This is a genomic window from Streptomyces coeruleofuscus (assembly GCF_039532725.1).
In the GTDB taxonomy this organism is placed as follows: Bacteria; Actinomycetota; Actinomycetes; order Streptomycetales; family Streptomycetaceae; genus Streptomyces; species Streptomyces coeruleofuscus.
The window spans coordinates 505393-559027 of record NZ_BAAASE010000006.1; the positions used below are offsets into that span (position 1 = coordinate 505393).

Consider the following 53635-nt stretch of genomic DNA (forward strand, 5'->3'; position numbering starts at 1 on the left):
CCGGGCGACGATCTCGCTGGCCCGCGTCTCACCCTCCCCCAGGTGCTCGTCCTCCAGGCCGGTGAGGTCGCCGGAGTCGCCCCGGCTGCCGGGCGCCCACCCGAACCGCCGGCGCACGGCGACGCCCCGGGGATCACGCGCGGAGGCCTGGTAGAACGCCCGCGACACGGGTGCGCGCCAGTCGACGACGAGCGGCGGTTCGGCCGGGTGCTCGGTGATCCTCAGCCGCCCGATGTGCAGCTCGCCCTGCTCCCCCTGCAAGGCCCCGAAGAACAAGGGTCCCTCGGGCAGTTCGCGCAGCGCCTTGGCCTGGCTGCGCAGCCGGTATCCGAGAACCTCGGCGTCGGCACCCGACGCGGAGACGTCCTCGCCGGTGACGACCTGCTCGTCGGCCCCTTCGACCATCGCGGCGAGGGCGGCCCGGCAGCGGTCGTGGTGGGCGCGTTCACGGCTGAGAGCGTGCTGGAGGGCGGGTTCGGTCGGCGTCATTCCACCGAGCGTACCGAAAGAATGTAACCGAGTTAAATTTATTACTCGGTATCTATTGCTCGGTACCGCTGCTGGGCCGGTCCGCCCGGACCCGCGGCGGCAGCCCCGCCGCCAGCCGTCCGAAGGCCCGCTCCGCCGCCGCCACCGCGTCGGGCCGCACGTCCGCCACCCGCTCCCCGGCCGCGATCCGCCGCCAGTTCTCCATCGCGAGGATGCGCCGCACGGCCATGATCTGCCCGGCCGCGAGCCGCGCGTCCAGATCACCCCCGAGCACCTCGGCGAGCGCGGCCTCGGCCCGCTCCTGGTGCGCGTACGCCCGGGCGACCAGGGAGGGCGTCCCGTAGAGCAGCTCGTGGAAGGCGAGCACCCGGGGATCGTCGTTCAGCCCGGTCACGGGATCGGACCGCTCCAGCCCCTCAAGAAAGTGCCGCCGCAAGGCCTCCACGGGCTCCCCCTCCGCCTCCGCCACCACCCGCGCGGCCTCCCCCTCGTGGTCGGCGATCCGGTGCAGGACCAGATCCTCCTTCGCCGGGAAGTACCGGAACAGCGTCGGCTTGGAGATCTCGGCCGCCGCCGCCACCTCGGCGACGGACACCGCGTCGAACCCCTTCTCCAGGAAGAGCCGGACGGCGATGTCCGACACGACCTGGTACATCCGCTGCTTCTTGCGCTCCCGCAGCCCGATCTCGCTCATGCGGCGAGCCTACGGTCCGCGTCCGCCGGCGGCGGCACGGCGGCACGGCGTCACGACCCGGGCCCCCACTCCCCCTCGATCAACGGCCCGTACGAGGTGACCACCGTCGGGGCCGCTGCCCGGCACAGCGCGCGGACCTTGCGTTCGTTGCGTCCGTAGCCGACGAACTCCACGCCCGCCCGTGCGGCCGCCTCCACGTCCGTAGGCGTGTCGCCGATCATCACCGCGTCGCCGGGGCCGAGGCCGAGCACACGCAGGGCGCGGAACAGGACGTCGGGGTGGGGCTTCATCAGGCCCGGGTCGTCGGCGCGGCGGCCCTGGACCGTGGCGAAGTACGGGAGCAGTCCGCGCCGGTCGAGATGCGCCTCCGCCGCCAAGGGAGAGTTGTTCGTGACCACGGCCAGAGTCGCTCCCCGGCGCGCGAGTTTGCGGATGAGTGCGTCCGCGTACGGGGTGTGCCACTCGTGGTGGGCGGCGACGAGTTCGGCGGCAGCGAGTTCACCGGCCGTGACCCGTTCCTCCAGGACGCGCAGCAGCTCTCGCAGGCCGGGCGCCCCCGCCCGCAGGGCTCGATGCACCGCGCCCAGGACGACATGCGGATCCTTGTGGGTCCGCTCCGCCGCACCGAGGACGTGAGAAGCACCGAAGGCCTCGATCTCACGCCGGAGTTCGTCGGCGATCGGTTTCGACCTGTCCTCGGGAAAGAGCCGGCAGATCGGCCCGTCGAAGTCGAAGAGCACGCAGCGGGCCCCGGCCAGCGCTCTGCTCACGTCCGTGAACACGTCGACGTCGACAGCCATTGCCGTATCCGCCCGCCTTCCCGCCTCGGCCCGTCTCAGCCCGGCATGCCCGTCGGTTCCCTGCGCTCCGCGGCGGCCGGACGGAGCTGCCGGACACGAAGTCGCTGCCCCTGAGGACGCCGGGTTATGTGTTCCTGTTTCAGCCCGTCACCACCGGGCAGGTCCGCAACCGACCGAGTACGCCATTCCCGGTCAGCGGCATGCCACCGGCGCAGTGCTTCACGGACCTCGCCCTCGTCCCGGGGATCACCCGTGAGTTTCAGCGGCTGCCAGGCCCGGCGCAGCGCACGGCACACCCGGTCGGCCGCCTCGGACAGTTCATGTTCGGCGGGACGCTCGGGCAGGTACAGGGCGGCCCGCATCACGTCCGGGTAGAGCGACTGGACGTACTCGAAGTCGCGGTAGGCGCGCAGCCCCCGGTCCAGGTCGGCGGTCATCTCGCCGTGGCCGGTGCTGCGCATCGCCTGGGTCCACAGGTCGATCATCACCTCGCGCTCCTCCTTGGCGTAGTCCATCCGGACCAAGTGCGTCGCGAGGTCGTGCAACGGGTCGCCGTACAGGGCGAGTTCCCAGTCGATCACTGCCAGGCGCTCACCGTCGGCCCCGGGCAGGACCAGCACATTGCCCCGGTGGACGTCGGTGTGCAACAGGGCGAAGGGGCGCTGGGCCGGGGTGCGAAGGGTGTCCAGGAAGCGTTCCACGGCGTCGCGGGGAATGCCCACGGCGTCGAACAGCATGCCGAAACGCGGCCGATTGGCCTGGTGCACCCGCTGCTCGGTGAAACCGGCCAGCCACCTCAGGAAACCCTCACTGTCGCCGTCGTCCGGCCAGTCCACGGGCAGCGGAGGCAGACCTTCCCCTGGCACCCCGGCCGTCTCTGCGAAGAATCCGGCGAGCGTGGCCAGCCGGTCCGGGCCGATCCGCTGTCCTGCGGGAGCCACCTCGGCGAGGGTGGGGCCCGGCAGATACTCGTGCAGAGACCATTCTCCGAAGTCCGCCAGGCAACGCGGCACATGACGCACGCGGCCGTCGAGCACCCTCAGCAGCTCGGACTCCCGTCGCCACAGCCGCGGCACTACTTCGACCGCCTGCCTGGGCGTGCGGAACTTGGCGAGAACGTCTCCCGACCGCTGCCGCAGCAGGAAGGCCAGCGGAGTTCCCAGGGGCAGGACGAGGTTCGTGTTGTGATGGCCGGAAACCACCTCCCCGTCGGGGCTGCGGCGCCTTGCCTCCGCGAGTCGGCGCACCAACGAGTGGAACGCTCTGCGGTGCAGAGGGGACGACATGAGCGCACAGAGTAGTACGACGACAGGTGTGACTCACGGCGTGTCACTATATGGACAACCTCCTTCACGCTCTGTGCCGGGGGATCTCATTTCTCTCGACGTCCAGTTGAACCAAGAACATTCCAAGCCGACTGAAACCAGTCGCGTTTCTCCTCGAAGAGCGCCACTTCCCGGGGATCCACGGACCGGCTGTGGAAGTAGTGGAGCTTCGAGAAGGCGCCGAGCACATCCACCGCCTCGACCTGCGTCTCCTCTTCGTCGTCGAGCGTGATGACGGTCCTCTCCGGCAGGTACGTCCCGTACAGCACGTGCTGCTCGTTGAGGACGTACAGCTTGAAGGTGGGCGTCAGCGGTACACGCTTGACCTCCAGACGGGCATCGACGCCACGTCCTTCGAACTGGGCGACCAGTTGGCCCATCTCCCTGGCGTACCGGCGCGCCATCGTCCGCCAACGCCGGTGGATCCGAACGTCGTCCGGATCCACGGCCCGGGGATAGGCCAACGGGTGGTCCTCGCTCGGCACCAGCATGCGGATGCGCAAGGCCCGCGGCGGAGCCTTCTTCTCGACGATGACGCGTTCCGCCTGCCGCTTGAGGTGGCCGTACAGGGTCTCGGAGGTCAGCGTGAAGACATCGAGGCCGACCTCTCCCGTCTCCTGGAAGGCGCGATCGATCCACGAGCCGAGGGCAGGCGGGGCCGCCGCCTCGTCAACGACCGCTTTCGTCGGCCCGGACGGCACGGCCCGGACATAGCTCCCACTGCCATGACGGATCTCGAGCAGGCCTTCGTCGGCGAGTTGGTTGAGGACGCCCCGGAGCGTGTCCCTGGAGACGCCGAGACCCGCGGCCAGCTCCCGTCCCCCCGGCAGTGCGCTGCCCACCGGGTACGTCCCGTCCGCGATGCCTTTCCGCAGGAGCTCCGCCACCTGCAAGAACCTGCGGCCGGCACCTTCCTTCTGCGCTGAGCTGGTCATGGTCAGAACCTACCGCCCCCGTGCCGGAATCACACCACTCTCAGTCAAGTTTCACCCAACCGGATACCGACCAATTGGACTGACGATTAAGGATCTCCCCATACGGTTAGTCCACTTCTAGGCCACCAGTCCAATTGGCGGCCAGTTGACGGCCCAACGGCCGACGACACACAAGGGGGACACCGTGGTGATCGCGCCGGCTCTACAGCTCATCGGTGTGGTGCTCGTGCTCGGCTTCGAGCAGCTCGTGCAGTGGAAGCTGGGGGCGATGGGGCTGGTCGCCCTGTTCCTCCTGGCCGTGGGCCTGAAGGCACGGAACTCGACGTGCGCGTCCCTCGGCGCGGTGATCCTGCTGCTTCTCATGACGAACCGCTGAGCCGCGGCGGGCCCTCAGCGCCGCAGAAGCTCCAGCAACGGCTCAAGTGACGGCAGGACGACCTCGGCACCGGCAGCCCGCAGCGATGTGACCGCCGGGTCGCTGCGCGCGTACCCCAGGAACGGTACGCCCGCTTCCTTAGCGGCAAGGCAGTCGGTAGGGGTGTCACCGATCATCAGGGCGTCGGACGGCGCGGTGCCCATGGCGTTCAGCGCCCGGTTGAGGCAGTGCGGGTCCGGCTTGAGCAGCTGGAGGTCTCCGGTCCGGCCGTAGACATGCGGAGAGAAGCAGGGGAGCAGGTCACGGCCGGTGAGGTACTGCCGTATCACCCGCGGGGAGTTGTTGCTGGCGACGGCCAGGCGGGCACCGACAGCCGTCCAGGTGCGGATCAGCGGGTCCGCGTACGCGGTGGGCAGTGCGGTGGCCGCGGCCCGCAACTCCTCCTGGGTGAGGCGTTCCTCCAGCTCCACGGCCAGGTCACTGCCGGGGTACCGGTGGCCCACGGCGCGCAGAATCACATGGGGGTCGAGGGACTCACGTTCGGCCCCCGTGAGCACGCCGTGCAGACCGCGGCCCTCCAGCCAGGACACCAGGTCGCGGGCCACCCCCTCCGCCGAGTGGCGCGCGAACAGGCGACAGATGGGCCCGTCGAAGTCCCACAGCACGACACGGGCACGTCTGATCAGATTGCGGAGTTCGTCCGGATCACCTTCGGTCGCGATTCTCACCGCATCAGTCTGCTTCGTATCAGGAGTCACTAGGAGAGTGTCAGGTCCGTCGAGATGGTTTCCCAGAGGGCGTCGAACCACTTCTGCGATTCCTGCACGAACGCCCCGTCCCGTGGACCCGCTCGTTTCGCGAAGCGGGCGATCAGCGCCTCCTGAGCACGATCAGGACCTCGTCCAACGAGCGCACGATGTGCGACCGGTCGACTCCTGCGGTGACCAGCAGGTCCAGCTTCCGCTGGTTGCGGGCGTAGCCGAGGAACGGGATGCCCAGCGCCTGCGCCGCCTGGTAGTCCGTCCCGGCGTCGCCCAGCATCAGTGCCTGTGACGGGTGTGCGTCCAGGGACTCCAGGGCCCGGGACAGGCAGTGCGGGTCGGGCTTCATCCGGGCGAGGTCCTCGGTGCGCCCGTAGATGTGGGAGAAGCAGGCCGTGAGCCGCCGGCTCTCCGTGTAGGCGGCCGCGGCACGGGCCGAGTTGTTCGTGGTGATGGCGAAACGGGCACCCAGGGCCCACCACGTCATGATGAGCGGATCGGCGTACGGCGTCGGCCATGCCCTGGGGACGGCGGCGAGCTCCTGCTCGGTGAGCCGCTTCTCCAGGTGGCTGATCAGGCCGGCCTCCGGATGCCGGAAGTAGACCGCGAGCAGCACGCCCTGCGGGTCCGGGCACAGGCGTTCCTCCTCGGTGAGGAGCCCGTCCGGCCCGAGCCGTTCGATCTCCCTCACGAGGTCTCGCGCCACCTCGTTCGCCGGACGGCCCGCGAACAGCCGGCAGATCGGCCCGTCCAGGTCCCAGAGGACGTAACGAACCGGAGCGAGTAGCTCCCGCAGCTGTTCGGTCGACGCCGTCACCACACCGGTCCGCGTCGTATGAGAGGTCACTAGGAGAGTGTCAGGTCCGTCGTGATGGTTTCCCAGAGGGCGTCGAACCACTTCTGGGTCTCCTCCACGAGCCGGGCATCGCGGTTCCCGGCCTGCTTCAGGAACGAGAAGAGGAGGGACTCGGAGCCGAGCGCGTCGTACATGTCCAGCGTTCGGCTGCCCCACGCCTCTTCTCGCCGGGTCAGCATGTAGTACCCCATCAGCACTTCCTGGCCGTTGAGCACGTACAGCTTCATGGGCGGGGTGAAGGGCAGCGCCCGGAAGCGGACCTGTACGTCCATGCCGTGCGTGGCGCGCAGGGTCAGCAGGTTGTGTTCGAGGACCCGGAGCTGGGCATTGCGCATCTCCAGCCAGCGCTGGTGCACGGGGTCGTCCTCCCCCTGCTCCTCGACGAGACGGGGGAAGGCCAGGTTGATGTCCCGGGAGGGGAGCAGCACGCGCAGGTCGACCGACTCGGGGCGGCTCCCGCCCCCGTGGATGCGGCGCAACGGCTCCCCGAGGGCCACCATCAGGGTCTCGGACGTGTGGCAGACCACGTCGAGATGGACGGCCGTCGTCGAGAACGCCTCCGCCAGCCGCGGTGCCAGGCCCACCATCGTCGGCTGGGGCTCGTCCCGGGCCGGGGCCGGTGCGGCGATGCGCGGCGGGCTGCCCTTGCTGACGTTGGTGAGCAGGCCGTCCTCCTGGAGTGCCCGCAGGGCCTGGCGCACGGCGCCGCGCTCCACACCGAACTGTTCCGCGAGTTCCGCCTGGGTGGGCAGGCGGTCTCCCGGCTTGAGCTCACCGGCGCGAATACGTTTCCGCAGGTGGTCGGCGATCTCCTGGGGCGAAAGCCTGCTGCTGCCGTTCACTGCCACGTTCTCCTGGGTCACGACCAAACGCTACAACTTTGATCCATCTAGCGGGAGTTGTTTGAAAGTTGTTTATGAGTAGGGGCCAAGTGGGGACAACTTAATCAGAGTTGGTTGCCAACTTCTCAGAGTTGGCGGAAGTTTTGCTTCCGAACTTCCGAAGGGGGAACTCCGATGCCCGCCCTCGCTCTCCTCTCCGCCGCCTTCGTCGTCGCCTTCGAGCAGCTCGTCCAGTGGAAGTACGGTCCGGCCGGCATCGTCGGCCTGATCCTTCTCACCGTGGGCATCAAGGCCAAGAGCCCGGCCGTCAGCTCCGCCGGAGCGGTCGTGCTCGCGCTGCTGATGGCGGGCCCCGCCCGATGAGTCACCGCACCGCCCCGGTTCAACCCGCGTGGGAGACGTCAGCTCGTGAGCACCAGCTCCGAACTGATCGTCTCCCACAGTGCGTTGAACCACAGGTGCGACTGCTCGACGAACGTCGTGTCCCGCTGGCCGTGGCCCTGCTGGAAGGAGAACAGCATCGACCGGGTGCCCTGGGCGTCGTACATCTCCAGCTGCTCGTGGTCGATCTCGGCCTCCCGGCGCATCAGCGTGTAGTACGCGAACAGCGCCTCCGTGTTGTTGAGCAGGTACAGCTTCACCGGCGGGGTGAAGGGCAGCGCCCGGAACGTGACGCGCACGTCGATGCCGTGCGTGGCGCGCAAGGCCAGGAGGTTGTGCCGGAGGACCTGGCCCTGGGCGTTGCGCATCGCCAGCCACCGGTCGTGCACCCAGTCGTCGCCGCGCCCCTCGACCGGCACCGGGAAGGCCAGGTCGATGTCCCGGCTCGGCAGCAGGACCCGGACGTCGACCTTGGCCGGTTTCAGCCGTCCGGCGTGGATCTGCCGCAGCGGCTCTCCGATGGCGAGCGTGAGGGACACGGAGGTCAGGCACACGGCGTCGATCTCGACGTGCTCCGCCGCGAAGGCCGCCGCGATCCGGGGAGCCAGGGCCACCGTGGTGGGCAGCGGCGGGGTCTGCGGGCCGGTCAGCGCCCTGTCCGGGTCGGGGGCGACGGTCGCCGGGCTGCCCTTGGACACGTTGGTGAGCAACCGCTCGGACTGGAGGATGCGCAGGGCCTGGCGTACGGCACCGCGCTCGACGCCGAACTCGTGGGCCAGCTGGGCCTGGGTGGGCATGCGTTCGCCCGGCCGCAGTGCTCCTGACCTGATCCGGGCGCGCAGTTCGTCGGCCACCTCGTGATGTGTTCTCTGTGGCCGCTGCGACCTCTTCCGTCCATTGACGGAGGCGTGTTCCGGGTCCACAACCCGAACAGTACAACTTCCCGCCATCTTTGGGCAGTTCAGCACCAGGTGGTTATGAGCCGCTTCCAAGCGGAGATAAGTACAGAGAGTTGGTAGCCAACTTGGGTGACATGGTCAGCTCTTCAAGGGGTTGGCCATCCATCATGGGGCTCCCTTCCGGAGGGGAGCCGGGAGCCCCGAACAGCTCGCTACGGATGCGGGATCCCTGTCGTCGGCGGAAGGGAGCGGTTCAGAACAGGTCCGGGCACCAAGGCCGCCTGGACGTACGCAGCAGGGCGTCGGCCTTCCGGGCGGCGCCCGCTCGTTCTTCCCGCACCCGGCCCAGCGCCGCCAGCCGCACCGCCGACTCGTCCCCGAGCCACAGCGCCCCCAGCTCGACCAGCCCGAGCGTGATGTCGGCGCTCTCGGTGGTCGGCGTACAGGACGCCCCGGCGGCCGAGGCCTCCAGCCGGTAGCGTCCGCCGGTCAGACCGTCGACGCCGGTGACCTCCAGCACCAGCGTCCCCTCCCCCTCGTACGTCCGCGCCTCCAGCGCCCGTACGACGTCCAGGATCCGCACCCACAGCCAGTCCGCCAGCGAGGTGATGCTGGCCGCCCGCGGATCGGGCAGGACGTGCGGGAGCAGGTCGTCGGGAGCCCGCCAACCGCTCTTGACCCTTACGACCCAGTCGATGGAGCAGAGGTACTGCCACAGGGCGCGCTCCGCGGCCGGCGTGACGCCGATCAGCCACCTCACGGTCGCCGTGTTCAAGGGCTGCTTGCCATCGCCCCAGTTGTCGTCCACGTCGTAGGCGGCCATGCCCTCGACCTCGCCGGACGCCGAGCGGTACACGGCGAAGAAGGGCTGCTTCCACGACGGGTCGACCCGTACGGCGCCGGTGTTCCACTTCCACCACAGCTCGTCGCGGTCGATGGCGCCGGGCTGGCGGCGGCACAGCCGCTCGTGCAGGTCGGGGCCGAGCTTGCGGACGTCCTCGCCGTCCACCAGGTCGATCCGCCCGCCGTCCGCCGGGCCCGCCCAGCGGGCGTCGAGGCCGGCGCGCGGCACGTCGACCGTCCACTCGGCCATCCACGTCGCCGGTCCGAAGCCGTACCGGCCGTAGATCGGGTACTCGGCGGCGATCAGCGTCGCGACGACGTCCCCGCGCTCCTTCGCGGCCGCCAGGTCCCGCGCCATCATCCGGCTGAGCAGCCCGCGGCGGCGGTGGGTGGCGTGGACGGTGACGCCCGAGACGGCGTCGGCCGCCACCCTCGCCCCGCCCACCACCGTGAGCTCCTGGTCGAAGGACCGGAAGGTCGCCACGCACCGGCCGCCGTCGAAGGCGCCGAGGTAGCGGCCCGGGACGAACCGCTCACGGCGGCCCTCGATCTCCTCCTCGGACACGGCGGGCACCCGCAGGAAGCCGGTGTTCACGGCGCGCAGCCAGTCGGCGAACTCGGTCTCGGTGATGGGGCGTACGTCGATGCCGTCGGCGCGGGGAGTGGCGGTCATGGCATCACGCTAGGCGGAGGGCCGGTCGGTGTCGCGTAAATATCCGACCGGCCCTCACCGTGCCCCCCAGCCACTCACACGAGCAGGTCGTCGACCTGGGCCTCCCCCTCGCGGTACCGGCGCGCGATCTCCGCGCTGCACTCGTCGGCCGTGCGCTGGAGCCGCTGCCGCCGCCGGGAGACCTGCTGCTCGTAGCGCACGAGCCGCCCCATCGCGGTGCTCAGCTCCAGGTCCGTCCGTGCGTCCAGGTCGGACAGCTCGACCTCGGCGAGCATCTCCGCGGCCAGCCGCCGGTACTCCTCGCCCTGCGGCGTCCCCAGGGTCACGTGGCGGGCGGAGGAGCGGTGGCGGGCCGGGGCGTCCAGCAGGATCTCCGCGAGCCGCTCGACCACGGACGCCTCCGCGGGTGCGGCGACGGAGGCCGAGCCCACCGGGGTGCGCCGCGTCAGCTCCGCCCGCAGGATGTCGATCCGACCCTGGAGCAGCCGCCGCAGGTAGCTGAGGTCGGCTTCGTCGCGCTGGGCCTCGCGGCGCAGCGTGCGCAGCGCGGGCAGGCTCAGCGCGGCCAGCTCGCGTTCTGGTGCGTCCGAGGGCAGCGGCGGACTGTCGGTGCGCTGTGTGGGGGGCCGGTGGTACTCCGACGCCCCGATCCCCGTCTGGCTCGACCAGACAGCCCCCAGCGGATGCCCCGTACTCGATGTGCTCATGTGCCTCAACCGTCCCCTCGACCGGTGTGTGAAAGCATCGTGCCACCCCAACTGGCCGCTATGGGAACGAGTGCCCCCGATAGACCCCAGATGGGCGGTTAAGCAGCAAAATACGGCCGTGCGCGGTCTGTTGGCGTCTTGCGCAAACCACCCTTTCGGGCCATGAGCGAACCACCGGCGGCCGCGCGTTCACCGCCCTGCATGATGGACGTATGCGAGCAGTGGTGCAGAGGGTGGACGGCGCGAGCGTCGTCGTGGACGGCGAAACCGTAGGGGCGATCGAAGGCGAGGGGCTGTGCGTCCTCGTCGGCGTCACGCACGAGGACACCAAGGAGAAGGCGGCCCAGCTGGCCCGCAAGCTCTGGTCGGTCCGCATGCTGCACGACGAGAAGTCGTGCAGCGACATCGACGCCCCGCTCCTGGTGATCAGCCAGTTCACCCTCTACGGCGACGCCCGCAAGGGCCGCCGCCCCACCTGGAACGCCGCCGCCCCCGGCGACGTCGCCGAACCGCTCGTCGACGAGGTGGTCGCCCAGCTGCGCTCGCTGGGCGCGACGGTGGCCACGGGCCGCTTCGGCGCGGCCATGCGCGTATCACTGACGAACGACGGCCCGTTCACCGTGCTGATCGAGATCTGACCCGAAAGAACTACAAGCTCTACGGCTCGACGACGACTTCCTGGGCCGCGGCCGTGTCACCGGCCACCAGCGGGGCGTCCAGGGCCACGTTCCGCTTCACCAGCGCGAGGGCGACCGGCCCCAGCTCGTGGTGGCGTACGGAGGTCGTGATGAAGCCGATCTTCCGGCCGTCGGGCCCGTCGTCCGCGAGCCGGAGCTCGGTGCCGGCCACCGGCAGGTGGACCTCGCTGCCGTCCAGGTGCAGGAAGACCAGCCGGCGCGGGGGCTTGCCCAGGTTCTGCACCCGGGCGACCGTCTCCTGGCCCCGGTAGCAGCCCTTCTGGAGGTGCACCGCCGAGCCGATCCAGCCCAGCTCGTGCGGGATGGTGCGGTGGTCGGTCTCGAAGCCGAGGCGGGGCCGGTGCTGCTCCACGCGCAGCGCCTCGTAGGCGAGGATCCCGGCGGGCGGTCCGGCCTGCCCGGCGTACGCCTCCAGGTCGGCGCGCGGCAGGAACAGGTCCCGTCCGTACGGCGTCTCCCGTACGGCCACGCCCTTCGGCACCTCGGCGATGGAACCGGCCGACAGGTGCACCACCGCGATGTCGGCCGTCCGGTCGGCGACCTCGACCCTGTAGAAGAACTTCATCGACTCCAGGTACGCGATCAGCGCGTCCTGGGTGCCCGGCTCCACGTGGGCCCAGACCGTCTCGCCGTCGTCGACGAGGTAGAGGGCGTGCTCGATGTGGCCGTTCGCGGAGAGGATCAGCGCCTCGGTGGCCTGGCCCGCCGGGAGGTCGCTGACGTGTTGGGTGAGCAGCAGGTGCAGCCAGGCGAGCCGGTCGTCGCCGGTGACGGTGACGACCCCCCGGTGCGAGAGGTCCACGAAACCGGTGCCGTCGGCGAGGGCACGCTGCTCGCGGAACAGATCGCCGTAGTGGGCGGCGACGCCTTCGTCCACGCCCTCGGCGGGGACGGCGCCGGGCAGGGTCAGCAGGGGGCTCTTCATATGCGTAAGCCTACGACTCGGTAGTTGAAGCCTTGAGCGTGCAGTCCTCGCACCGGCCGAAGATCGCGAAGTGCTTCATGTCGGTGTCGAAGCCGAACGTCTCCCGCAGCTTCGCGGTGAACTCGGCGGCCACGGCCACATCCGCCTCGATGACGTTCTGGCAGTCACGGCAGACCAGGTGGAGGTGGTGGTGCCGGTCCGCGAGGTGGTACGTCGGCGCGCCGTGCCCCAGATGGGCGTGGCTGACCAGGCCGAGCTCCTCCAGCAGCTCCAGCGTCCGGTACACCGTGGAAATGTTGACCCCCGACGCCGTCTTCCTCACTTCCACGAGGATGTCGTCGGGGGTCGCGTGCTCCAGGGTGTCCACGGCTTCGAGCACGAGTTGCCGCTGCGGGGTCAGCCGGTAGCCGCGCTGCCGCAGATCGCTCTTCCAGTCGGTGCTCACCACACCGGCCAGTCTAGAACTACTTGAAGAAAGCGATCCCGTCGTCCGGCATGTCGTCGGGCAGGGCCTTGGCCCAGCGCTCGACCTCCTCCGGGGTGACGACCTTCTTCAGGTGGGCCGACATGTAGGGGCGCAGCTCGACCTCGGGGGTCTGCTTCTCGCCGACCCACATCAGGTCGCTCTTGACGTAGCCGTACAGCCGCTTGCCGCCGGTGTACGGCTGGGAGGCGGCGGTGCGGGCCACGGCGTCCGTCACGAGGTCGATCTGCGGCTTCTTGTCGGCCAGCTCGCCGTACCAGATCTCGATGACGCCGTCGTCGCGGGTCATCGTCACCTCGACCTTGCGGTCGGCGTCGATGCGCCAGAAGCCGTGCTCGGACTCCAGCGGCCGGACCTTGTTGCCGTCCTTGTCCAGCACCCAGCTGTGGGAGCGGTACTCAAGGAAGTCCCGGCCGTCGTGGGTGAAGGCGACCTCCTGCCCGAAGTTGCACTTCTCGGAGCCGGGGAAGTCGTGCACCCCGGCACCGGCCCAGTTGCCGAGCAGGAAGGCGAGCGGCACGAGGTCTTTGTGGAGGTCGGACGGGATCTCGATCATGAGAGGTTCCTAGACGTGGGTCAGCGCTGGCCCTGGTACAGCTTCTTCACGGTCAGTCCGGCGAAGGCGAGGACGCCGACGGCGACCAGGACCAACAGGATTTCGAAGAAAAGCTCCACGGGGTGCTCCTTGAGCGGGCTGCGGATGTGTGCACGGGGCCGGGCCCAGCTTACGCGGGCCCCTTCGGCCCTACGATTCCGGACTACGATTCCGGCTATGGCGAAGAAGCTGGTGATCAAGGTGACCGCGGGGGCGGACGCCCCCGAGCGGTGCTCCCAGGCGTTCACGGTGGCGGCGGTGGCGGTGGCCAGCGGCGTCGACGTCTCCCTGTGGCTGACGGGCGAGTCCGCCTGGTACGCCCTGCCCGGCCGCGCCGCCGAGTTCGAGCTGCCGCACGCGGCCCCGCTCCCCGACCTGCTCGACTCGGTCCTGGCGGCCGGCCGCGTCACCCTCTGCACGCAGTGCGCGGCCCGCCGCGAGATCACGGAGCAGGACGTCATCAAGGGCGTCCGCATCGCCGGCGCCCAGGTCTTCGTCCAGGAGGCCATGGCGGAGGACGCCCAGGCGCTCGTCTACTGAGACGCCTCCGCGGCCTCGGTGTAGAGGCAGAAGGGGTGGCCCGCCGGGTCCAGGAGCACCCGGACGCCGTCCTGCGGCTGGTGCTCGGCGAGGCGCGCGCCCTCGGCGAGGGCCCGTGCGGTCTCGGCTTCCAGGTCGTCGACCTCGATGTCGAGGTGGATCATCATCTGCTGCCGGTCCGGCGTGCTCGGCCAGACGGGCGGCCGGTAGGCGGGCTCGGTCTGGAAGGACAGTCCGGTACCGCCGTCCGGCGGCCGGATGTGCACCCAGTCCTGCCAGTCCTCCCCGCGCCACACCCGCCAGCCGGGCAGCAGCCGCAGGTAGAAGGCGGCCAGCTCACGGGCGTTCGGGGCGTCCAGAGTCGCCGCCGTCAGGCGCACGGGTGCTCCCCCCTCATCGGTTCAGTGCCGGTGCCTCTTGCCGTCCAGCTCGTCCCACCACTCGTCGGACTTGGGGTCTCCGGACGGATCGTCCCACCAGCGGTCGTCCGGGCCACGCCGGTTCGCGACCATCGCCGCGACGGGCGGGATGACCATGGCGACGAGGCACATCCCGACGGCGACGGGGACGGACCACAGGCGGACGACGCCCCAGGCCAGGACGAACAGCCCGATGCAGCCGCCCATCATCGCGAAGTACGTGCGCCGGCGTCGTGCGTACATGCCTCCAGCGTAGGTCCGGGCATGCCGAAGGGCCGCACCCCAGGCGTCCAACCCGTGGGATGCGGCCCCTCCTGGCACTGTCGCCGTCAGACGGCGATCGCGACCTCCGCCAGGCCGCCCTTCTGGGCGACGACCGTGCGGTCGGCGGTGGCGCCGGGCACGAGGGCACGGACGGTCCAGGTGCCCTCGGCCGCGTAGAAGCGGAACTGTCCGGTCGCCGAGGTCGGCACCTCGGCCGTGAACTCGCCGGTCGAGTCCAGCAGACGGACGTAGCCGGTCACGGGCTCGCCGTCCTTGGTCACCTGACCCTGGATCGTGGTCTCACCGGGCTTGATCGTCGAGGCGTCCGGGCCGCCGGCCTTCGCTCCACACATGTCGTACTCCTGAAGAGAGGTCTTGAAAGGTCGGTCGGTTCGTTTACTTGTTGGCGCCGAGCTCGATCGGCACACCGACGAGGGAGCCGTACTCGGTCCAGGAGCCGTCGTAGTTCTTGACGTTCTCCACACCGAGCAGCTCGTGCAGCACGAACCAGGTCAGCGCGGAGCGCTCACCGATGCGGCAGTAGGCGATGGTGTCCTTGGCCAGGTCGACGCTCTCCGCGGCGTAGAGCTCCTTGAGCTCCTCGTCCGACTTGAAGGTGCCGTCGTCGTTGGCGTTCTTGGACCACGGGATGTTGCGGGCGCTCGGCACGTGGCCGGGGCGCTGGGACTGCTCCTGCGGCAGGTGGGCCGGGGCGAGCAGCTTGCCGGAGAACTCGTCGGGCGAGCGCACGTCGACGAGGTTCTGCGAGCCGATCGCCGCCACGACGTCGTCGCGGAAGGCACGGATCGACGTGTCCTGCGCCTTGGCCTTGTAGTCGGTCTTCGGGCGCTCGGGCACCTCGTCGCCGGGGACCAGCTCGCGGGCGTCGAGCTCCCACTTCTTGCGGCCGCCGTCGAGGAGCTTGACGTTCTCGTGGCCGTACAGCTTGAAGTACCAGTACGCGTACGAGGCGAACCAGTTGTTGTTGCCGCCGTACAGGATCACCGTGTGGTCGTTGGCGATGCCCTTCTCCGACAGGAGCTTCTCGAAGCCCTCCTGGTCGACGAAGTCACGACGGACCGGGTCCTGGAGGTCCTGGGTCCAGTCGATGCGGATCGCGTTCCGGATGTGGTTCTTCTCGTAGGCGGACGTGTCCTCGTCCACCTCGACGATGGCGATGGTCGGGTCGTCCAGGTGCTCCTGGAGCCAATCGGCGTCGACCAGGACGTCGCTGCGGCTCATGGTTCTTCTCCTCCGGGGCAGTTACGGCGGGGCGTGCGAGGTCTGCAGGGCGCGCCCTTGAGGCAGGGCGGCGCACGAGTGCCCTTGATGCAGGGCTGCGGGGATGCGCGCGCCGGCGCGACTGCCGACGCGATCGCTCAGAAGGTGCGACAGAGCATGGCGGCGACGCGGCACAGGTCTACTGCCCGCCGCTTCGTGAGATCCGCCTGTCGCTTCATGCCGTCGATCGTAGGGACGGTCAGGCACGCGTGTCACCGGCGTGTCGAATGGTGAGACGGGAAAATCCACGATGTGGGATCGAGGGGGTTCGGGGAGGTGTGGGGCAAGGGTCGTGCCCGAATGTTTCCGCCGTCACATCTGAGCTACGGACGTCACCGTCTCGCCCACCGGACACCCCAGGTCCGGGCCGTCTGGCGCCTTTCTACCCGGCCAGGCGGACGTTGGAACCCTTCACCGTGATCTCGACGCCGTTCGGCGCGGCCTGGACCTTGTCCAGCTTGATGCCGCCGGGCAGGCCGTCGATCCTCTGCTGGAAGTCGGTGATGGCCCGGACCCGGGACTCGGCGATCTCGACGCCGCCGAACTTGGGCAGACCGTCGGCCTTCACCCGTACGGTGCCGTCGATCACCGTCACCGAGCTGAGCACGGAGACCGGTTCGGGCAGCTTCGTGCCGAGGACGGTGGCCTCGACGGTCACCTTGATCTTGCCGTTGCCGCCGTCGGAGAGGCCGACGACGTTGGCGGTGACGCCCGGGGCGACCTGGGTGGGCTCGGACTTCGCCGTCTTCAGCAGCTCGTCGTAGGCGATGGTCGCGGTGCCGGTGGCGCTGGTGGCGGTGGCGGAGCTGTAGTCGCCGGAGAACTCGACGCCCCGCATGTCGGCCCGGAGGTCGTCGATACGGATCTTCTCGGCGCCGTTGCCCGCGGCGGCCTCGTAGTTCGTGATGCCGACCTCGATGTCGTCCAGGGAGCCGCCGACGACCTGGGTGAGGAACGGGAAGCCCTTGATGGACACGTCCGGGGTGGCGGAGAGGTTCTCGGTGGCCTTCAGGCGGTCGGCGGCCTCGCCCTCGGCGAAGTTCACGGCGACGCGGTCGGCGATCACGAAGAGCCCGCCCAGGATCACGACGACGATCAGCAGTATTCGCAGTGCGCGCATGCGGTGTTTCCCCCACCTAGGCGGTTGGACGGCGGTCCGGTGTTCGACGACCGAGCGGCCGTCCTTGCGTGAGGGTAACTCCGTGAGCGGTGGGGGCCCTGGGTTTTGTGGATCATCTGTGACAGGGCGGGTGCCCGGCGTCGGTGCTGAGGCCGGGTGGGTCCGCAGCCCGGCGGAACGGGGTGCCGCTGCGCCCACCCGTGCCGCCTGGGGGCACCTCCCAGGCCCTCAAGGCACTGGGGGAGGCACGACTGCCCGCAGCCAGGGACGCGGGACGCGCTAGGCCAGGGCCCGCCCCAGTACGTAGACCGCCGGGGCCGCCGCGGACAACGGCAGGGCCACGCCCGCCGTGAAGTGGACGAAGCGGGACGGGTAGTCGTAGCCGGCGACTCGGTGGCCGATCAGGGCGCAGGCTGCCGCGCCCGCGCCCAGGAGGGCTCCCGACGTGCCCAGGCCCGTCAGCGAGCCGGCCGCGGCACCGCCGCCCGCCGCCGCGAGCAGCGCCACCACCACCGACGCCGGGGTCGGCAGCGGCAGGGCGCGGGCCAGGACCGCGACCGCCACCGCGATCGCGCCCACGGTCACCGCGTCCGCCTCGGCCGCGAGGTACCCGCCCGCCACGATCGCCAGCGCCGATGCCGCGACCGTCGCCATCAGGCCGTACATCCGCTCGTCCGGGTCGGCGTGCGACCGCAGCTGGAGCACCAGCGCGAGCAGCACCCACACCCCGAGCGTGCCCAGGATCGCCGAGGGCGAGCGGTCCGACGCCAGCAGCGCCGCGTCCGCGGCCAGCGCGCCCGCGAAGCCCAGCGCGATGCCCTGCCGGGCCGGCCACATCCCGTTCAGCCGGAACCAGCCCGCCGCCGTGACGGCCTGGAGGACGACGAGCGGCACCAGCAGCGCATACGTGCCGACCGCCGCCGCGCCCGCCAGCAACAGCCCCAGCAGCGCCGTCAGCGCGGCCGGCTGCATCCCGGGGTCGATGATCGGCGACCGCCCCTCCGCCCGCGCCCGCTGCGCGTCCGTGATCCGAGCGTTCCCGGCGACGGTGGCCGGGCCGTACTCGGCGGCGGAAGCAGGGGTGGGAGCGGGAGCAGGAGGCTCGTACCCCTGCGGCGGCAGATACGCCGTCTCCTCCGCCGCCGTCACCTGCGCGGACACCGGCGCCTGCGCCTGCGTCTCCCAGGTCTGCCCCTGCCACTGCTGCGTGTACTGCTGAGCGGCGTACGGATCGTCGTACCCCTGATAGCCCTGCTGCCCCTGATGGCCCTGCTGCCCCTGCGGGTAGCCCCGCTGGTGCCCATGCCCGGGCCACCCCTGCGGGGTCTGCGGCGTCCGCGGGGTCTGCGGCTGCTGCCCGTAGGGGTCATAGCCGTCGTACGGCTGGTTGGTCATCGCTCACCCTCCTGCGAACGGCGGGAGCACCTCGACCGTGCCGCCGTCGGCCAGCCGTACCGTCTCATGTCCGCGGGTGCCCACGGGATCACCGTCCACGAGGAACGAGCACCGCCGCAGCACGCGCTCGAGTTCGCCGGGGTGCCGCTCACGCACCCCGTCGAGCGCCTCGGCGAGCGTGGCCGCCTCGTACGGCTCCTCGGCCACCCCGGCCGCGGCCTTGGCGGCGGCCCAGTAGCGCACCGTGACCTTTGGCATCTGCTTCCTCGATCTGCTTGTCGGTGAACTCCGTCAGGCTAGCCCGCCCGGGCCACGACCCACTCCCCGATCCGCCCCAGCAGTGCGTCGCTCGCCGCGTTCTCGGCATGCCCCATGCCCGGTTCCAGCCACAGTTCGCCCTGGTCGGCGGCGGCCGCCGCCAGCATGCGGGGGTGGTCGACGGGGAAGTAGCCGTCGGCGTCGCCGTGCACGATCAGCAGGGGCGTGGGCGCGATCCTCGGCACCGCCTCCACCGGCGAGAGCGGGACCGGGTCCCAGTCCCGGTGGTGGATGCGGGTACGGAACCCGTAGCGGCTCACCACCCGGCCCTCCGGCCGCGTCACCAGCCAGTGCAGCCGGCGCATGGGGGCGGTCCCCCTGTAGTACCAGCGGGCCGGGGCGCTCACCGACACCACCGCGTCGGTCTGCCGTGGGTGCAGCGCCGCATGCCGCAGCACCACCGAGCCCCCCATCGAGAACCCCACCGTCCCCACGCGCGCGTGCCCGAGCTCCCGGGCCCACCGCACCGCCGCCGCCACGTCGAGCACCTCCCGGTCCCCGACCGTCGACCGCCCACCGGACGCCCCGTGGCCCCGGAAGGAGAAGGTGACGACGGCCCCGAACCGGGCCAAGGCCCGCGCCACCCGCCGCACGTGCGGCCGGTCCACGGCACCGGTGAAGCCGTGGGCGACGACGAACACGGGGTGATCGGCAGATGTCCGGGAGGCGTCGTATACAACCGCACCCGGGTCGTATACGGCATCGATCGTCACACCGTCGGACGTGCGCAGAAACGTCCGCAATTGCGTCCGCACAGGCGTTCCCCGGGTCGTCTCGGAGTGCGGACGAACGGTGGAACGCGCCACATGACCTGCCGGACCAGAGCTCATGTGGGCTATTCTGCTTGGCAGAGGACTCGGGCAGCGTAGCCCCCGGGTCCTTTTGTGCTTTCGGAAGCGTTGTATACGAGGCGGGAAACCGCAGGTGTACGGGGCCTTCGGGATCGCAGAGCCAAGTGCTGTACCAACAGACGTCCTCGCAGGGACCGAGGAGGAACCAGACGTATGAGTTCTCTGCTGCTCCTGACCAACGCCCTCCAGCCGTCGACGGAGGTGCTCCCCGCCCTCGGCCTGCTCCTGCACAACGTGCGGGTGGCCCCCGCGGAGGGCCCCGCCCTCGTCGACACCCCCGGCGCCGACGTCATCCTCGTCGACGGCCGCCGTGACCTGCCGCAGGTCCGCAGCCTGTGTCAGCTGCTCCGCTCCACCGGCCCCGGCTGCCCGCTCGTCCTCGTCGTCACGGAGGGCGGCCTCGCCGCCGTCACCGCCGACTGGGGCATCGACGACGTCCTGCTCGACACCGCCGGCCCCGCCGAGGTCGAGGCCCGGCTGCGGCTGGCCATGGGCCGGCAGCAGATCGTCAGCGACGACTCCCCGATGGAGATCCGCAACGGCGACCTGTCGGTCGACGAGGCGACGTACTCCGCCAAGCTCAAGGGCCGCGTCCTCGACCTCACCTTCAAGGAGTTCGAGCTCCTGAAGTACCTCGCGCAGCACCCCGGCCGCGTCTTCACGCGCGCGCAGCTCCTCCAGGAGGTCTGGGGCTACGACTACTTCGGCGGCACCCGCACGGTCGACGTGCACGTACGGCGGCTGCGCGCCAAGCTCGGCCCCGAGCACGAGTCGCTGATCGGCACCGTCCGGAACGTCGGTTATCGATTCGTTACGCCGGAGAAGGTGGAGCGCGCCGCCGAGGAGGCGAAGGCCAAGGCGGCCAGGGAAAACCCGGACAACGGAGACGAGTCGGCTGTTTTGGACGCCGCCGAGGCGCGTACCAAGGCGTAAAGAGGCGTATGGCGGTGCCCGCCTGGGCATCGCTTTCCGCACGGAGCGCGCGGGCGGGCGCCGGACGGCGGCCGGAATATCGTACGGAAGTACGGAAGCTCCTTTACGCCCTGCCCAGAGCCGGTATATCCGCGTAGACTCCGCGCGTGGCCAAGGTGACTCGGGATGATGTGGCGCGACTGGCAGGGACTTCCACTGCCGTGGTCAGTTATGTCATCAACAACGGACCCCGGCCGGTCGCCCCGGCCACGCGCGAGCGTGTCCTCGCCGCGATCAAGGAACTGGGGTACCGCCCCGACCGGGTCGCGCAGGCGATGGCGTCCCGGCGTACGGACCTCATAGGCCTGATCATCCCGGACGCCCGCCAGCCCTTCTTCGGGGAGATGGCGCACGCGGTCGAGCAGGCCGCCTCCGAGCGCGGAAAGATGGTGCTCGTCGGCAACACGGACTACGTGGGCGAACGCGAGGTCCACTACCTGCGCGCCTTCCTGGGCATGCGGGTCTCGGGCCTGATCCTCGTCAGCCACGCGCTCAACGACCTGGCCGCCGCCGAGATCGAGGCCTGGGACGCCCGGGTCGTGCTGATGCACGAGCGGCCCGAGGCCATCGACGACGTCGCCGTCGTCACGGACGACCTGGGCGGCGCCCAGCTCGCCGTGCGGCACCTGCTGGAGCACGGTTACGAGTACGTCGCCTGTATGGGCGGCATAGCCGAGACCCCGGCCGTCGGCGACCCGGTCTCCGACCACGTCGAGGGCTGGCGGCGCGCGATGGACGAGGCCGGCATCTCCACGGAGGGCCGCCTCTTCGAGGCCCTCTACAACCGCTACGACGCCTACCAGGCCGCCCTGAAGATCCTTTCCGGCCCCGAGCGCCCGCCCGCGATCTTCTGCTCCACCGACGACCAGGCGATCGGCCTGCTGCGGGCCGCGCGCGAACTGCGGATCGACGTGCCCGGCGAGCTGGCGGTGGCCGGCTTCGACGACATCAAGGAAGCGGCGCTGACCGACCCGCCCCTGACGACGATCGCCTCGGACCGTTCGGCGATGGCGCGTGCGGCGGTGGACCTCGTCCTCGACGACGGTGTGCGTGTGGCGGGGGCCCGGCGGGAGCGGCTGAAGGTGTTCCCGTCGCGGCTGGTCGTACGGCACTCCTGCGGCTGCGCGTAGCCCCTTCCGGGGGCCTTCACGGCCCCCTGCCGTGGCGCCTTTATATCGGGCATACGAGGTTCTGTCGGGCTTCTCAGGGAGGACTCAGGAAGCTCTCATGGTCGGGCTCCAAGCTCTGAGACATGACCGAGAGCTTCCACCGCAGTGGCGAGTACGAGAACCCCTACGAGGGTCAGCAGCAGGCCCCGGTGAACCCCGAGTGGCCGCCTCCGCCGGCGTACACCCCGGCACCCGCTCCGAAGAAGCGCAACCGCGGCACCGTCGCCCTGCTCGCCGCCGTGGCGATCGTCGCCGCGGCGATCGGCGGCGGCACCGCCTACGGCATACAGGAGCTGACGGGCAACGACACCGTCGCCGCCAGCTCCACCAGCACCAACGTGGTGCCGTCCAGCCAGAAGGGCACGGTCGCCGGGGTCGCCAAGGCGGTCAGCCCCAGCATCGTCGAGATCAGCGCCGACTCCAACGCCGGTTCCTCCACCGGCTCCGGCGTGATCATCACCAGCGGCGGCGAGATCGTCACCAACAACCACGTCGTCTCCGGCGCTTCGCAGATCAAGGTGACGACCAACGACGGCAAGTCGTACTCCGCCAAGGTCGTCGGCACCGACAGCAAGAAGGACCTGGCGCTGATCAAGCTGGAGAACGCCTCCGGCCTGAAGGCGGCCACGCTCGGCGACTCCTCCGGCTTGCAGGTCGGCGACCAGGTCGTGGCCATCGGCTCCCCCGAGGGCCTGTCCGGCACGGTCACCAGCGGCATCATCTCGGCCCTCGACCGTGACGTCACGGTCCCGACCGACGAGGACCAGGGCCAGCAGCAGTCCCCGCAGGGCGACGGGTGGCCGTTCGAGTTCGGCGGCCGGCAGTTCAACGGCGACACCGGCTCGGACACCACGACGTACAAGGCGCTCCAGACCGACGCGTCCCTCAACCCGGGCAACTCCGGCGGCGCGCTGATCGACATGAACGGCAACATCATCGGGATCAACTCCGCGATGTACTCGCCGGCGGGCGCCGCCTCCTCGTCCTCCGACGCGGGCAGCGTCGGCCTGGGCTTCGCCATCCCGGTCAACACCGTCAAGGCCGACCTCGCCAAGCTGCGGGCCGGCGCCACCGACTGAGTGCCTTCCGAGCAGGAGTACGGCGATGATCCAGCAGGTTCCGCACGCGGTGCCGGGGGCCGACCCGGCGGGGGTCGCGCTGGCACTGGCGGTGGCGTCCGAACTGCACGCACCGGCACCGGCGTCGGTCTCGGCATCGGCATCGGCATCGGCATCGGCGACGCGAGCGCCCGAGGTGGCCGCGGCCGAGGTCCGGCCCGCGCGCAAGGGCGCCGCCCGCCGGGCCGCCGCCGCCCGTCGCCCGTCGCCGCAAGGTACGAGGCTGAGCCGGGGCCGATCTGCGGCCGATCCGGGCCTGGTCCTTCTCCCGGCCCGTCCCGCCGACGTGCGAGGCTGAGAGCGTCCAGCGACACCCTTCCCGCCCCTCCCCACCACACCCGAGGACCCCGACCCATGAGCCCCGCAGACGGCGACCGTGACCCTCAGCGCATCCTGATCGTCGACGACGAGCCGGCGGTACGCGAAGCACTCCAGCGCAGCCTCGCCTTCGAGGGGTACGGGACCGAGGTCGCCGTGGACGGGGCGGACGCGCTGGAGAAGGCCGCGGCGTACCGGCCCGACCTGGTCGTGCTCGACATCCAGATGCCCCGCATGGACGGCCTGACGGCGGCGCGCCGCATCCGCTCCACCGGCGACACGACACCCATCCTGATGCTGACCGCCCGTGACACCGTCGGCGACCGGGTCACGGGACTGGACGCCGGGGCGGACGACTACCTCGTCAAGCCCTTCGAACTCGACGAACTCTTCGCCCGCATCCGCGCCCTGCTGCGCCGCAGCTCCTACGCGGCGGCCGTCGGCGCGGGCTCTCCGGACGACGAGGACGTCCTCGCCTTCGCCGACCTGCGCATGGACCTCGCGACACGCGAGGTCACCCGGGGCGGCCGCCCGGTGGAGCTGACCCGCACGGAGTTCACCCTGCTGGAGATGTTCATGGCGCACCCGCGCCAGGTCCTCACCCGCGAGCAGATCCTGAAGGCGGTCTGGGGCTTCGACTTCGAGCCGTCGTCCAACTCCCTCGACGTCTACGTCATGTACCTGCGCCGCAAGACCGAGGCCGGTGGCGAGCCGCGCCTCGTCCACACGGTGCGGGGTGTGGGCTACGTGTTGCGGCAGGGCGGCGCGGAGTGAACAAGGTCGTACGCCGGTTCCGCTCCCTGCCCATCCGGTCCCGGCTGGCGCTGCTGGTGGCGGCGGCGGTGGCGTTCGCGGTGGCGGCGGTGTCGGTGACGTGCTGGTTCATCGTGCAGGGGAAGTTGTACGACCAGGTGGACGGCGACCTGAAGTCGTCGTTCCGGACCCTTCAGGCGGAGGACTTCGACGCGCTGACGAAGACGTGCCCCCAGAAGCCCTCGAACACGCTCGGCGGGGCCCCGCGCCCGCAGACCTACGCGCAGGTCGTCAGGGCCGACGGCAGGGTCTGCCTGTTCAGCAACCTCATGCCCCAGGTGAAGGTCACGAGCGGCGACAAGGCCGTGGCCAAGGACCCCGACCCCACGACGGCCAGGCTGCGCAACGGCACCGACAGCGACGGCAACTCGGTGCGGGTGCTGACCACGGCGGTCGTGGTGAAGGACGGGCCGTTTCAGCAGGGCGTGGTCGCCGACTACGCGCTGGTCATCGCGGTCCCCCTCAAGGGCACGGAGTCCACGCTCAACGAACTGGCGCTGATCCTGCTGCTGGTCTCGGGCGTAGGGGTGGTGGGCGCCGGGGCAGCCGGGCTCATGGTGGCCCGGGCCGGTCTGCGACCGGTCGACAAACTCACGGAGGCCGTCGAGCACGTGGCCCGCACGGAGGACCTGGACGTCCGCATCCCCGTGGACAACGCCGACGAAGACGAGGTGGCCCGCCTCTCCCGTTCCTTCAACTCGATGACCTCGGCCCTGGCCAGCTCCCGCGAGCTCCAGCAGCAGCTCATCGCGGACGCCGGCCACGAACTCCGCACACCGCTCACCTCCCTGCGCACGAACATCGAACTCCTCACCCGCAGCGAGGAAACGGGCCGCCCCATCCCCGAGGCCGACCGCAAGGCGCTCCTCGCGTCGGTGAAGGCGCAGATGACGGAACTGGCGGCGCTCATCGGCGACCTACAGGAACTGTCCCGCCCGGACACCGGCCAGTACTCGGGCCGAGCGCAGATCGTCGCCTGGCACGACGTCGTCGACTCGGCGCTGCGGCGGGCGCGGCTGCGCGGCCCGGAGCTGACGATCACGGCGGACGTCCAGCCGTGGTTCGTGCGCGCGGAGCCGTCCGCGCTGGAGCGGGCGGTGGTCAACATCCTCGACAACGCGGTGAAGTTCAGCCCGGAGGGCGGCACGATCGAGGTGCGCCTGTCCGAGGGTGCCCTGACCGTCCGCGACCACGGCCCGGGCATCCCCGACGACGAACTCCCCCATGTCTTCGACCGCTTCTGGCGCTCACCGAGCGCGCGGGCGCTGCCCGGTTCGGGCCTCGGCCTGTCGATCGTGGCGCGCACGGTGCAGCAGGCGGGCGGCGAGGTGTCGCTGTCCCACGCCGAGGGCGGCGGCACGGTGGCGACGGTACGGCTGCCGGGGGCGGCCGTGCCTCCGCCGGAGGACCCTCCTCGTTCGTGACGTACCGGTTCCCGCCGCCTCCCGCGTGACGGCAGGCGCTTGAGGTACGCCGTCGGCTCCCCGGAGGTCGGCGCCGTCACGTTTCCGTGCGGTACATCAGATCCACCTCGTGCGTCACGAACCCCAGCCGCTCGTACACCGACACCGCAGCCTTGTTGTCGGCGTCGACGTACAGCATCGCGGTCGGCACCCCCTGGTCCGCCAGGTGCCGCAGGCCGATCGTCGTGAGGGACTTGCCGAGGCCGCCGCCCTGGGCGCCGGGGGCGACACCGAGGACGTACACCTCGCCCAGGCCCTCCTCGGCGTGGACCTTGGTCCAGTGGAAGCCGATGAGTTCGTCGCCGCGGAAGGCGAGGAAGAACCCCGCGGGGTCGAACCACGGTTCGGCCTTGCGGTCGTCGAGGTCCCGCTGGGTGAGGGAGCCCTGCTCGGGATGGTGGGCGAAGGCGGCGGCGTTGACGGCGAGCCAGGCCGCGTCGTCCCGGCCGGGGACGAAGGCGCGGACGGTGACGCCCTCGGGGAGCACCGGCTCGGGTGCGTCGAAGCCGGTCAAGGGGCGGCGCATCTGGCGCAGTTCGCGGAACAGGGTCAGGCCGAGGACCTGCGCGAGGTGCCGGGCGGCGGAGTGGCCGCCGTGCGCCCACACCCGCAGCCGCTTGCCGGACGCGGCCAGCAGCGCGGAGCCCAGCGCCCGCCCGTGCCCGTGGCCCCGGTGCCCGGGGTGCACGACCAGTTCGGCGGCCGGCGGCTCCACCGGGTCGGTGTCCTCCAGTTGGGCGTACCCGACGAGTTCGCCGTCGACGGTGAGCAGCAGATGGGCCACGCCCTCCCGTTCGCCGCCGCGCAACTGCAACCTGCCCTGTTCGGAGACCGCCTGCTGTCCGTCGGTGCCGGCGGCATCGGCGAGCAGGGCGAGGACGGCCTCGGTCTGCTCCTGGGAGAGCGCGGCATATGTGTCGATCGAGCGGGTGCGTCCGGGCCGTGCGGTGTCGTCGCTGGTCATGCGTACGAGGGTACGGGGGATCGCTGGTAAATCGGCGGCAAGAAGCAACCAGGATGTGACCCGAAAGCTCTGTCGCGCTACGCGCGTTGACTCTAGGCTGCGCCGGACGACATCACTGTCCCAGCAGAACCACAGGGGGGCGTATGCCAGCCACTTCACCGGCACCGGCGCACCAGGAGCGCCACAGACGCCGCAGGAACCGTCTCGTCGCTCTCGCCGCCGGTGTCGCCACCGTCGGCGCGCTGGCCGCGGCGACGGTGCCCGGGTCGGCGTCGGCCGGCGAGAACCACGGCGGCGGCCACTGGCCGGGCCGCTACCAGGACGTCCAGCTGCTGTCGTTCAACGACCTGCACGGCAACCTGGAGCCGCCCACCGGCTCCTCCGGCCGAGTCACCGAACACCAGCACGACGGCACGACGAAGACCATCGACGCGGGCGGTGTCGAGTACCTCGCCACCCATCTGCGTCAGGCCCGCCAGGGCGAGAAGTACTCCATCACCGCGGCCGGCGGCGACATGGTCGGCGCCTCCCCGCTCATCTCCGGCCTCTTCCACGACGAGCCGACCATCGAGGCGCTGAACAAGCTCGACCTCGACGTCACCTCCGTCGGCAACCACGAGTTCGACGAGGGCGCCAAGGAGCTGGCCCGCCTCCAGAACGGCGGCTGCCACCCCAAGGACGGCTGCTACTCGGACCAGAAGTTCCAGGGCGCCGACTTCCCCTACCTGGCCGCCAACGTCCTCGACGAGAAGACGAAGAAGCCGATCCTCAAGCCCTACTGGGTGTGGAAGAAGAAGGACGTCAAGGTCGGCTTCATCGGCGTGACCCTGGAGGGCACCCCGGACATCGTCTCCGCCGAGGGCGTCAAGGGCCTGTCCTTCAAGGACGAGGTCGAGACGATCAACAAGTACGCCAAGGTGCTCCAGAGGCAGGGCGTGAAGTCGATCGTCGCGCTCATCCACGAGGGCGGCTTCCCGGCGTCGACGTCGTACAACTACGACTGTGACGCCCCGGGCGCCGGGGACGGCATATCCGGCCCGATCGTCGACATCGCCAAGAACATCACGCCGCAGGTGGACGCGCTGGTCACCGGCCACACCCACAACGCGTACGTGTGCACGATCGACGACCCGGCGGGCAAGCCCCGCATGGTCACCTCGGCCGCGTCCTTCGGCCGCCTCTACACCGACACCACGCTGACGTACGACCGGCGGACCGGCGACATCGCCCGTACGGCCGTGAAGTCGGCGAACCACGTGGTCACCCGGGACGTCCCCAAGGCGCCCGACATGACCGAGCTGATCAGCAAGTGGAACACCCTGGCGGCGCCCATCGGCAACCGCGCGATCGGCCACATCTCCGGCGACATCGGCAACACCGGCACCGAGTCCCCGCTCGGCGACCTCATCGCCGACGCCCAGCTCGCCCACGGCAAGCAGCTCGACCCGGAGACGGACCTGGCGCTGATGAACCCCGGCGGCATCCGGGCACCGCTGACGTACGCGGCCAAGGCCGGTGAGGGCGACGGTGTCGTGACGTACGCCGAGGGCTTCACGGTCCAGCCGTTCGCCAACACCGTGAACCTCCAGGACTTCACGGGCGCCCAGCTGATCCAGGTGCTCAAGGAGCAGGTGACCGGCCCGAACGCGGCGGCGCCGAAGGTCCTCCAGGTGTCGTCCGGCCTCACCTACACGCTGGACCTCACCAAGTCCGGCGCCGACCGTGTGGTCACGGACTCGGTCAAGCTGAACGGCGCGGCCATCGACCCGGCGGCCACCTACCGCGTCGCGACGAACAGCTTCCTCGCGGGCGGCGGCGACGGCTTCCCCACGCTCGGCCAGGGCACGAACGACGTCGTCGGCGCCGACGACCTGACCGCGCTGGAGCAGTACCTGACGGCCAACTCGTCGGCCACGAACCCGCTGGCCCCGCCGAAGGCGGACCGTATCGCGATCGTGAAGTAAATCGCATACAGGGGATTCAAGTTGCGGCCAGGGGCGGTGCGCATGGTCGGATGAGACGATGCGCACCCCCCACCGCATGGACATGCAAGACCCGCCCCACGACCGCACCGAGCACCCCCACGCCCCCTCCGAACAGCCCCGCAACCTCCACGAGCAGCCCCGCAACCCCTACGACGAACTCGCCGCACTCGACGACGGCCCGCTGGAGGAGACCCCTCTGGAGGACTTCCTCGGCGAGGACACCGAGCGGCGGGACGAGCAGGAACCTCAGTGGGCGCCGCCCGACCACCGCCGTGGCGGCCGGCGTCGGCGGAATCGTTTCGCCGGGCTGCCGCTCGCGATGAAGGCGGTGGTCGCGCTGGTCGTACTCGCCGCCTTCGTCGCCCTCGGCGACCGCTGGGCCGTGCTGTACGCCGAGCACCGGGCCGCCGACACGCTCAAGGACCGGCTCGACCTCGCGGCGGCGCCCGAGGTGGAGATCGGCGGGTTCCCCTTCCTCACCCAACTCGCCGACAAACGGCTGGAGTCGGTGAAGGTGACCGTGCCGGACGTCGCCGCCGACCGGGTCTCCCTGGCGAAGGTGTCGGCCACGGCGCACGACATCCGGCTGGAGGCCGACGGGCTCACGTCCGTGCGCGGCGCCCACGTCCCCCGGTTCGACGGGGACGTCCTGCTGTCCTTCGAGGATCTCAACCGCGAACTGGGCGCCTCCCAGGTGACGTTCACCGGCGAGGGTCGCGACCGCGTCCGGGCCCGCGGCACCCTGCCCGTCGCCGGACACGACCTGCGGCTGCGCGCCGAGGCGCGGATCCAGCGGCAGGGCGAGCGGGGCATCGCCACGGAGATCGGCGGGATGCGGCTCGACATCGGCGACCTGGCGACCTACCGCCCCGGCACCCGCCCCGCCGAGGGCCTGCACCTGACTCCCAAGGGGAGCGCCGACCTGTCCCGGGAGACCCGCAAGGCCAAGGCGCTGCTGTCGGTCCCGGCCATCGTGCAGCGGATGGGCGTGCCCGAGGCGACCGTGCGCGAGGCCCTCGCCGACGACGGCAAGCTCGCCGAGCTGACCGGCTCCCCGAAGTTCGCGCGCCAGGCCGAACGCCTCAACCTCATCGACCTGGCCCTGGACAACCCCGAGGTGCTCCGCCGCCTCGGCCTCGACCCCAACCTCCTCGACGAGCTGTCCGGCCTGACCCGCCCGGTCCTGGCCGACCGGCTGGCGCTGGCGTTCGAACTGCCCAAGCCGGAGCAGGGGGACGTACGGCTGGACGACGTGCGGGTGGAGGAGGACGGCATCCGGGTGCGGGTGTCGGGCTCGGGACTGACCGTGGGTTCGTAGCCTCGCGCCTCCGCAACCTACGTTCCTGATGAGATTTGGTGTGCAGATGTGTTGACCTCTGTTTGAGTTCTCTTCTAGCTTGCGGGTGCCAACGAGCCGCCGATCTGCATGCGAGTTCCGCGGACGCAACTGCTCAGAAGGGGACGTCGTGTCACGAAAGACTCACCGGGGGACAGCAAGTCTGGGGGCGCTGCTCGCCTGCGCCACGGCATTCGGCGGGGCCCTCGCCTCCCCCGCAGCCGCCTCCCCCACCGCCCCGCCGCCCGTCAGCGACTTCAAGGGCGTCAACTGGGCCGACCCGCGCGACAACTACGCCGACGACGCGGTCGTGCCCTCGGGCCTGTCCACCTCGGACGGCTACGCCACGACCTACGCCAAGTCCAGGGCGATCATCGGCGGCTTCTCCAAGCTGGGCGCCAACACCGTCCGCCTCCCGGTGAACCCGACCTCCGTGAACGGCCCGTTCTGGAAGTCGTACCGGGGCGCGATCGACGCCGCCACCGCCAAGGGCTTCAAGGTCATCCTGGGCTACTGGGAGGCCGACAACGCCAAGGACGGCAAGATCGACAACCAGGCCTCCTGGGACCAGATGTGGGCGCGGATCACCTCCGCCTACGCCCGCAACTCCAAGGTGTACTTCGAGCCGATGAACGAGCCGTTCGGCTACACCGCCCAGGAGTGGACCGACATCGCCGCGAAGTGGGTGACCACCCACCGCAGCGTGCCCCGCGACCGGATGCTGATAGGCGGGTACAAGTACAGCGAGGACGTCAAGCCGGTCTGCGCCGACCCGCGCCTCAAGGGCACCCGGATCGCCCTGCACAACTACGGCTTCTGGCACACCGACTGGACCAGCGTCGACCAGTGGAAGGCCGACTTCAAGGAGCGCATCGGCGACTGCGCCTCGCGCACGATCCTCGACGAGTTCGGCGCCTCGATGACGACCGGCCTGGACTACAACGGCCCGGTCAACGGCTCCAACGAGGTCGCGTACATCCAGGCGGCGACCGACACCATCCGGGAGCTGGGCCTCGGCTCGGTCTACTGGCCCGGCCTGCGCAACGGTGACACGTACTCGCTCACCACACTCCAGGGCACGGGCACGAACCTCAGCCTGACGGTGAACAACCAGAGCGGTTTGGACCGGCTGCACTACGCCTGGAAGCAGTAAGGGTGGTGGCCCTTCCGGGTCCGGCGCCGCTCGTCAGCCGGACCCGGAAGGGAGCCGTCAGGACGCCGAGGGCGTCCAGCCCGCGAGCCAGTCCGCGACCTCCTGGTTCGCGGCCTGCGCGTCCGTCAGGTGAGGACGGTTGGTGCTCGCCGCACCCGCGCCCGCACCGGTGTTCTTGTACTCGGCGAACCGGTCGTCCTTCCAGGAGAAGCCGCTCATGTCGGTCCACGGCGTGGACTTGATCGCGGCACTCAGGCTGGTGTTGCGGACCGTGGTCTGCGGGTCGAGCGAGGCGTCACCGCCCGCGTGCCAGGGCCGGCCGAGGTAGAAGCTGCCGCCCGACACATCGCCGTTCACCGTGGAGTTGGCGATCAGAATGCCCTTGCGGTTGGCGGCGGTGCTCGGGGCGGTGACGTAGCCGGCCGAGGTGCCGTCCCAGCGCTTCTTCAGCGTGATGACGGACCTGTCGACGACGGCCGTGGCCCGTCCGAAGATGAAGTCGACGTTGCCGATCACGTAGGAGTTGCTGACGTAGACCCGGCCCAGCCGGTCCTTCGCGGCGGTGTCGAGCAGCAGCGTGTCCTGGTCGCCGCTGACGATGATCCCGTCCAGGAACACCTTGTCGGCGGCGGTCCGCAGGGCGACGGCCTGGTGCCCGCTGAGCTGCTGGTTGGCCTTCTCGTCGAAGTCGTTGGAGATGGTCAGGTTGCGCGCCTGGAAGTCGTCGGCCTCGACGGCGACGGTGGCGCTGCCGCCCGTGCCGTACGTGCCGCCGCCGGGCTTCGGCGTACCGGAGGCGTTGTTGTAGACGATCGTCGTGTCCTTGCGGCTGCCGCCCGTGCCCTGGATGGTGACGTGCGGCTTGTTGGACGGCACCTTGACGAGTTCCCGGTACGTCCCCGGCTTGACGGCGATCACGACCCGCGACGGGTTGTTCGCCGGTACGGCGTTCACGGCGGCCTGCACGGTCGTGTACTGCCCGCTGCCGTCCTTGGCCACGGTGAGGGTCGTCGCGGCGGCGGCCTTGGTGGAGGCGGCGGCGGTCGTACCGATGGAAGCGCGGGGCCCGGCACCGGACTTGAGGATCGACGGAAGGTCGGCGGCCTTGTCGAGGGTGTAGGGGTAGTAGGCCTTCGGATCGAAGGCGGTCCCGCCGCTCTCGTTGCGCCCGCTGGTGCCGGAGAAGGAGTTCCCGCGCTGGACGATGGCGGCGCCGCTGTCCTTGATGACGGGGTTCTTCACGCCCTGGAACAGGGAGTTCTCCAGGACCATCTTCGTCGCGCCGCGCGAGTAGTTGCCGTACGACGACTTGATGCCGGTGCCCGGGGCGTCCTCCAGGAAGTTGTTGTAGAGGTGCGCGTGGGCGGCGTTGTCGGTGGACGGGTTGCGCTGCTCGGTCTCGCGGATCCAGTTGTGGTGGATCGTGATGTCCGTCTTGACGTTCTCGGTCCAGCCGATGCCGAAGGTCTTGTTGTTGTCGCTCAGCTTGTTCCAGGAGACGGTGACGTTCGTGCTGTCCTTGCGGACGTCGATGAGCCCGTCGGCCATGTGCCGCAGATCGTTGTGATCGATCCAGACGTGATGGGCGCCGTCCATCTGGATCGCGTCGAAGTCGTGGTCCTTGTCGTTCCAGACGCCCTGGTACGAGTCCCGGATGGTCAGGTTCCGGATGATCACGTTGTGCACGCCCTGGCCGAGGAAGAACCCACCGCCGACGATGTGCCCGGAGGTCCCGGACCCGACGATGGTCTTGTCGGACTGCACCTTGATCTCTTTGCCGACCGGGTTCATGTTGATGGTGCCGGCGACGACGATGACGTACGGCTCGGCGGCCGTGGCGTACTTCTCCAGGTCGGCCTGCGTCTTCACGGTGACGGTCTTGCCGTCCCGGCCGCCGTACGTTCCCTTCTGACCGAGGGAGTTGACCGAGGCGAACCCGTCGGCGGTGTCGGCGGCCCAGGCCGGGGCGGCGGCGGAGGCCTGCTGGGCGGTGGAACCGAGGACGCCGAGGTCGGTGCCGTAGGCGAGGGTGCCGGCGGCGGTCAGGGCCAGCGGCACACCGACCGCCAGGGCCGTGCGGCTTCTGCGGTGCCGGGGCTTGCTGCGCAGCTCACTCATGCGGCGAATCCGTTCCGTGCGGGGGGATGATCCGGGGGTGGGTCGCCGCCCCGCACGGAAAGGTTGCCGCGCCGTGCGTATGTTCCTTACTGCGTATGTCTCCTACTTCACGCAGGAGTTGGGGTCGAGCTTCTCCTCGATCTTGTCCTCGCGGCCGTCGGGCTGGCCGCTGGGGAGGAGCTTGTCGGAGATGCCGTCGATGTAATACCCGTGGGAGTAGATGGTCTGGTATCCCCGGTCACGCCAGCTGTGCACGGTGCGGTCGCCGTCGCCCTTGTCCCACTGGTAGTCCTCGACATGGAAGACGGGGTTCACGCGCACCACGCGCTGGTACGGCGTCCAGGTGACGGCGACCTGCCGGCAGGGCGGGATGGTCTTTTCACTCCGGGTCTCGAACTTGGACTCCTTCTCCCAGCCCCACTCGTAGCCGGCACTGCCGCCGACGGTGCCGGAGAAGATGCTCTTGGCGAGGGAGAGGCTGATGGTCCCGCCGACGCTCTTCCTGGCGAACGTCTTGGTGCTGTAGCTGCTGACGAAGGTCTCCTTGTCATCGGCGGAGCCCTTGTTGCCGATCCACCGGGACGTGCGGACGGTGTCGCCCTTGATGGACCAGGTCGAGGCCTCGGCGTACCCGCACCAGCCGCGGAACAGCTCCCACGGCCCGGCGGGCTTCCACAGCCCGAAGACGTCCCGCAGGTATTCGTCCTGGGTCTTGAACTCGCCGGTCTCGACGTTGAGGGCTCCGTAGACGCCCGTCAGGCTGGCCTCCTGGTTGCAGAGGCGCTCGATCATCCGGTCGGTGTCACCGGGGTCGACGCCCCGGATGTTGGTCGCCCCGGCGGGCCCGGCCGTCGCGGTCCCCGCGCCGGCCAGCAGACCGGATACGGCGAGGGCGGTGGCAGCGGCAACGACGCCGCATTTCCTGAGAGTTGACTTACGAATGAGACGCATGGGGGTCGCTCACTCCTGTGGGGTTCTGTTACGGCGGTGAAGATGCCAGAACAGGCACAGGAGTTTGCAGTACTGGTGAGTACGACAGGACATCGACAGCTGGTCGGCCTTCATGTCCTGCTTTGTCGGACGTCGCCCTCGCGGCTACGACTGACCGCGACACGTAACACGTCCCCCAGGGACTCCACCGCCCTTGTCAGCGCGAAACGCACGGCGCGTTCACCGGCCTTGGGGTCCCCGAGTACGGCCTTGGCGCCCGCGAGGACCTGCTCGGCGGAGGCGAGTTGAGCGGCCTCGACGTCGTCGGCGAGCCGTGAGAGGAGGCTGTCGGGGTCGCCGGTGGAGAGGTAACAGGGCTTGCCGTCGGCGCCGGTCCAGGGGAGCAGCCTCATGCGAAGACCTCCACGGTGTTGAGGTACGGCCGTACGAGGGGGGTGTCCATGACCAAGGGCTCCTCGACGTCGAAGGGGCGGGCGGTTGGGGTCGGTGGGGAGTGAGGGATGGCCGACGACCATCGGGCCGGCGTCGCCCGGTGACGCCCTCGGGCGGGCAGCAGGATCCGCACGAGGAGGAGCAGGACCGACTCGCAGAGTTCGGCGATACGCAGGCGCACGGAAGTGTCCCTTCTCAGGGCAGGCGACAGGGGTGTGACGAGCGGTGATTACCGTTCGTGCCTTCATCGTCACTGGTCGCGCGTACGCTGCGGAAGGGGCCAGGTGTTGTCTGGCGCTCCAGGCAACGGTGAGGGGTGACGTGGGCGAAGTGGTTGACGGGGAGCAGGAATCGGGGCGGGCGGTGTTGGGACGAACCCTTCGGTTCCTGCGGGAGAAGGAGGGCAAGTCGCTGGGCCAGTTGGCTGACGAGACCGGGTACGACAAGAGCTATCTGAGCCGCCTGGAATCGGGAGAGCGGCTGTCCAAGATTGCGGTCATGGGGGACCTGGACAGCTATTACGGGTCCGGTGACCTATTGGTGGGCCTCTGGGCGTTGGCCCGGCTCGACGCCTTCAAGAACAAGTACAAGAGGTTCATGGGGCTTGAGGCCACGGCCCGGGTCATGCACAAGTACACGCCGAACGTGCCTGGTCTGCTGCAGACCGAGGAGTTCGCCCGTGAGGTGTTGTCTGACTCCCAGGCAACGGACCTTCAGGACACAGAGGCGGTCGAGGAACAGGTGGCCGCCCGCCTGGGACGACAACTCCTGCTGCGCAGGCCTCCCACGCCAAACGTCCGCTTCATCATCGACGAGTTGGCATTCCGCCGTCCCGCCGCAAGCCCGGAGGTGTGGCGTGGCCAGTTGCAGCACATCGAGGACGCGGCCCAGTGGCCCAACATCGCCATTCAGGTGCTGCCGTTCTCCGCCGGCATTCACCCCTTCATGGCAAAGGGGTCACTCACCCTGCTGTGGCAGGAGGACGGCAGCGCCGTGGCCTATACGGAAGGTGACAGCAGCGGTCTGTTGATGGACGATCCAGAGGACGTTCTGCACCACCGTTTGTCCTACGATCTGCTGCGGGATCTGGCGCTGTCCCCGTCGGACTCGCTGACGTTCATCAGGGACGTACTGGAGGAGCACCGATCATGAAGCTCACCTGGCGTAAGTCCAGCTACAGCGACGGGGGCGACAACAACTGCCTGGAGGTCGCCGACGGTCACCCCGGGATGGTCCCCGTCCGCGACAGCAAGCAGTCGGACGGCCCGATACTCGTGTTCAGCGCGAACCCTTGGACGTCGTTCTTGGCCGGCGTCAAGGACGAAAGCTCCATGCGCGTATGACTTGGGTAGCGAACGACAGGATCGCTGCCGGGAAGGCCCGCTCGGTCAGGGACGCCAACGCGTCGTTGTGGCGCAAGTCGTCCTACAGCGACGGGGGCGCCTCGAACTGCCTCGAAGTCTCCGACAACCACCCCGACATCGTCCCCGTCCGCGACAGCAAGCAGCCGCACGGCCCGATACTCGTGTTCAGCGCGAGCCCCTGGGCGTCATTCCTGACGTACGTCGCCAAGAGCTCGTAACACGATCAAGGGCGTCTGAGGCGCCGCCTCCAGATGAGGTCGCCGAGCTCGGCGTCGTGGCCTGCCTCGCCTTCCAGCGGTAGGCGGTCGCGGTAGTACTCCGATTCCAGCCACTCCTCCATCACGAGGAGCGGGCATGACAGGCGTACGTCCTCGACCTCCTGTGAGCGTAGAAGCAGCCCTAGATCGGTCAGGGAGAGGGAGCAATCGGGGGTGTACAGCAGGCAGCTCCCGTGCTCGTCGGCGTAATCGAGGAGGAACTGGTGCGCCTGCTCGGGATCGCGGCCGGCCAGCGCAAAGCCAGCAAGAAAGACCTGCGGACCCGTGACCGCATCCAGGGCAATGCACGCCACCTTGCCCGCGTCGTAGAACACCTTCACGCCGTCGGCGAAGTCTTCCTGCCCGTAAGGGCCGCCCACCCGCTTCTGTGGCTCAGAGATTTGTATCGCGTCGGCCACCTCGGTCGGGTTCATCCCCAACCGCAGGGGCCCCAGTCCGGCTCCGGGCAGCAACTCCCAGCGCTCCCGTTCCTCGCTCAAGCTCACGTTCTCCGCCCCTTCAACTCGGCTAACCGTATCCGTCCTTGTGGCTGGCCTCGCTGCGAGGCCAGCGCTCAAGGTGCCACCTGACCTGCTCGACCTCTAAGACGTCATCTCATGGAGGACCTCTCCAGGGGCGGGCCTTTGTCACCTGGTCCGGGCGCAGTTGCCGCTTTTTCCGTTCGCCCCTGCAGCCCGGAATAGCTCTGCATGGAGGTGTTTCCGTTATGACGAAACCTGGCGAGCAGCAAGCGTCAACGGGGTCCCGCTCCCGAACCATGTGGGATGTGTACTGCCCCGAGGAAGACCTCGCCGTCCTCATGCTGTACGACAGCCAAGAGGACGCGGCCGAACACAACGCTCAGTTCACTCCCCCACACACGCCTGGGGCCGTGGTGCACACGCCCAGCGACGAGGACCCGCCGCACCTCACTGAAGCTCAGCGCGAAGCGTTCAATCAGAACGAATACTTCGCCGAGTTGGAGAAGCACAGCCGCTCGGTACGCGAGGACGGCGGAAGCACGCCTGCGTGACGCGAACTACGATCCTGGCGGTCCTCTGTATTGCTATATCTGCACGTGCGGCAGTTTCCTTTCATCTGACGACGATGACGTTGTGTGTCAACGGGACTTCTGCCGGCACACTGATATGCAGCATGCCTGAGTACCGACGGCGCACGCTCTGCAGGGGCTGTCTAGCGATTCCCTAGAACAGGGCATTCACGCTTTCCTGAATCGTGGTCACGTCTGCCGCAACCGCAGCGGTCGCGTGGACACCAGGGGCTATGAAGCCCAGCCAGCGTAGGAGGATGTTACGGCGCGGCTCGTCACGGGTTAGTTCCGCCTGCACCTGTTCGGCGGCCACGACCAGTTCCGCTCCGTCCTCGTACTGCTCCTCGTTGCGGCGGAGTTCGTCCAGCAACAGGCCGACCGCAGTGCGCAGTTCCGTGACGGCCTCGGCGTGCTGGGCCGACGTCTGAGTGCCGGACACCGTGGCATGCCCCAAAGCGACCATGCTCTGCTCGATCCGCACATCCCGGCCGGCCTGGATGCCGCTGACGTGTCCCGCCTCCCTGTGCGCCCCGTGATCCGACACCACGTCACCTCTGTTTCGGCGGCTGCGGGTTGTTCCACTGACGGCCGGCGCCTCCGGCACGCACGGTGGAACCCTTGATAGAGATGTCGCGCCCCGCAAACAGACCGGAGTTGTAGATGGAAGTCTGCCGCTGTATCAGGTCCCTGGAGTCGATGTTGTGGTCCTCCAGGAACTGCACGAGGGCGTCCAGAACACGGTGCTCGATCGTCTTGGCGTACAACTCCCGGTCCAGCGCCTGGAAGTACCGGTAGAAGAGCCGGTCGCTTGCCTCCTCCCGGAGACTGAACTCCGCGCCGTAGTCGAAGGACCGCAGGCGAATCCAACGCTCCTGTCGGCGTTGTGCGCGGCGCCTGGCGAGCGGCGCAAAGAGGTCCCCGAGGATTGCGAAGGGCGCACGGATCAGCAGGATCGGGGTGCGTACGCCGGCCTCGGCAACCAGCTGGCACCACTGCCGGAATGTGGGGGAATCCAACAGCCTGTCCACAGTCCGGTACTTCTCCCGCACAGGCGTGAGCAGACAGGTGCTGCCCTCGATGAACGCGGTGTCGCGGCCGGACAGCAGCGCGCATCTCAGGAACAGGGTGCTGACCAGTTCGCCGCTCCAACCGGTGACCCGGATCGCCAGATAGGGTCGGGCGCGGCTCTTGCCGTCCTCACGGAGCTCGCGCAGGAGGGCATCCGAAACCTGCGCACCAGGCGGTCCGGCCAGGTTGCGCAGGACCTCGCCGCGGGTGCGGTCGTCGATTCCGATCAGCAGGTCGGACCCGTTGACCAGGAGCACATCGGATATGTCCATGCCGGGCAGCTTGAGAGCACCGACCCGGGCGGAGATATAGGCGTTGAGCTCGTGGATGGTGAACGGGATGACCTGCTTGCCTGTCTCGGGACGTCCGGTGTTCAGGGCGAACGACCAAGTTCTGTAGGTCTCTCCATGCCCGACGAAGGGCTCGAAGCGCGAGGAGACCATGACGTTGCCGCGGTCACGGAGTTCGATGGCCTCAAGGCGAGCAGCATCCTGGGCCCCTGGTGGGCGGGGGGCGTACTTCGGGTCGAAGTTCTCCCGCTTCAACTTCCGGGAGACGACGCCGTAGTGCACTGACAGCAGCTCGGTGGCCACGACCACCCAGCCCACGAGCAAACCCAGGAGAAGAGATGCTCCGAAGGTGAACGGCAGAGTGATCACCATGACGAGCAGCAGGAGGAGGAGTATGACGTCCCGCCGCTGCTGACGGGCGTGGGCGGCCAGGGCGTGTCGCAACACGCAGCCGAGGTCCACGCCGGGTGAGGCGGCGGCGGCACGCCGCGGCTCGTGCACGATCCGGGCCACCGCCTTGCGAGCGAGCCCCATATCGGTGTGCATCGCGGCGCACAGGTACCGGGTTACGTCATAGGAGAAGTGCGGGGGTGCTCCCTCAGCGGACGGCGGCTGCGGGAGGGGAGACGGAGAAACCGGCGTACGCGCCGTATCGGGCGCGGGCCGGGCGGGCCGCGTGGGTGGCGGAGGAACGGGTGGGCGGCCGCGAGGTGCGCCGCCGTGTGGGTCGACGGACGGGTTCATCGCTTCTGCCTTAGAGAGTCGTTCGAATGCGCTTCATGCGCACATACTGCGTGTGATAGGCAGATCACCCGGGCATTGCCCACTTTACTCCGATTTACACACTTTGCGATTCCTGCGAGAACGTGGGTCACAGGAGACCAAGCAGGTCTGCGCCGGACACCCCGCGTACCGCGCTGGCAAAAGGTCCGCAGTTTGTCCAACGTGGCTTGCCAGGCACGCCAGTACTCGGTGGAATCCGGTGACGCTGGGCCGCAGCTCGCATTCGAGGTCGGACATGGCGGCCGCGTTCAGAACGGTCGCGTCGATGCCGGACGGAGGGTCGGATCAATGTCGGACGGAGGAGAACTCAGCCGCGCCACAAACGGGGCCACCGACGCGTGAGCGTTCGGCCGTAGGCTTCGTGAGTTGAGAGCGGCTGCTGGCCCGACCGCCAACCTACTGACCCGAATAAGATGGCTTCTTAGAATTTCAGGGCCGAGCTGCTCAGGTCACTCCGCCCACGCCGGTTTCCAGACCTCCCCCTCGGTCAGCCGCGGGCGCGTCGCCAGCAGGTGGGCGCGGAGTGCTGCCAGGCCGGGATGCGGATTGTCCGTGCGCCAGAGGAGGGAGTGCGGGTAGACCGGGGTCGGGTCGCACACGGGGACCAGGCGCAGGTCGTGGTCGGCCGGCCAGACGAGCGGGGTTCGTTCGCTGAGGAAGGTCGCCAGGGTCGGGGAGCCCGCGATGGTGTCGAGGAGGGCCTCGATGCCGAAGTTGGGGCCGATCGTGTCGATGGACGGGCCGAAGGTCCCGGCGAGTTCGTCGTAGTAGGCCGACCATTCCGTGCCGGGTGCGTTGCCCGGCATCCAGATCCTCTGCCCGGCCAGTTGCGCGGGTGTCACCGAGGCGGCGCGGGCGAACTCGTGGTCGGGGCCGACGCACAGGCGCAGTGGCTCGTCCAGGACGGGTACGGCCTCGATGCCGTCGGGGAGCCGGCGCCCGGGCATGGTGACGGCACGGAACGTCGCGTCGACGGACCCGTCCCGCACGGCGGCCACCGCCGTATCCGCGTCGAAGAGCGTGACGACGTCCAGGGGGATCTCGGGATGCGCCCGGTGGAAGTCCCGTACCAGCCCCGCAGTGGCGGCCCGGCGGCCCAGGACGTCCACCCGCAGCGCGCGCTCCCCGGGGCGCACCGCTGCCACCGCCCGCTCCTCCGCCTGGAGCAGGGCCCGGGCGTGCGGCAGGAGCACCTGCCCGTCGATGGTGAGCTCCGCGCCGCGCGGCGTACGCACCAGCAGCCGCACCCCCAGGTCCTTCTCCAGCGCGGCGATCCGCTTGGAGACCGCCTGCTGGGTGAGCGACAGGTCCACGGCGGCCTTCTGGAACTGCCCGGCATCGGCGATCGCGACGAAGGCCCGTACGGCTTTGAGGTCCACGGCGACATGGTAGGGGCAACAACCTGCAGTTGTTGTTCAGAACGGGCCGGGTGCTTAATCCAACGAGCATCTAGCCATTTTCACGCGGAGACATCGGGCTCTTCGTCCATCTGTACAACCAAACGGAATACTCAATGCTCGACGTCGCCCAGATTCCAGCGATTGAGACTGAGGCTCAGGAAGCGGTTGACGGCGATCTCGATGACGACCAGATCCAACGGGGCGGGCGGGGCCGTGCCGTAGCGATCGGTGTAGCGACGGACCGCCTCGGCCAGGCGCGCGGGATCGTCGGTGACAGTGGCCCGGCCTTCGAGGGTGACCCAGCGGAAGCCGTCCGCCTGACAGAGCGCGATACGGGCCGCCGGGCCGCCCGCCGCCACGTTCCGGGCCTTGCGGGCTCCGGCCCGGGTGGTCACCCGGACCAGGCCGGTGTCCGCGTCAAAGGTGAAGCGGACCGGGGTGACGTGCGGGCTGCCGTCGGGACGGAGGGTGGTGCAGGCGGCCGTGTGGGGGCTGGTGAGGAACGCCCGTGTGGCGGCCGGGAGTTCGACGGTCGCCCGGCTCACTTCTTCTTCACGCCCTCGTGCCAGATCAGCTTGGCGATGTTCGGCTTCACAGCCGTGGTGATGACGCCCATGGCCGTACGCACGTACCGCCGTTCCTCAAGCTCGCGCAGCATGCTCGCGGCGAGGTCGGCTCGGGCGGTGAAGACGCCGTCAGCGCTGGTCTCGGCGGCGTGGTAGTCCGTGACGACGGGGTGCTCGAAGAGGCCCGAGGGGCGGACGAGGGTCCAGTCGAGGTCGGCCCGACGGATCACGGCCTCCATGCGGCGCATGTCCTCGTGGAGGGTGCGGCCGAGGCGTCGGTTCACCAGCGGATCGAGGACATGGTTGAAGAAGTGCGCGCCGGTGGGACGCCAGTTCGGGTCGGCGATGCTGGAACTGACGGCGAGGAACCGCTTGATGCCCTGGCGGGTCATGGCCCGGGTGATGGCCGTGGCGCTCGCCGAGTACGTGGTGATGGTCTCCTTGCTGAAGCGCGCGCCCAGCGCGGACAGGACGGCGTCCGTCCCGGTGATCGCGGCGTCGACGGCCGCCGGATCGGTGGCGTCGGCGACGGCCACGGTGAGGCCGGGCCGCTCGGAGGTGAGGGAGCCGGGGCGACGGGTCACGGCGACGACCTCGTGGCCGGCGGCGATGGCCTGGTCGGTGAGGTGGCGGCCGGTCGGTCCGTTGGCGCCGAAGACTGCGATACGCATGGTGTCGGGTCATCCCTTCGTGTGGTTCCCGGAATGCCCTTGACTGTGCCGATCACGAAACGCAGGCTCAACGCTGATGAATAACGGCGCCCCTGCCCCCGCCCGCACCCGAGGCCGCCCCCGGGGCAACCCGCCGACCCGCGAGTCGATCGTCTCGGCGGCCCATGCGCTGTTCCTGGAACGCGGCTACCGGCGCACCACCGTGCGCGCGGTGGCCGAGGCCGCCGAGGTCGACCCGGCGCTGATCGCGTACCACTTCGGCTCGAAGAAGGGCCTGTTCGCGGACGTGATGCAGTTCCAGTGCGCCAATGCGCTGACGGTGGACGACGTCTTGGACGGCGACCCGGCCGCCCTCCCCGGCCGCCTGATCGACGCGGTGACGGACCTGTGGGAGGACGCCGACTTCCTCCAGCTCACCGCTCAGGGCGGCGAGGCCGCCGAGGTGATCCGCGAATACCTGGAACGCGAGCTGCTGACCCGGCTTGTTGAATTTCTCGGCGGCCGGGACGCGACCGCCCGCGCCACGGCTGTGGTGACGATCCTCGGCGGCCTCATCTACACCCGCTACCTCAATCCCCTCCCCACCCCCGCCGCCCTCACTCCGTCCGAGACCCGCCACATCCTCACCCCGGCACTGCGCGCAGCTCTGGCCCCGAGGCCGCGCACCGCGACAGCCACCGGAGCAGGCCGCCGAGGCTCGCCGGCCTCCGGCTGAGACGTCCGTCCGGCCTTGACCACCTCAGCGCCTCCGGGTGCGGCTCCCCTCTGCAGGCAGCGGCCCGGTCACCCCCGGAGCATGTCACCGCCCCCGCACGACCGGCCATGCCCACCGCCGCAACGGCTCCACCGCCCCCAGCGCCCCCACCAGCACGGCCCCGGCCAGCAGCACCGCCCACCGGTCGTGCGCCGCCGCCCACCGCTCGTCCTCCACCGGCACGAACAGCGCCCACCGCCCGGGCCAGCACACCATGGCCAGCACCGCCGAGGTCAGCAGGCCGGCCGCGACCCGCGGTCCGGGCCGCGTGACCTCGGTGAAGCGCACAGCGACCGCCGCACCGGCCACCGCCAGGGCGAACGCCGCCCCGGCCTCCAGCGTGACGTCGGCGACCGGCGGCCGTAGCTCCGGCGGTACGAGCAGCAGGGCCGCGGTCCACCAGGCCGCCGTGGCGGGGACGACGAGGACCACCCGCAGCGCGACGCGGACCGGGCGCGGGGTCGGCACGGTGGCGGTGGTGTGCCGGGCGGGGTCGTCCAGGAGGAAGACCAGGCCCATCGCGAAGGCCAGGACCGCGGCCCGCAGCAGGTGCAGGGAGAGCCGTTCGCCCGTCTCCCCGGTGATCCGGGTGAGCGCGGCGAGCAGCAGTCCCGCCCCGCCGGCCGTGCCGACCACGCCCCATGGCAGGGTCCGGCCGGCCATGAGGACCAACTCCCCGCTCAGTCGAGGCACTTGTCGTCCCCCTCGGGTGCCTTCACGCCCAGCAGCGCCGCCGCCCGGGCCGCCGTCACCTTCGGCTCGGTCAGTTCGGCCCAGTGGGACTTCACGCGGGCGGTGACCTCGCGGCGGGGCCGGTCCAGCAGTTCGCGCAGGACCTCCGTCTGGGCGTCCGTCATGTACATCCCGTCCGTCGGCTGGAGCACCAAGGACGAGCCGGTCACGCTGTCTTCGAGGCGGACTCGGCGCAGGGCCGCCACCGGGTCGGACTCCCAGCCCAGGGCCAGCCACATGACGGTGACCATGCGGCCGTCGCAGATCGAGGTGGACGCCTTCTCGTTCCCCGCGACGAGCACGCCGGCCACGGCCGCCGAGAACTCGGGGACGCGGTTTCCGCCCCACCGGGTGCCCACGGTCACCTCGTGCGGACGCTCCAGGGGCGTCAGCGCACCATCGCCGGAGAGCCCGTAACGGGCCTCGATCCGCTGCCGTACGACGACCTTCTGCTCATGGGCGCTGCCACCGGCCAGGGACCGCACCCGGTCCACGACCCCGGCCCAGTCCGCGACCCGCGGTCCCCACTCGGGAAACACGCAGTACGTCGATCCGTCCCGCGGGACACAGGTCTGCACCTGGCCCGGGTTCACCGTGGCCCGCTCCCGGGCCCGGACCAGCTCGGGCGAGTCGCCGCCCGTCTGGGCGACCCCGCCCACCAGCGTCATGGCCACCGCCCCGGCGACCCCGGCCAGCACCACCGGCTTGCGGCCACCGGCGGCCAGCACCGCCACCAGGCCCGCGCACAGCGCCAGCCCGGCCAGGTACAGCGCGTGCCAGGCGGCGGGCCGGCCGATCAGGTCGGACGGCAGCGTGCTTGCGGTCGGCTCGACGACCACCGGCATGAACCACCGGACCGCGCCGTCGCTGCCCGTACCGAAGAGGGACAGGAGCAGGAAGAACACCACCGTCAGCGGGGCGGCGATCACCGCCCTCACCAGCACGGCCATGAGCAGCCCGGCCAGCCCGGACAGCAGCACGGTCAGCGGCCCCACGAGCAGTTCGGCCACCGAACCGTGCCCGATCGCCCCGGGCCTGAGCGCCTCCCGGCCGAACTGCGCGGCCACACACACGGCGGTGACCAGGGCGGCGGCCACGACCGACAGCGCATGGGCGACCGTACGCCGCCACGGCGGGAGGACGAGCACCGAGAAGTGATGCTCCGTCCCGTGCCGTCGCGAGCGCAGCGCGGCGTGGTTGACGGACAGCAGGACCGCGAGGCCGACCAGCATCGGCGCGCCCTGGGTGGCGCGGTCGACGTCCTGGAGGGCCGGGTAGCCGTCCCAGTCCGTCCCACCGCGCCACACGGTCCAGCCGAGGTACACCAGGAAGGCGATGATCACGGGCGGCCTCGTCAGCAGCCGGCGCGTCTCGAACAGGGCCAGGGCCGCCACGGCCGCTCCCGAGGCCCCGGGCCGCACATCGGACACGACCGGCCTCTCCACCACCGTCGTCATGCCGTCACCTCCACGGCGTCACCGTCGAGGGCGAGCAGGTAACCGTCCTCCAGCGTGGGCTCGACGAGTTCGGCCCCGTCCGGCGGATCCCCCACGTTCCGGAAGGCCCCGGTCCCCGTACGCCACCCCGCCTTGGCGTCCGGATCGCGCTCCGTGCTGCTCCACACCCGCCCGGCGGCCCGCGCCGTCAGCTCGGCCGGAGTGCCCTCGAACCGGACCCGGCCGCCGGCCATGACCAGCACCCGGTGACAGAGCATCGCCACGTCCTCCGTCTGGTGGGTGGACAGCAGCACCGTGCGCCCCTCCCCGGCCCCCGCGATCAGCTCCCGGAACCGCATGCGCTGTTCGGGGTCCAGCCCGACGGTGGGCTCGTCCAGCACCAGGAAGCCGGGGTCACCGACAAGGGCGGCCCCCAGGGCGACCCGCTGCCGCATGCCGCCGGACAGCTTGCGGATCCGCTTGCCCCGTACGTCGGCGAGCCCCACCTCGTCGAGCACCCGCCGCACCTCGCGGTGCCGGGCTGCCCGGTCGGTCATCTCCTTGAGGATCGCCACGTAGTCGACGAACTCGAAGGCGGTGAAGTCCGGGTGGAACCCCGGCGTCTGCGGCAGATAGCCCAGCCGGCGCCGCACCTCCTGCCTGCCCCGCGCGGTGCCCGGGTCGTGCCCGAGCACGGTGAAGGTGCCCCGGTCGGCGGGCAGGGCCGTGGCGAGGACCCGCAGCAGCGTGGTCTTTCCGGCGCCGTTGGGCCCGAGCAGCCCGGTGACGCCGCCGGTCAGCCGTAGCGACACGTCGTCGAGGGCCCGGGTGCCGCCGTAGTGGAGGCTGAGCCCGGAGGCGGACACGGTCGGAGTCATACGGCACGTCCCTGGAAGAGATCGAATCGGTCACGGAAGAGGAAGAGCAGTCCGGCGGCGAGCGCGGTGACCAGCGCCGCCACGCCCTGTCCGGCGACGGTGAACGGCGCGAGCGGCACATCGGGCCCCGCCCGCAGGGCGTCGGCCAGCACCAGCAGCCCGACCCACGCCCCACCGACCAGCGACGGCGCGAGCACCGGCCCCAGCCGGGACGTCAGCGCGAGCCCGGTCGCGGTGAGCGCGAGCGAGGGCAGCAGCCAGGCCAGCGCACGCAGCCCGTACCCGGGCAGCGCGAGTGTCGCGAGACCGTTCAGCCCCAGCACCACGCCCAGCACGGCCACCGTCCGGATCATCAGCAGCCGGAACCCGTGCATCGGCGCGACGACGGCCATCTCGTACGTCGGATCCAGCGCGGGCCCGTACGACAGCGCCACGCCCGCCAGCGGCAGCAGCGGCGCGAGAGCGAGGAACAGCGTGAGGAACTCCCCGTTCGGCACGGCGTGCCCGGCCCCGACGCTCAGCAGCAGCACGGCGACGACGGCCCCCAGCCACGACCGCCGCAGCACCGGCGCCGCCGCCAGCAGCCGCGCGGTGTGCCCGGCCACCCCGGCCCGCACCAGCAGCGACTCCAGCACCCCCACCCGGGGCGCGTCGAGCTCGGCGTCGAGCCGCTCCCACCCCGCGTCGAGCGCGACCGGGTCACTCACCTCGGCGAGCACGCCCCGGCACGCGGCACAGGCGCCCAGGTGGGCGTCGGCGGACCACAGGGCCGGTGACGCCAGCTCGCCGCGCGCGTAGGCGCGCAGATCCTCTTCAGGCACGTGCCAGCTCATGCCAACGCCTCCCGCAACTGCTTCCGGGCCCGCATCGCCCGCGTCTTGACCGTCCCCGGGGGGATCCCCAGCAGCACGGCGGCCTCCCGGGTCGTCAGGCCGTCGATGACGGTCGCCTGCAACACCGCCCGCAGCTCCGGCGACAGCCGGACCAGCGCGCCGGCGAGGTCCCCGTGCTCCACCCCCGCGAGCACGCGCTCCTCCGCCGACACCTCGTCCCGGTGCCGCAGCCGCGCCAGCGCCTGCCGCAGCCGCCCGCGCGCCCCGTCGCCCCGCAGCGCGTCCACCAGCCGCCGCGACCCGATGCGCCACAGCCACCCGGCCACATCGCCCCCCTCCCGGTAGCGGGCCTTGCCCCGCCACACCGCGAGGAACGTCTCCTGCACGACGTCGTCGACGACGCCCAGGTCGGCGCACCGGCCCCGCAGCCGGGCGCGGAGCCACGGCGCGTACCGCCGGTACAGCTCCTCGAAGGCACGCCGGTCGGCGTCCGCGGCAACGGCCCGCAGCAGCTCCCCGTCGCTTCTCGTTTCGCTCACGTCTCCTCATCGGACCGCCCGGCTCGAGCGGTTCACGAAAGCACGCTTGACTTTCCGGCCCCCTTCCACCACCCTTTCACTACTCAATTAGTGAAAGGGTGGTGGAAGCAGTGGTCGAGTACCGCATCGACCGGCGCAGCGGTGTGGCCACCTACGTCCAGATCGTCCAGCAGACCAAGCAGGCCCTGCGCCTGGGGCTCCTCGAACCGGGCGACAAGCTGCCCACGGCCCGCGAGGTGGTCGAGGCCACCGCCATCAACCCGAACACCGTTCTCAAGGCCTACCGGGAGCTGGAGCGCGAGGGCCTCGTCGAAGCCCGCCGCGGACTCGGCACGTTCGTCCGCAGGTCACTGGGCACCGCACCCGCCGACTCCCCGCTGCGCGCGGAACTGGAGGCATGGGCGGTCCGGGCCCGCGAGGCCGGGCTGGAGCGGGACGACGTGGACGCCCTCTTCACTTCCGTACTCGACGCACACTTCGCACACGTCAAGGGGGACCAGGCATGATCGACCCCGCCATCGAGGCGGCGGCGCTGGGCAGGAGGTTCGGCAGACGCCGCAGGGCGGCCCTGGACGGCTGCGCCTTCCGGCTCCCCGCGGGCCGCGTGTGCGCCGTCGTAGGACCGAACGGCGCCGGCAAGTCCACCCTGCTCGCCCTGGCGGCCGGGCTGCTCAGACCCAGCGAGGGCACGATCACCGTGCTCGGCCGGACCCCGGCGGCGGCCCGCGAGCACCTCGCCTACGTCGCCCAGAACAAGCCCCTGCACCCCCAGCTCACCATCGCCGGCACACTCCGCCTGGGCCGCGACCTCAACCCCCGCCGCTGGGACGCCAAGAGCGCCGAGCGGATCGTGGCGGAGGGTGACCTCGACCCGGACGCCAAGGTCCGCTCGCTCTCCGGCGGCCAGCGCACCCGCGTCGCGCTCGCCCTCGCCCTCGGCAAGCGCCCCGGGCTGCTGCTCCTGGACGAGCCCATGGCCGACCTCGACCCGCTCGCCCGGCACCAGCTGATGGCCACGCTCATGGCCGACGCCGCCGACCGCGGCACCACGGTCGTCATGTCCTCGCACGTCGTCGCGGAGCTGGAGGGCTCCTGCGACCACCTGCTGCTGCTCGGCGCCGGCCGGGTCCGGCTCTCCGGACCGCTGGACGACCTGCTCGCCGCGCACACCCTGGTCACGGGCCGGGCCGGCGACAGCCTCGACCCGCACACCGTGGTGGAGTCCCGTACCACCGGCCGCCAGCTGACCGCCCTGGTCCGGCCCGCGGGACCGCTCGGCGCGGGACGGCAGACCGACCGGCCGTCCCTGGAGGAACTCGTCCTCGCCCACCTGCGCTCCCCCGACGCCCCCGAGCTCCTGCTCGACCCCGCCCAGGAGGCCGCCGCATGACCGCCGTGACCGTCCAGGCCCCCGCCACCGAACGGTTCCCGCGACCGCGCGGCCTGGTCCTGGCCATGCTCCGACTGCACCGCTCGGCCCTGTGGTTCTGGCTGATGCTGGTGACGGTGACCGCAGGCACGCTGCTCTGGGCGACGTTCCCGGGCGCGGACGCCGCCTGGGCCGAGTACACGGACTTGGGCTGCGACCGGCCCCGCCCGAGCCTGGGCTGCGACGATCCGGGTCCTGCGAACGTCCGGTACCAGACGCTCGTGACGCTCGGCACCGGCTTCCTCGGGATCCTCCCGCTGCTCACCGGGGCGTGGGCGGGCGGTGCGCTCATCGGACGCGAACTGGAGAACGGCACCGCCCAGCTGGCCTGGACCCAGTCGGTCACCCCGGCCCGCTGGCTGGCCGCCAAGCTCGCGGTCCCGGCCCTGCTGCTCACGGTGGGCACGCTCGCGCTGACGCTGCTGCACCGCGTGCTGTGGTCGTCGAACAGCACGCTGCTCGGCGCCATGGACTGGCGCGAGTGGCACGACAACGGCGTCTTCCAGGTCAACGGCACCGTCGCCACCGCCCAGGCCCTCGCCGCCCTGGCCGTCGGCGTCCTGGCGGGCCTGCTGCTGCGCCGGACGCTGGCCGCCCTCGGCGTGGCGGTCCTGGCCGTCGCCTCCCTGGTCCACGTCCTCGACGGCCTGCGCCCGCACCTGTGGCCGACGGAGACCGTCACTGCGGCCCCGGGTGCGCCCCTCGCCTCCGACGGCATGGTCGTCGAGGACGGCGCCCTGACCGCCGACGGCGCCCGCGTCCCGTTCCCGGCGTGCATGGGCGAGCCCGCGTGCGCGGACGGGACCGGCATCACCGGCTACTACGCCGACCACCACCCGGCCTCCCACTTCTGGCCCCTCCAGCTCGCGGAGACCGGCATCCTCCTGGCAGTGGCCGCCGCGGCGACGGGAACCGCCTTCGTCCTCCTGGCCCGCCGCCTCCCCTGAACCGGGCCCGCGCGTCCTTCCAGCGGGGGGCGCGCGGCCCGCCCGGGGCGCTCACGGGAGCCGTCCACAACCTGTGGACGGCCGCGCACCCGGCCCGAACGCCCTCTCCCGGACCCCCGCGAGCCGCCCCGCGCTATCCCACACGTCATGTCTCCGTAACCATCGATTCAGACGGGCTTGCGAGGCTCGGCCAATGACTCCCGCCGTGCCAGAGCCTTCACCGCCCCGAGAGGGGCCTGGGGGGAACGGGAACACTCATGTGACGCCCCCGCTCCCGCCCGCGCTTTCCGACGCGCCCGTGATGCTCGCGGCGCGGAAGAATGGGTCCATGAGCCAGCCGAACACCCAGGCACAGGTCCAGCACGCGCAGCCCTCCGTGGGCTCCATAGCAGCCCACCGGCCGCACACCATCGCGGCGGCCGTCTCCGACCTCGAACCCGATATCGACGCCGACCTCGACGCGTACGAGGAGTCGCCGTACGACGGGCCCCAGCTGCCGCAGGGCCGCTTCCTCGACCGGGAGCGAAGCTGGCTCGCGTTCAACGAACGCGTGCTCGAACTCGCCGAGGACCCGAACACGCCCCTGCTGGAGCGGGCCAACTTCCTCGCGATCTTCGCCAGCAACCTGGACGAGTTCTTCATGGTCCGGGTGGCCGGCCTGAAGCGCCGTATCGCCACCGGCGTCGCCACCCGCTCCGCCTCCGGCCTCCAGCCCCGCGAGGTGCTAGAGATGATCTGGGCCCGCTCCCGCGAGCTCATGGCCCGGCACGCCGCCTGCTACCACGAGGACGTCGCCCCCGCACTCGCGGAGGAGGGCATCCACCTGGTCCGCTGGAACGAGCTCCAGGAGAAGGAGCAGGCCCGCCTGTTCACCCTGTTCCGGCACCAGATCTTCCCCGTGCTGACCCCGCTGGCGGTCGACCCGGCCCACCCCTTCCCGTACATCTCCGGCCTGTCCCTGAACCTGGCCGTCGTCGTACGGAACCCGGTGACCGGCCACAAGCACTTCGCCCGCGTCAAGGTGCCGCCGCTGCTGTCCCGCTTCCTGGAGAGCTCCCCGGGCCGCTACGTCCCCATCGAGGACGTCATCGCCGCCCACCTTGAGGAGCTGTTCCCGGGCATGGAGGTGCTGGAGCACCACGCCTTCCGCCTCACCAGGAACGAGGACCTGGAGGTCGAGGAGGACGACGCCGAGAACCTGCTCCAGGCCCTGGAGAAGGAGCTGATGCGGCGCCGCTTCGGGCCGCCGGTTCGCCTGGAGGTCGAGGAGTCCATCGACCGCGAGGTCCTGGACCTGCTCGTCCGGGAGCTGAAGATCAGCGAGGCCGAGGTGTACCCGCTGCCCGGCCCGCTGGACCTCACGGGCCTGTTCCGCATCGCCTCCCTGGACCGGCCCGAGCTGAAGTACCGCAAGTTCGTCGCCGGTACCCACCGCGACCTCGCCGAGGTCGAGTCGGCGTCCGCGCCGGACATCTTCGCCGCCCTGCGCGAGCGGGACGTCCTGCTGCACCACCCGTACGACTCGTTCTCCACCTCCGTGCAGGCCTTCCTGGAGCAGGCGGCCGGCGACCCGGACGTCCTGGCGATCAAGCAGACCCTGTACCGGACCTCGGGCGACTCCCCCATAGTCGACGCCCTCATCGAGGCCGCCGAGACCGGCAAGCAGGTCCTGGTCCTGGTCGAGATCAAGGCCCGCTTCGACGAACACGCCAACATCAAGTGGGCGCGCAAGCTGGAGGAGGCCGGCTGCCACGTGGTCTACGGCCTGGTCGGCCTGAAGACCCACTGCAAGCTGTCGCTGGTGGTCCGCCAGGAGGGCGAGACGCTCCGCCGCTACAGCCACGTCGGCACCGGCAACTACCACCCCAAGACGGCCCGCCTCTACGAGGACCTCGGCCTGCTCACGGCCGACCCGCAGGTCGGCGCGGACCTCTCGGACCTCTTCAACCGCCTCTCCGGCTACTCCCGCCGCGAGACCTACCGCCGCCTCCTGGTGGCCCCCAAGTCGCTGCGCGACGGCCTGGTCTCCCGGATCACCAAGGAGATCCAGCACCACCGAGCCGGACGGCCGGCGTACGTCCGCATCAAGGTCAACTCGATGGTCGACGAGGCCGTCATCGACGCCTGCTACCGCGCGGCCCAGGCGGGCGTGCCGGTGGACGTGTGGGTGCGCGGCATCTGCGCGCTGCGCCCGGGCGTGGCGGGCCTGTCGGAGAACATCAGGGTCCGCTCCATCCTCGGCCGCTTCCTCGAACACTCGCGCGTGTTCGCCTTCGGCAACGGCGGCGAGCCCGAGATCTGGTTCGGCAGCGCCGACATGATGCACCGCAACCTCGACCGCCGGATAGAGGCCCTGGTCCGGGTCACCGACCCGGCCCACCGGGCGGCCCTGAACCGGCTGCTGGAGACCGGCATGTCCGACGGCACCGCCTCCTGGCACCTCGGCCCGGACGGCGAGTGGACCCGGCATGCGACCGACGCGGACGGCCAGCCCCTGCGCAACGTCCAGGAGATGCTCATAGACGCCCGGAGGCGCCGGCGTGGCACAGCGACACCTTGACCCGACGGACCCCATGGCCGGCCCTGCCCCCACCGGGGACGCCCTCGCGGGCTACCTGAGGGCCCAGGCCACGGAGTTCCTCCGCGCGCTGCGCCTGCACCGGGAGACCGGTTCCGGGGCGAACGGCGCGGAGGGATCCGTCGACGCGGCCCGCGCGCTCCGCCGCTCGGCCCGCCGCATCAGCGCCGGGCTGCACACGTTCCAGCCCCTCCTCGACACGGACTGGTGCGAGGGCATGCGCCCCGAGTTGGCCTGGGTCTCGGGCACCCTGGCCATGGAACACGCGTACACGGCACGCCTGGAACGCCTGCTGAGCGCCTTGCACCGCTTGTCGGGTTCCACGGCGTTGCCTGGCCCGCCGGCAGGCGCAGCCGCCGGCGCCCGCGCGGACGGGGCAGCGGGCAAACACGCCGACTCAGCTGCGGGCAGTCGTGCCGCTGGGGCGGCACCCGTCCCACAGAGGGCGGCACCCCGCGACGCCGGGCTGCGCAACCCCCCGCCCCCAGCACAAGAACGCGGCAACCTGACAGTAGGAGCAGCAAAAGCAGGCGCTCTACTGGACCGCCAACTGACATTGGCCCGCACCCGAGCCCACTCCACAGCCCTGCAAGCCCTGGGCTCCAGCCGCTTCCACGCCATCGCGGACAAGGTCGCCGTCCTGGCCAGCGAGGTCCCCCTCACCCGATCCGCGTCCACCACCGACCTCCGCCCCCTGGCCGCCGCCGCGAAGGACCGCCTCAAGGACGCCGTAACCGCCCTCCCTCTCGTCACCGCGGGCCACCCGTACAACGCCGCCGCCCTCATCCACGGCCTGTCCCCGGACACGGTCCCGCACCCGCAGGACGCCCCCTGGCACCAGGTCCGCCTGCTCCTGCGCCTGCACCGCTACGCCCGCGAAGCGGTCCGCGGCGAACCCGACGGCACCTCGGTCGTCGACCTGCGCCTGCTCTCCGCAGGCCAGGCCCTGAACCGCCACCGCGACGCCTCGGAGGCGGCGGCAGCGGCGGCCCAGGCGGCCCGTACCCCCCGTATCGCCCCGGCCACGGCGTACGCCCTCGGCGTGCTCCACGCCGACCAGCGGCACGAGGTGGAGGCGGCACGCTTCGCGTTCCAGCAGGCCTGGCAGAAGGAGGCGGAGGCGGTGAGCACCCGGTGAGCTCCGGCTCTCCCGAGGACACCACCGTTCAGGCGGCCGGCTGCGTCCTGTGGCGCCGCTCCCCCGTCACCGGCGGGCTGGAGCTCTGCCTCGTGCACCGGCCGAAGTACGACGACTGGTCCTGGCCGAAGGGCAAGCTGAAGCGCGGTGAGGAGCCGCTCGCCGGCGCCCTGCGCGAGGTGGCCGAGGAGACGGGCTGCCGGGCCGACCCGGGCGCCGAGCTGCCCACCCAGCACTACCTGGCGAACGGCCGCCCCAAGCAGGTCCGCTACTGGGCGGCCGAGGCGATGTCCTGCGCGTTCTCCCCGACGGCCGAGGTGGACCGGGTGCTGTGGCTGACACCTTTCGCCGCCCGGGCCCGCCTCACCCAGCCCCACGACCGCCCCTTGATCGACGCGCTGCTCGCCGTGCTGAACCCGCCGCAACCGGCCGGAAGACCGGACTGAGCCCTTCCGGTACGGGAAGCGGAACCCGCGCGTGCTCTCCCCGTAAGCATTCCGTGACCTAACCGCACCTTAGGCAGGGGTTCACCCCTCGTTCATGTGCGGCCATCGGCGCCTTCACCTGATCTGTCTAATTTCGGCCGTGCCAGATGCGAGCCGCGCCTGCTGTGCGCGGCCTCGTCCAGCGTCACCAGACTTCGCACGCCGCCGATTCA

General features: G+C 70.5%; 63 protein-coding genes and 1 pseudogene (1 of these 64 cut by a window edge). 24 read left to right on the forward strand and 40 right to left on the reverse strand.

What is annotated here, in order from left to right:
• From ABFX81_RS25845 to ABFX81_RS25865, 5 genes are all read right to left on the reverse strand, one after another.
• Positions 1-489, reverse strand: partial view of a helicase domain-containing protein gene (locus ABFX81_RS25845; RefSeq protein WP_086849242.1) — the 5' portion only. Its footprint begins 1533 nt before the window's first position; the window shows 489 of its 2022 coding nt (coding positions 1-489); it begins with the start codon at positions 487-489; its stop codon lies beyond the left edge, outside the window.
• Between the two features lie 52 nt (positions 490-541).
• The gene (locus ABFX81_RS25850) at positions 542-1183 is read right to left on the reverse strand and encodes a TetR family transcriptional regulator (RefSeq protein ID WP_086849244.1); all 642 of its coding nucleotides are present in this window, start codon (positions 1181-1183) and stop codon (positions 542-544) included.
• Between the two features lie 50 nt (positions 1184-1233).
• Entirely contained in the window at positions 1234-1983 is a 750-nt protein-coding gene (locus ABFX81_RS25855; protein WP_086849245.1) for an HAD-IA family hydrolase, read from the reverse strand.
• Positions 1984-2018: 35 nt separating this feature from the next.
• Complete coding sequence (locus ABFX81_RS25860; protein WP_346138722.1) at positions 2019-3269, reverse strand: phosphotransferase family protein; 1251 nt, start codon at positions 3267-3269, stop codon at positions 2019-2021.
• Between the two features lie 86 nt (positions 3270-3355).
• On the reverse strand, positions 3356-4243 hold the full coding sequence (locus tag ABFX81_RS25865; protein WP_086849247.1) for a GntR family transcriptional regulator: 888 nt from the start codon (positions 4241-4243) through the stop codon (positions 3356-3358).
• A gap of 184 nt (positions 4244-4427) precedes the next feature.
• Between ABFX81_RS25865 and ABFX81_RS25870 the strand changes: the two genes are divergently transcribed.
• Positions 4428-4619 carry a hypothetical protein gene (locus tag ABFX81_RS25870; RefSeq protein WP_086849249.1) on the forward strand — a complete coding sequence of 64 codons (192 nt, stop codon included), beginning with the start codon at positions 4428-4430 and terminating at the stop codon, positions 4617-4619.
• 14 nt (positions 4620-4633) lie between these two features.
• Here the strand turns inward: ABFX81_RS25870 and ABFX81_RS25875 are convergent, their stop codons facing one another.
• From ABFX81_RS25875 to ABFX81_RS25890, 4 genes and pseudogenes are all read right to left on the reverse strand, one after another.
• A complete protein-coding gene (locus ABFX81_RS25875) occupies positions 4634-5347 on the reverse strand; it encodes an HAD family hydrolase (protein WP_346138723.1) in 714 nt (237 codons plus the stop codon).
• Between the two features lie 29 nt (positions 5348-5376).
• Positions 5377-5484: pseudogene (locus ABFX81_RS25880) on the reverse strand (GntR family transcriptional regulator); the annotation flags it as partial.
• Between the two features lie 5 nt (positions 5485-5489).
• Positions 5490-6227: an HAD family hydrolase gene (locus ABFX81_RS25885; protein ID WP_346138724.1), complete on the reverse strand. Its 738-nt coding sequence runs from the start codon at positions 6225-6227 to the stop codon at positions 5490-5492.
• On the reverse strand, positions 6227-7078 hold the full coding sequence (locus tag ABFX81_RS25890) for a winged helix-turn-helix domain-containing protein (RefSeq protein ID WP_428837215.1): 852 nt from the start codon (positions 7076-7078) through the stop codon (positions 6227-6229). The genes ABFX81_RS25885 and ABFX81_RS25890 overlap by 1 nt, the downstream gene beginning before the upstream one ends.
• Before the next feature lie 174 nt (positions 7079-7252).
• On the opposite strand from ABFX81_RS25890, the gene ABFX81_RS25895 reads away from it, so the two are divergent.
• Entirely contained in the window at positions 7253-7441 is a 189-nt protein-coding gene (locus tag ABFX81_RS25895; RefSeq protein WP_086849255.1) for a hypothetical protein, read from the forward strand.
• Positions 7442-7479: 38 nt separating this feature from the next.
• On the opposite strand, the gene ABFX81_RS25900 is transcribed toward ABFX81_RS25895, so the two are convergent.
• From ABFX81_RS25900 to ABFX81_RS25910, 3 genes are all read right to left on the reverse strand, one after another.
• Positions 7480-8409: a GntR family transcriptional regulator gene (locus ABFX81_RS25900; protein ID WP_086849259.1), complete on the reverse strand. Its 930-nt coding sequence runs from the start codon at positions 8407-8409 to the stop codon at positions 7480-7482.
• 202 nt (positions 8410-8611) lie between these two features.
• Positions 8612-9874 carry a GNAT family N-acetyltransferase gene (locus ABFX81_RS25905; protein WP_086849261.1) on the reverse strand — a complete coding sequence of 421 codons (1263 nt, stop codon included), beginning with the start codon at positions 9872-9874 and terminating at the stop codon, positions 8612-8614.
• 74 nt (positions 9875-9948) lie between these two features.
• Positions 9949-10581, reverse strand: a complete 633-nt coding sequence (locus ABFX81_RS25910; protein WP_086849263.1) for an RsiG family protein — start codon at positions 10579-10581, stop codon at positions 9949-9951.
• Between the two features lie 212 nt (positions 10582-10793).
• Between ABFX81_RS25910 and dtd the strand changes: the two genes are divergently transcribed.
• On the forward strand, positions 10794-11219 hold the full coding sequence (dtd, locus tag ABFX81_RS25915; protein ID WP_010036184.1) for a D-aminoacyl-tRNA deacylase: 426 nt from the start codon (positions 10794-10796) through the stop codon (positions 11217-11219).
• Positions 11220-11238: 19 nt separating this feature from the next.
• Here the strand turns inward: dtd and ygfZ are convergent, their stop codons facing one another.
• The 3 genes from ygfZ to ABFX81_RS25930 are packed head-to-tail and all read right to left on the reverse strand — an operon-like array spanning position 11239 to position 13244.
• On the reverse strand, positions 11239-12204 hold the full coding sequence (ygfZ, locus tag ABFX81_RS25920) for a CAF17-like 4Fe-4S cluster assembly/insertion protein YgfZ (RefSeq protein ID WP_086849265.1): 966 nt from the start codon (positions 12202-12204) through the stop codon (positions 11239-11241).
• A gap of 10 nt (positions 12205-12214) precedes the next feature.
• Positions 12215-12652: a Fur family transcriptional regulator gene (locus ABFX81_RS25925; protein WP_086602096.1), complete on the reverse strand. Its 438-nt coding sequence runs from the start codon at positions 12650-12652 to the stop codon at positions 12215-12217.
• 16 nt (positions 12653-12668) lie between these two features.
• Positions 12669-13244, reverse strand: coding sequence for a heme-binding beta-barrel domain-containing protein (locus ABFX81_RS25930; RefSeq protein WP_086849267.1), 576 nt, complete (start codon positions 13242-13244; stop codon positions 12669-12671).
• Positions 13245-13460: 216 nt separating this feature from the next.
• Here ABFX81_RS25930 and ABFX81_RS25935 point away from each other — a divergent pair, with 216 nt between their 5' ends.
• Positions 13461-13823 (forward strand): DsrE family protein, encoded by a 363-nt coding sequence (locus tag ABFX81_RS25935; protein WP_086849269.1) that lies wholly within the window; start codon positions 13461-13463, stop codon positions 13821-13823.
• Here ABFX81_RS25935 and ABFX81_RS25940 read toward each other — a convergent pair.
• From ABFX81_RS25940 to ABFX81_RS25975, 9 genes are all read right to left on the reverse strand, one after another.
• A complete protein-coding gene (locus ABFX81_RS25940; protein ID WP_086849271.1) occupies positions 13817-14203 on the reverse strand; it encodes a VOC family protein in 387 nt (128 codons plus the stop codon). The genes ABFX81_RS25935 and ABFX81_RS25940 overlap by 7 nt on opposite strands.
• A gap of 21 nt (positions 14204-14224) precedes the next feature.
• Positions 14225-14485 carry a DUF3099 domain-containing protein gene (locus ABFX81_RS25945; protein ID WP_086849273.1) on the reverse strand — a complete coding sequence of 87 codons (261 nt, stop codon included), beginning with the start codon at positions 14483-14485 and terminating at the stop codon, positions 14225-14227.
• Between the two features lie 86 nt (positions 14486-14571).
• Entirely contained in the window at positions 14572-14859 is a 288-nt protein-coding gene (locus ABFX81_RS25950) for a DUF1416 domain-containing protein (protein ID WP_010036201.1), read from the reverse strand.
• Positions 14860-14902: 43 nt separating this feature from the next.
• On the reverse strand, positions 14903-15748 hold the full coding sequence (locus ABFX81_RS25955; protein WP_086849275.1) for a rhodanese-like domain-containing protein: 846 nt from the start codon (positions 15746-15748) through the stop codon (positions 14903-14905).
• A 137-nt stretch (positions 15749-15885) separates the two neighbouring features.
• On the reverse strand, positions 15886-15966 hold the full coding sequence (locus tag ABFX81_RS42235) for a putative leader peptide (protein WP_350310325.1): 81 nt from the start codon (positions 15964-15966) through the stop codon (positions 15886-15888).
• Positions 15967-16169: 203 nt separating this feature from the next.
• Positions 16170-16907 (reverse strand): LmeA family phospholipid-binding protein, encoded by a 738-nt coding sequence (locus ABFX81_RS25960; protein WP_086849276.1) that lies wholly within the window; start codon positions 16905-16907, stop codon positions 16170-16172.
• A gap of 279 nt (positions 16908-17186) precedes the next feature.
• Positions 17187-18302: a hypothetical protein gene (locus ABFX81_RS25965; RefSeq protein ID WP_086849278.1), complete on the reverse strand. Its 1116-nt coding sequence runs from the start codon at positions 18300-18302 to the stop codon at positions 17187-17189.
• Positions 18303-18305: 3 nt separating this feature from the next.
• Complete coding sequence (locus tag ABFX81_RS25970) at positions 18306-18560, reverse strand: MoaD/ThiS family protein (RefSeq protein WP_010036212.1); 255 nt, start codon at positions 18558-18560, stop codon at positions 18306-18308.
• 38 nt (positions 18561-18598) lie between these two features.
• The gene (locus ABFX81_RS25975; protein WP_086849280.1) at positions 18599-19450 is read right to left on the reverse strand and encodes an alpha/beta fold hydrolase; all 852 of its coding nucleotides are present in this window, start codon (positions 19448-19450) and stop codon (positions 18599-18601) included.
• Positions 19451-19624: 174 nt separating this feature from the next.
• On the opposite strand from ABFX81_RS25975, the gene ABFX81_RS25980 reads away from it, so the two are divergent.
• The 6 genes from ABFX81_RS25980 (at position 19625) to ABFX81_RS26005 (ending at position 25285) form a co-directional block, all read left to right on the forward strand.
• Positions 19625-20404, forward strand: coding sequence for a winged helix-turn-helix domain-containing protein (locus tag ABFX81_RS25980; protein WP_086849282.1), 780 nt, complete (start codon positions 19625-19627; stop codon positions 20402-20404).
• A gap of 146 nt (positions 20405-20550) precedes the next feature.
• Positions 20551-21573 carry a substrate-binding domain-containing protein gene (locus ABFX81_RS25985; protein WP_086849284.1) on the forward strand — a complete coding sequence of 341 codons (1023 nt, stop codon included), beginning with the start codon at positions 20551-20553 and terminating at the stop codon, positions 21571-21573.
• 122 nt (positions 21574-21695) lie between these two features.
• Positions 21696-22691 carry a S1C family serine protease gene (locus ABFX81_RS25990; RefSeq protein WP_346138725.1) on the forward strand — a complete coding sequence of 332 codons (996 nt, stop codon included), beginning with the start codon at positions 21696-21698 and terminating at the stop codon, positions 22689-22691.
• A 25-nt stretch (positions 22692-22716) separates the two neighbouring features.
• Positions 22717-23028, forward strand: a complete 312-nt coding sequence (locus tag ABFX81_RS25995; protein ID WP_346138726.1) for a hypothetical protein — start codon at positions 22717-22719, stop codon at positions 23026-23028.
• Between the two features lie 56 nt (positions 23029-23084).
• Positions 23085-23822 carry a response regulator transcription factor gene (locus ABFX81_RS26000; protein ID WP_059418760.1) on the forward strand — a complete coding sequence of 246 codons (738 nt, stop codon included), beginning with the start codon at positions 23085-23087 and terminating at the stop codon, positions 23820-23822.
• Positions 23819-25285, forward strand: a complete 1467-nt coding sequence (locus tag ABFX81_RS26005) for an ATP-binding protein (RefSeq protein WP_086854845.1) — start codon at positions 23819-23821, stop codon at positions 25283-25285. The genes ABFX81_RS26000 and ABFX81_RS26005 overlap by 4 nt, the downstream gene beginning before the upstream one ends.
• A gap of 76 nt (positions 25286-25361) precedes the next feature.
• On the opposite strand, the gene mshD is transcribed toward ABFX81_RS26005, so the two are convergent.
• Complete coding sequence (mshD, locus tag ABFX81_RS26010) at positions 25362-26288, reverse strand: mycothiol synthase (protein WP_086854844.1); 927 nt, start codon at positions 26286-26288, stop codon at positions 25362-25364.
• 143 nt (positions 26289-26431) lie between these two features.
• Between mshD and ABFX81_RS26015 the strand changes: the two genes are divergently transcribed.
• The 3 genes from ABFX81_RS26015 to ABFX81_RS26025 all read left to right on the forward strand — a co-directional run bounded on the left by ABFX81_RS26015 (position 26432) and on the right by ABFX81_RS26025 (position 30762).
• Positions 26432-28252 (forward strand): bifunctional metallophosphatase/5'-nucleotidase, encoded by a 1821-nt coding sequence (locus ABFX81_RS26015; protein WP_346138727.1) that lies wholly within the window; start codon positions 26432-26434, stop codon positions 28250-28252.
• Positions 28253-28310: 58 nt separating this feature from the next.
• The gene (locus tag ABFX81_RS26020; RefSeq protein WP_346138728.1) at positions 28311-29591 is read left to right on the forward strand and encodes an LmeA family phospholipid-binding protein; all 1281 of its coding nucleotides are present in this window, start codon (positions 28311-28313) and stop codon (positions 29589-29591) included.
• 148 nt (positions 29592-29739) lie between these two features.
• Positions 29740-30762, forward strand: coding sequence for a glycoside hydrolase family 5 protein (locus tag ABFX81_RS26025; RefSeq protein WP_346138729.1), 1023 nt, complete (start codon positions 29740-29742; stop codon positions 30760-30762).
• 57 nt (positions 30763-30819) lie between these two features.
• Here the strand turns inward: ABFX81_RS26025 and ABFX81_RS26030 are convergent, their stop codons facing one another.
• From ABFX81_RS26030 to ABFX81_RS26045, 4 genes are all read right to left on the reverse strand, one after another.
• Complete coding sequence (locus ABFX81_RS26030) at positions 30820-32880, reverse strand: pectinesterase family protein (RefSeq protein ID WP_086854363.1); 2061 nt, start codon at positions 32878-32880, stop codon at positions 30820-30822.
• Positions 32881-32982: 102 nt separating this feature from the next.
• Positions 32983-33831 carry a hypothetical protein gene (locus ABFX81_RS26035; RefSeq protein ID WP_086854364.1) on the reverse strand — a complete coding sequence of 283 codons (849 nt, stop codon included), beginning with the start codon at positions 33829-33831 and terminating at the stop codon, positions 32983-32985.
• A gap of 110 nt (positions 33832-33941) precedes the next feature.
• The gene (locus tag ABFX81_RS26040) at positions 33942-34223 is read right to left on the reverse strand and encodes a hypothetical protein (protein ID WP_086854365.1); all 282 of its coding nucleotides are present in this window, start codon (positions 34221-34223) and stop codon (positions 33942-33944) included.
• Entirely contained in the window at positions 34220-34444 is a 225-nt protein-coding gene (locus ABFX81_RS26045; RefSeq protein ID WP_086854366.1) for a hypothetical protein, read from the reverse strand. Before ABFX81_RS26045 ends, ABFX81_RS26040 begins: the two co-directional genes overlap by 4 nt.
• Before the next feature lie 140 nt (positions 34445-34584).
• Here ABFX81_RS26045 and ABFX81_RS26050 point away from each other — a divergent pair, with 140 nt between their 5' ends.
• Genes ABFX81_RS26050 through ABFX81_RS26060 form a run of 3 tightly spaced genes read left to right on the forward strand, consistent with a single transcriptional unit; the run spans position 34585 to position 35845 of the window.
• The gene (locus ABFX81_RS26050; RefSeq protein WP_086854373.1) at positions 34585-35415 is read left to right on the forward strand and encodes a Scr1 family TA system antitoxin-like transcriptional regulator; all 831 of its coding nucleotides are present in this window, start codon (positions 34585-34587) and stop codon (positions 35413-35415) included.
• Positions 35412-35606, forward strand: a complete 195-nt coding sequence (locus tag ABFX81_RS26055; RefSeq protein WP_086854367.1) for a DUF397 domain-containing protein — start codon at positions 35412-35414, stop codon at positions 35604-35606. Before ABFX81_RS26050 ends, ABFX81_RS26055 begins: the two co-directional genes overlap by 4 nt.
• A complete protein-coding gene (locus ABFX81_RS26060) occupies positions 35603-35845 on the forward strand; it encodes a DUF397 domain-containing protein (RefSeq protein ID WP_086854368.1) in 243 nt (80 codons plus the stop codon). Before ABFX81_RS26055 ends, ABFX81_RS26060 begins: the two co-directional genes overlap by 4 nt.
• Positions 35846-35850: 5 nt before the next feature.
• On the opposite strand, the gene ABFX81_RS26065 is transcribed toward ABFX81_RS26060, so the two are convergent.
• Positions 35851-36390, reverse strand: a complete 540-nt coding sequence (locus ABFX81_RS26065) for a hypothetical protein (protein ID WP_346138731.1) — start codon at positions 36388-36390, stop codon at positions 35851-35853.
• Between the two features lie 281 nt (positions 36391-36671).
• Between ABFX81_RS26065 and ABFX81_RS26070 the strand changes: the two genes are divergently transcribed.
• Positions 36672-36917: a hypothetical protein gene (locus tag ABFX81_RS26070; RefSeq protein ID WP_346138733.1), complete on the forward strand. Its 246-nt coding sequence runs from the start codon at positions 36672-36674 to the stop codon at positions 36915-36917.
• 172 nt (positions 36918-37089) lie between these two features.
• Here the strand turns inward: ABFX81_RS26070 and ABFX81_RS26075 are convergent, their stop codons facing one another.
• The 5 genes from ABFX81_RS26075 to ABFX81_RS26095 form a co-directional block, all read right to left on the reverse strand.
• Positions 37090-37479 (reverse strand): hypothetical protein, encoded by a 390-nt coding sequence (locus ABFX81_RS26075; RefSeq protein ID WP_346138734.1) that lies wholly within the window; start codon positions 37477-37479, stop codon positions 37090-37092.
• Positions 37480-37483: 4 nt separating this feature from the next.
• Entirely contained in the window at positions 37484-38839 is a 1356-nt protein-coding gene (locus ABFX81_RS26080; RefSeq protein ID WP_346138735.1) for a hypothetical protein, read from the reverse strand.
• 686 nt (positions 38840-39525) lie between these two features.
• Positions 39526-40455: a LysR family transcriptional regulator gene (locus ABFX81_RS26085; RefSeq protein WP_086854371.1), complete on the reverse strand. Its 930-nt coding sequence runs from the start codon at positions 40453-40455 to the stop codon at positions 39526-39528.
• A 131-nt stretch (positions 40456-40586) separates the two neighbouring features.
• Positions 40587-41021, reverse strand: coding sequence for a TIGR03618 family F420-dependent PPOX class oxidoreductase (locus ABFX81_RS26090; RefSeq protein ID WP_086854372.1), 435 nt, complete (start codon positions 41019-41021; stop codon positions 40587-40589).
• On the reverse strand, positions 41018-41713 hold the full coding sequence (locus tag ABFX81_RS26095) for an NAD(P)-dependent oxidoreductase (protein WP_346138736.1): 696 nt from the start codon (positions 41711-41713) through the stop codon (positions 41018-41020). The genes ABFX81_RS26090 and ABFX81_RS26095 overlap by 4 nt, the downstream gene beginning before the upstream one ends.
• 76 nt (positions 41714-41789) lie before the next feature.
• On the opposite strand from ABFX81_RS26095, the gene ABFX81_RS26100 reads away from it, so the two are divergent.
• The gene (locus tag ABFX81_RS26100) at positions 41790-42428 is read left to right on the forward strand and encodes a TetR/AcrR family transcriptional regulator (protein ID WP_346138737.1); all 639 of its coding nucleotides are present in this window, start codon (positions 41790-41792) and stop codon (positions 42426-42428) included.
• A gap of 84 nt (positions 42429-42512) precedes the next feature.
• On the opposite strand, the gene ABFX81_RS26105 is transcribed toward ABFX81_RS26100, so the two are convergent.
• Genes ABFX81_RS26105 through ABFX81_RS26125 form a run of 5 tightly spaced genes read right to left on the reverse strand, consistent with a single transcriptional unit; the run spans position 42513 to position 46885 of the window.
• Positions 42513-43130 (reverse strand): ABC transporter, encoded by a 618-nt coding sequence (locus ABFX81_RS26105; protein WP_346138738.1) that lies wholly within the window; start codon positions 43128-43130, stop codon positions 42513-42515.
• 17 nt (positions 43131-43147) lie between these two features.
• On the reverse strand, positions 43148-44656 hold the full coding sequence (locus ABFX81_RS26110; RefSeq protein ID WP_346138739.1) for an ABC transporter permease: 1509 nt from the start codon (positions 44654-44656) through the stop codon (positions 43148-43150).
• Positions 44653-45513, reverse strand: coding sequence for an ABC transporter ATP-binding protein (locus ABFX81_RS26115; protein WP_346138740.1), 861 nt, complete (start codon positions 45511-45513; stop codon positions 44653-44655). Before ABFX81_RS26115 ends, ABFX81_RS26110 begins: the two co-directional genes overlap by 4 nt.
• Entirely contained in the window at positions 45510-46346 is an 837-nt protein-coding gene (locus tag ABFX81_RS26120; protein ID WP_346138741.1) for a zf-HC2 domain-containing protein, read from the reverse strand. Before ABFX81_RS26120 ends, ABFX81_RS26115 begins: the two co-directional genes overlap by 4 nt.
• Positions 46343-46885, reverse strand: coding sequence for an RNA polymerase sigma factor (locus ABFX81_RS26125; RefSeq protein ID WP_346138742.1), 543 nt, complete (start codon positions 46883-46885; stop codon positions 46343-46345). Before ABFX81_RS26125 ends, ABFX81_RS26120 begins: the two co-directional genes overlap by 4 nt.
• Positions 46886-46995: 110 nt before the next feature.
• On the opposite strand from ABFX81_RS26125, the gene ABFX81_RS26130 reads away from it, so the two are divergent.
• The 6 genes from ABFX81_RS26130 to ABFX81_RS26155 all read left to right on the forward strand — a co-directional run bounded on the left by ABFX81_RS26130 (position 46996) and on the right by ABFX81_RS26155 (position 53423).
• Entirely contained in the window at positions 46996-47391 is a 396-nt protein-coding gene (locus ABFX81_RS26130; protein WP_086855626.1) for a GntR family transcriptional regulator, read from the forward strand.
• Positions 47388-48275, forward strand: a complete 888-nt coding sequence (locus ABFX81_RS26135) for an ATP-binding cassette domain-containing protein (protein WP_346138743.1) — start codon at positions 47388-47390, stop codon at positions 48273-48275. The genes ABFX81_RS26130 and ABFX81_RS26135 overlap by 4 nt, the downstream gene beginning before the upstream one ends.
• Positions 48272-49261 (forward strand): ABC transporter permease, encoded by a 990-nt coding sequence (locus tag ABFX81_RS26140; protein ID WP_086848084.1) that lies wholly within the window; start codon positions 48272-48274, stop codon positions 49259-49261. The genes ABFX81_RS26135 and ABFX81_RS26140 overlap by 4 nt, the downstream gene beginning before the upstream one ends.
• Before the next feature lie 193 nt (positions 49262-49454).
• Positions 49455-51821: an RNA degradosome polyphosphate kinase gene (locus ABFX81_RS26145; RefSeq protein WP_086848083.1), complete on the forward strand. Its 2367-nt coding sequence runs from the start codon at positions 49455-49457 to the stop codon at positions 51819-51821.
• Positions 51802-52977 carry a CHAD domain-containing protein gene (locus ABFX81_RS26150; protein ID WP_086848082.1) on the forward strand — a complete coding sequence of 392 codons (1176 nt, stop codon included), beginning with the start codon at positions 51802-51804 and terminating at the stop codon, positions 52975-52977. Before ABFX81_RS26145 ends, ABFX81_RS26150 begins: the two co-directional genes overlap by 20 nt.
• Positions 52974-53423, forward strand: a complete 450-nt coding sequence (locus ABFX81_RS26155) for an NUDIX domain-containing protein (RefSeq protein WP_086848081.1) — start codon at positions 52974-52976, stop codon at positions 53421-53423. The genes ABFX81_RS26150 and ABFX81_RS26155 overlap by 4 nt, the downstream gene beginning before the upstream one ends.
• The last annotated feature ends 212 nt before the right edge of the window (positions 53424-53635 follow it).

What these genes read in the sequence shown, in the direction of transcription:
- ABFX81_RS26055 (WP_086854367.1), top strand. Translation starts at nt 35,412, where the DNA reads ATGAAGCTCACCTGGCGTAAGTCCAGCTACAGCGACGGGGGCGACAAC.
- ABFX81_RS26060 (WP_086854368.1), top strand. Translation starts at nt 35,603, where the DNA reads ATGACTTGGGTAGCGAACGACAGGATCGCTGCCGGGAAGGCCCGCTCG.
- ABFX81_RS26035 (WP_086854364.1), bottom strand. Translation starts at nt 33,831, where the DNA reads ATGCGTCTCATTCGTAAGTCAACTCTCAGGAAATGCGGCGTCGTTGCC.
- ABFX81_RS25935 (WP_086849269.1), top strand. Translation starts at nt 13,461, where the DNA reads ATGGCGAAGAAGCTGGTGATCAAGGTGACCGCGGGGGCGGACGCCCCC.
- ABFX81_RS25895 (WP_086849255.1), top strand. Translation starts at nt 7,253, where the DNA reads ATGCCCGCCCTCGCTCTCCTCTCCGCCGCCTTCGTCGTCGCCTTCGAG.
- ABFX81_RS26120 (WP_346138741.1), bottom strand. Translation starts at nt 46,346, where the DNA reads ATGAGCTGGCACGTGCCTGAAGAGGATCTGCGCGCCTACGCGCGCGGC.
- ABFX81_RS25955 (WP_086849275.1), bottom strand. Translation starts at nt 15,748, where the DNA reads ATGAGCCGCAGCGACGTCCTGGTCGACGCCGATTGGCTCCAGGAGCAC.
- ABFX81_RS42235 (WP_350310325.1), bottom strand. Translation starts at nt 15,966, where the DNA reads ATGAAGCGACAGGCGGATCTCACGAAGCGGCGGGCAGTAGACCTGTGC.
- ABFX81_RS26030 (WP_086854363.1), bottom strand. Translation starts at nt 32,880, where the DNA reads ATGAGTGAGCTGCGCAGCAAGCCCCGGCACCGCAGAAGCCGCACGGCC.
- dtd (WP_010036184.1), top strand. Translation starts at nt 10,794, where the DNA reads ATGCGAGCAGTGGTGCAGAGGGTGGACGGCGCGAGCGTCGTCGTGGAC.
- ABFX81_RS26015 (WP_346138727.1), top strand. Translation starts at nt 26,432, where the DNA reads ATGCCAGCCACTTCACCGGCACCGGCGCACCAGGAGCGCCACAGACGC.
- ABFX81_RS26115 (WP_346138740.1), bottom strand. Translation starts at nt 45,513, where the DNA reads ATGACTCCGACCGTGTCCGCCTCCGGGCTCAGCCTCCACTACGGCGGC.
- ABFX81_RS25930 (WP_086849267.1), bottom strand. Translation starts at nt 13,244, where the DNA reads ATGATCGAGATCCCGTCCGACCTCCACAAAGACCTCGTGCCGCTCGCC.
- ABFX81_RS25850 (WP_086849244.1), bottom strand. Translation starts at nt 1,183, where the DNA reads ATGAGCGAGATCGGGCTGCGGGAGCGCAAGAAGCAGCGGATGTACCAG.
- ABFX81_RS26095 (WP_346138736.1), bottom strand. Translation starts at nt 41,713, where the DNA reads ATGCGTATCGCAGTCTTCGGCGCCAACGGACCGACCGGCCGCCACCTC.
- ABFX81_RS26145 (WP_086848083.1), top strand. Translation starts at nt 49,455, where the DNA reads ATGACTCCCGCCGTGCCAGAGCCTTCACCGCCCCGAGAGGGGCCTGGG.
- ABFX81_RS25855 (WP_086849245.1), bottom strand. Translation starts at nt 1,983, where the DNA reads ATGGCTGTCGACGTCGACGTGTTCACGGACGTGAGCAGAGCGCTGGCC.
- ABFX81_RS26080 (WP_346138735.1), bottom strand. Translation starts at nt 38,839, where the DNA reads ATGCACACCGATATGGGGCTCGCTCGCAAGGCGGTGGCCCGGATCGTG.
- ABFX81_RS26020 (WP_346138728.1), top strand. Translation starts at nt 28,311, where the DNA reads ATGCGCACCCCCCACCGCATGGACATGCAAGACCCGCCCCACGACCGC.
- mshD (WP_086854844.1), bottom strand. Translation starts at nt 26,288, where the DNA reads ATGACCAGCGACGACACCGCACGGCCCGGACGCACCCGCTCGATCGAC.
- ABFX81_RS25970 (WP_010036212.1), bottom strand. Translation starts at nt 18,560, where the DNA reads ATGCCAAAGGTCACGGTGCGCTACTGGGCCGCCGCCAAGGCCGCGGCC.
- ABFX81_RS25865 (WP_086849247.1), bottom strand. Translation starts at nt 4,243, where the DNA reads ATGACCAGCTCAGCGCAGAAGGAAGGTGCCGGCCGCAGGTTCTTGCAG.
- ABFX81_RS25905 (WP_086849261.1), bottom strand. Translation starts at nt 9,874, where the DNA reads ATGACCGCCACTCCCCGCGCCGACGGCATCGACGTACGCCCCATCACC.
- ABFX81_RS26140 (WP_086848084.1), top strand. Translation starts at nt 48,272, where the DNA reads ATGACCGCCGTGACCGTCCAGGCCCCCGCCACCGAACGGTTCCCGCGA.
- ABFX81_RS25945 (WP_086849273.1), bottom strand. Translation starts at nt 14,485, where the DNA reads ATGTACGCACGACGCCGGCGCACGTACTTCGCGATGATGGGCGGCTGC.
- ABFX81_RS25900 (WP_086849259.1), bottom strand. Translation starts at nt 8,409, where the DNA reads ATGGCGGGAAGTTGTACTGTTCGGGTTGTGGACCCGGAACACGCCTCC.
- ABFX81_RS26100 (WP_346138737.1), top strand. Translation starts at nt 41,790, where the DNA reads ATGAATAACGGCGCCCCTGCCCCCGCCCGCACCCGAGGCCGCCCCCGG.
- ABFX81_RS25980 (WP_086849282.1), top strand. Translation starts at nt 19,625, where the DNA reads ATGAGTTCTCTGCTGCTCCTGACCAACGCCCTCCAGCCGTCGACGGAG.
- ABFX81_RS26110 (WP_346138739.1), bottom strand. Translation starts at nt 44,656, where the DNA reads ATGACGACGGTGGTGGAGAGGCCGGTCGTGTCCGATGTGCGGCCCGGG.
- ABFX81_RS25975 (WP_086849280.1), bottom strand. Translation starts at nt 19,450, where the DNA reads ATGAGCTCTGGTCCGGCAGGTCATGTGGCGCGTTCCACCGTTCGTCCG.
- ABFX81_RS26105 (WP_346138738.1), bottom strand. Translation starts at nt 43,130, where the DNA reads ATGGCCGGCCGGACCCTGCCATGGGGCGTGGTCGGCACGGCCGGCGGG.
- ABFX81_RS25910 (WP_086849263.1), bottom strand. Translation starts at nt 10,581, where the DNA reads ATGAGCACATCGAGTACGGGGCATCCGCTGGGGGCTGTCTGGTCGAGC.
- ABFX81_RS25990 (WP_346138725.1), top strand. Translation starts at nt 21,696, where the DNA reads ATGACCGAGAGCTTCCACCGCAGTGGCGAGTACGAGAACCCCTACGAG.
- ABFX81_RS25860 (WP_346138722.1), bottom strand. Translation starts at nt 3,269, where the DNA reads ATGTCGTCCCCTCTGCACCGCAGAGCGTTCCACTCGTTGGTGCGCCGA.
- ABFX81_RS26000 (WP_059418760.1), top strand. Translation starts at nt 23,085, where the DNA reads ATGAGCCCCGCAGACGGCGACCGTGACCCTCAGCGCATCCTGATCGTC.
- ABFX81_RS25950 (WP_010036201.1), bottom strand. Translation starts at nt 14,859, where the DNA reads ATGTGTGGAGCGAAGGCCGGCGGCCCGGACGCCTCGACGATCAAGCCC.
- ABFX81_RS25960 (WP_086849276.1), bottom strand. Translation starts at nt 16,907, where the DNA reads ATGCGCGCACTGCGAATACTGCTGATCGTCGTCGTGATCCTGGGCGGG.
- ABFX81_RS25995 (WP_346138726.1), top strand. Translation starts at nt 22,717, where the DNA reads ATGATCCAGCAGGTTCCGCACGCGGTGCCGGGGGCCGACCCGGCGGGG.
- ABFX81_RS26135 (WP_346138743.1), top strand. Translation starts at nt 47,388, where the DNA reads ATGATCGACCCCGCCATCGAGGCGGCGGCGCTGGGCAGGAGGTTCGGC.
- ABFX81_RS25965 (WP_086849278.1), bottom strand. Translation starts at nt 18,302, where the DNA reads ATGACCAACCAGCCGTACGACGGCTATGACCCCTACGGGCAGCAGCCG.
- ABFX81_RS26040 (WP_086854365.1), bottom strand. Translation starts at nt 34,223, where the DNA reads ATGAGGCTGCTCCCCTGGACCGGCGCCGACGGCAAGCCCTGTTACCTC.
- ygfZ (WP_086849265.1), bottom strand. Translation starts at nt 12,204, where the DNA reads ATGAAGAGCCCCCTGCTGACCCTGCCCGGCGCCGTCCCCGCCGAGGGC.